This is a genomic window from Streptomyces zingiberis (assembly GCF_012034935.1).
Classification (GTDB): domain Bacteria; phylum Actinomycetota; class Actinomycetes; order Streptomycetales; family Streptomycetaceae; genus Streptomyces; species Streptomyces zingiberis.
This window is the reverse complement of sequence record NZ_JAATEN010000021.1, coordinates 56,813-113,666: the sequence shown is the minus strand read 5'-3', so window position 1 is coordinate 113,666 and position 56,854 is coordinate 56,813. Positions and strand designations below refer to the sequence as shown.

Below are 56,854 nucleotides of genomic sequence, written 5' to 3'. Positions count from 1 at the left end.
GCCCCGAGCCCGAGCAGATAGCGGCCCCCGCCGACGGTCTCGCCGGCACCGGCACCGCCCCGTTCACGGCGGCGGCCGCCCCCGCCGTTCCCGTCGGGGACGCGGAGACCGCGACCTCGCCGAGCGCCACCGCGAACCCGGACCCGGACCCGGATGCGGACGACGCGTCCACCGAGGACGCCACCGAGACCCGGGTCCGCAGCAATCGCTGGGCGGTGACCGGCCTGGTCGGCACGATCGTCGCGTTCATCGCGCTGCTCGAACCGCTCGGCTGGCTGCTCTCCGGCACGATGCTGTTCTGGGGCGTCGCCCGTTCCCTCGGCAGCAGGCGCCCGGTGTTCGACCTCTTCCTGTCACTCACCGTCTCGTCCCTCGTTCAACTGGCCTTCTCTGCGGGCCTGGGCCTCAGCCTTCCCCCGGGCGTCCTGGCAGGAGTGTTCTGATGGAGTCTCTAGGCAATCTCGGCGACGGGTTCCTCACGATCCTGACGCCGATGAACATGCTGTGGGTGCTGGTCGGCGCCCTGCTGGGCACAGCCGTGGGCGTACTGCCCGGCCTCGGCTCAGCCATGGCGGTGGCGCTGCTGCTGCCCGTGACCTTCTCGCTCGACCCGGTCGGCGCGTTCATCATGTTCGCCGGCGTGCTCTTCGGCGGACTGTTCGGCGACTCGACCGCAGGCATCCTCATGAACACCCCCGGCAACAGCACCGCGATCGCCGGATCCATCGAGGGCCACCGGATGGCGAAGTCGGGCCGCGCGGCCCAGGCGCTGGCAACCGCGGCCATCGGAGCGTTCATCGGCGGCATCCTCTCCTCCGTGCTCGTGGTGTTCTTTGCCCCCTACCTGGCCGAACTTGCCACGATCTTCGGCCCCGCCGAGTACCTGGCGCTCGCCGTGTTCGCGTTCGTCGCGATCTCCGCCGTGGTCAGCGAGTCGATCCTGCGCGGTCTGGCCGCCCTGGTGATCGGTCTCGCCATCAGTCTGGTGGGCGTCGACGGCATGTCCGGCGCCGCCCGCTTCACCGGGGGCCTGCCGGAACTGTTCGACGGCATCAACATCGTGGTGATCACGGTCGGGCTGCTCGCCCTCGGCGAGGTCATCGCGGTCGCCGCACGGCGCGGCACCAAGGAGGACCTGCAGGTGATGCCCTCCACGGGCCGTCTGTGGCTGTCCCGCAAGGAGATCCGCCTCGCGATGCCCGCATGGCTGCGCGGCACTGCCATCGGCGTGCCGTTCGGCATCATCCCCGTCGGCGGATCGGAGGTCCCCACCTTCCTCGCCTACGGCACCGAGCGCCGGCTCGGCTCGCGCCGCAAGGACTCCCTGTTCGGCAGGGGTGCCATCCAGGGCGTGGCCGGACCGGAGGCGGCGGGCAACGCCACCGCCGGCACCGCGATGGGCGCCCTGCTCGCCCTGGGCCTGCCGACCTCGGCGACGGCCGCCGTGCTGCTCGCCGCCTTCCGCCAGTACGGCCTCCAGCCGGGCCCGCTCCTCTTCGAGCGCGCCAGTGACCTGGTATGGGCGCTGCTGGCCAGCTTTTTCGTGGCCATGGTCGTGCTGCTGGTACTGAACCTCCCCTTCGCGCCGCTCTGGGCGAAGCTCCTGAAGGTGCCGCGCCACTACCTCTACAGCGGGATCACCGTGTTCGCGATGCTGGGCGTGTACGCGACCAGCAGCAAGATCCTCGATCTCGTCCTGGTGCTGGCCATCGGGCTCCTGGGCTTCGCCATGCGCCGCTACGGGCTGCCCGTGGCACCCGTCCTGATCGCGGTCATCCTCGGCCCGCTCGCCGAGACAGAGTTCCGCCGGGCGATGGCGGTCAGCGAGGGCGACCCGACGGTGCTCGTGTCGAGCCCGATCACCATCGTCCTGTATCTGGTGCTCGTGCTCGGTGTCACTGGTCTGCTGATCCAGCGCGCCCGGGCCCGCCGCCGGGCCACCGCGGCCGCGGGCCCGGCGGCCTGAGCGACCGCACCGGGCGCGCAGCAGTCCGCGCACCTCCCCGGGCCCGTGCAGGGGCGCGGGGGCTCCGGCGAGGTCCCGGGTGAGGCATCCGTGGTCGCGGGGAGGCTTCAGACCCCGGCGGCCACGTGCATGGCTCCCGTCCGCGCTTCCGTGCGCCCCGCCGTATGGCCCTCGCCCAGGCGCGTTCCGGGGAAGTGGTGGAGGCAGCAGGGGCGGTCGGCTGGGCCGGTCCGGCGGCGACGGCCTGCTCGGTGGGCCGTCCTGACGCGAGGAGCGGGACATGAGGGATCCATCGGCGCCGGAGGTCGGCGAATGGTACGACCGTTTCGGGGGCCTGTACGGCCTGACCATGGGCGACAGCATGCACATGGGCATGTGGGCCGACGGTGTGCGGACAGAGACGGAGGTGGCGACGGCCGAGGAGATGTGGGAGGAACTCACTCGGGCCCAGGACTCCTGGACCTCCACCCTCATCAACGTGGTCGGGCTGCTGCCGGGACAGCACATGGTGGACATCGGCTGCGGGACGGGCCGGCCCACCGTGCGGATCGGCACCGAATCGGGCGCGAACGTGCTCGGCGTGACGGTCAGCGCCGCGCAGGTTGAGGCCGGCCGCGACCGCGCCGTGAAGGCGGGAGTGGCCGACCGGGTCACCTTCGAGCAGGCCGACGCCATGGCTCTCCCCCAGGAGTCCGGCTCCTTCGACGCCGCCTGGGCGATCGAGTCCTTCGCCCACTTCTCCGACCGCCCCGCCGCGATCCGCGAGGTCCGGCGGGTGCTGCGGCCCGGAGGCCGCTTCGTCCTCGCGGACTGCTACGAAGCCGTGCCCTTCACTCCCGAGGAGGTCCAACTCTTCCAGGCCGCGTTCGCCCTCTCCCGTCTGCCCGCCGGTCCCGGGGACTACTCCCGCATGCTCGGCGAGGCCGGCTTCACCATCCGGGGGACACGCGACATGTCCCGGGAGTTCAAGCCCACCTACGAGTTGATCCCGCGTCTGTTCACCGCGAGGCGCACCCAGATCGCGCAGCTGGTGGGCACCGACGCCATGGCGCAGCTCGACACCGTCTACCCGCGCATCCTCACCCTGTGCCGGGACAAGATGGGGTACACCATGGTCAACGCCGTGAAGACCCCCTGACAACGACGGCCCACCCCGGCGTCCGGGGACTCCGCCGGCTGCCAGGCCAAGGCCAAGGCCACCCGGCATGCACCCCGTCGTCGGCCGGCGTCCCAGGTCGGCAGGCCCCTCACCCGCCGGGAAGAGCGGTTCGGCGGGGAACGGGCCGGTCACCGTCACCTGGCACAAGATCGCCTGTCAGAGGGCACTTCCGCACGCCGTGGTACCGCCCACCGACCCGGAAGACGATGGAGTCGTGGGCGAACAGCACGCCGACCAGGAGCACTGCGCCGGAACGACACGGTCGCCGCGGACGGGATGTTCACCACGCCAGCTCCCCCTGCACACAGATGACGGCAGGCAACAGAAGACCTCAAGCACCCAGGCCCGGAGTGGCCGGCCCGGCGGCGCTTGTGAGCGAGGATTTCAGACAGCGGCCTACGTGGCGAGGCGGGTGAGTCGTTTGTAGCAACACAGGGCAGCGGCGAGGCCGGGAAAGGGGGACCGTAAGACGTTCGGTGCAACTCCTGATCAAGGAAGATGCATCGATGACCAGTGAGAACGTGACCGAGACGCAGTCCGTCGAGACGCCTGAGCCGCAGCCGTCCAGGGCGTTGGACGACCAGCTCATCGACGAACCGGTGGGCCGGGCCCAAGCCGGGGGCGCCTGCTGTCTCCTGGGAGGGCCCGCCGCACCGAACGTGGCCCGGACAGGGAGAGGACTCCCGGGTAGAGGAGATCGACCCGTACGACGACGCCCCGCAGCAGTTGGCCGCAGCCAGGAACCGCACTGATGCAGCACACGTCTCCCGCACCATGATCTCCAGCGAGCACCAAAAGCCCGTGATGTCCGTCAGGCTGGTCTCGCCGTCCGCGGTGGGGGTGGATTCACCGAAGGTCAACGACTACGACGGCTTCGCCGAGGCGTACACGGCCGTGAATGAAACCAACCTGGTCAATGCCTACTACGAGCGTCCCGCGATGCTGGCCCTCGCTGGCGACGTGGCCGGGCGGCGGATCCTCGACGCCGGCTGCGGATCGGGGCTCCTGTTTGCCGCGCTGCGCGACCGTGGCGCCATGGTGAGTGGCTTCGACTCGAGCGCCGGGATGCTGGAGCTGGCCCGGCGGCGGCTCGGCGACGGTGCGGACCTCCAGGTGGCGGACCTGGGCAGTCCGCTTCCTTACCCTGATGACGCGTTCGATGATGTGGTCGCGTCGCTGGTGCTGCACTACCTGGAGGACTGGGGGCCGGCGCTGGCCGAGCTGCGACGCGTACTCAAGCCCGGTGGCCGGCTGATCGCGTCTGTCGACCATCCCTTTGCCGTCAACCTCATACACCGCGAGGCCGGCCGCGAGGCCGCATGCAACTACTTCGACACCACCAGATGGACCGTAGAGTGGACCATAGGCAGCCAGACCGCCCTGGTGAGTCGCTGGCACAGGCCGCTGCACGCGATGATCGAGGCTTTCACCGGGGCCGGTTTCCGGATCACGGTCATCAGCGAGCCGGATCCTGATCCCGCCGCCCGCGAGCTGTTTCCCGAGGCCATCGCGGCCATGCCGCGCTTCCTGTCCTTCCTGTTCTTCGTCCTGCAGTCCGAGTAGCAACCAGAACGACAGTCCCGATCATGCCGAGCACCGCCTTGCGCTTGCCCAACATGGTGAACTTCCGCATCAGCGATCCCCTCAGTTGCCAGATCCGAGGTGCACTGCCGTAACCCGGTATGAGCTTGTCCGCCGGCCAGCCCTCCGTCAACGACGGCAACGGGCCATCAACACGGGTGCGCGGTACGGCCCGAGGCCCAAATTGAAGCGGCAGATGCCGCTGTATGAACGGGATCGGCCGGTAGGGGGTGTGGCGGCGCTGAGAGGTCGTGAGCCCTCCGGGCCGGCCTGCCGTGGGACGGCGCGGGTGGTGGCGGTCTCGGTGGTGGGGCCGGTGGTGATGAGGTAGCCGATCCGGGCGGTGAACATGTCGCCGCCGTCCGCGGGCAGGACGAGCCGGGCACCGGGGTGGTGCTGGAAGTGGAACCGGTCCGGCCAGGTGGGGTCCGGGCCGTCGAAACGGAGGTCGGTGAGCGTGCCTGAGGTCTCGGGGTAGATCAGCCGGATCGAGGCAGCGAAGGACCTGGGGCGGGTGAGGTCGGGGGCGTGGCCGCAAGCGATGTCGGCCGCGGCGCGCGGCAGGTCGATGCCGGTGGCCAGGCGGACCAGGTGGCCGATCATGTCTCCGGCCAGTCGTCCGTTGACCTCGATGAGCCGGGGCCGTCCGTCGACGAGGCGCATCTCGACGTGGCTGACGCCCTCCGTGACGCCCAGGGCTCGGAGGGCGTGCCGTGCGGTGGGAGCGACGTGGGCGAGGAGGGGGTCCGCGGCGTCGACGGAGTGCGCGATTTCCTCGAAGTGCGGAGGCTCGCTGACGGTCTTGCGGGTGATGGCGACGACGGTGGTCTCGCCGCGGTAGGTGACGGACTCGACGGAGATCTCGGGGCCGTCGAGGTACTCCTCGATCAGCACGTCGGTGCTTTCCAGTCCCCGGGCCGCGGCCCGGCCGGCGGACGAGTAGGCCGTCGCGAGCTGAGCGGGGGTGTCGGCGCGGATCACGCCGATGCTGGCCGCGTGAGCAGCAGGTTTCACGACGACCGGGTAGCCGATGCGCTCGGCAGCGGCATGTGCCTCCTCGGCGGTACGGACACTCACCGACACGGCCGAGGGCACGCCGTGGCGGGCGAACAGGCGCCTTGCGGCGGCCTTGTCGCGGCAGGCCCGCATCGTGTCCGGTGACACAGTGGGCAGGCCGAGTTCGCGTGCGAGGCGGGCGACCGGGACGAGGTACCACTCCGTCCAGGTGAACACCCCGGCGACATCGTGACGATCGGCCAGCGTCCGGCCCGCTGCGGACAGCGCCGCCTGGTCCGTCGGGTCGGGCACGATCACGCAGTCACGGATGTACGGGACCTCCCACGACGGCTCCTCACCGGTGATGAGGACGACGCCGTAGACGGCGGCGACGCTTGCCCTCTCCGCGCGAGCGGAGGTGAGCCGGAAGCGAGGCCGCTCCGGCCAAGCCTTCGGAGCCAGGCCGCCAGAAGCGGTGCCGACAGGGCAAGCGAGGCGTCTGGTGCACCTTCGTGCAGGCCTATCCCCCAGGGCCGCAGGCCCACCCCCTCGATCAGGACCAAGATCCGGACCATACGCGGGCCAATGCTCCGCCCGTCCCCCACCCCGCCTCCGTTTTCCCTGGTCAACGCGCCAAGCGCGATGTACCGTCAGCAGACGAAGAATCCTGGTGTCGTACTCCCCGAAGAAGCTGAGCTTCTTCTAGAGAGTCGACGGAGGGCGCCTGACCAGGACGGATGCAGGTCAGGCGCCCTCCTCGGTGTCCGGGCGGACAGCACGCCGAATTGCCGCCTCACTCCCGATATGTCCACCGGTGTCCCAGCTCCGACCAGCAGTTCCGGAGCATTTCCGGGCCGGATCGCCTGTGTGTCCCGTGTCAAGTAGCTGGCGCGTTTTCGGGTTCGGGAAAGTTCACAGACTCCTCTGCCCGCCGGTTACCAGGTGACGGGCAGGGCGTGGAGGCCGTAGATGACGGCGTCGTATTTGAAGGGGATGGTGTTGAGGTCATCGACGGTCCGGAGGGTGGGGATGCGGCGGAACAGGGTGTGGTAGACGACCTGGAGTTCCATGCGAGCCAGGGGCTGGCCGACGCAGTGGTGGGTTCCGGCGCCGAATGCCTGGTGCCGGCGTGCATTGCGGGTGATGTCGAGACGGTCGGGGTCGGGAAAGACGGCCGGGTCGCGGTTGGCGAGTTCGCCGAGGAGGATGACGCCTTCTCCGCCGCGAATGGTGTGGCCGGCGATGTCGATGTCCTCCAGCGCGGTGCGACGGCGGCCGAGATGAGCGATGGAGAGGTAGCGCAGGAGTTCCTCGACGGCGTCACGGATGACGGCGGGATTGTCCGTGTCCCGGATGACCGCGAGCTGGTCGGGGTGTTGCAGGAGCAGGAGGGTTCCGAGGCTGATCATGTTGGCGGTGGTCTCGTGTCCGCCGAGGAGAAGCAGGACGCCCATGGTGACGGACTCGCGGCGGGTGAGTTCTCCGGCCTCGATCTGGGCGCAGAGGCTGGAGAGGAGGTCGTCGCCGGGCTCCTTGAGTTTGCGGCCGACGAGGTCGTCGAGGTAGGCGGCGAGGTTGGTGTGGGCCGTGTGCCGGTCCTGGGGGGTGGCGACTGCGGAGACGATGGTCTTGCTGTTGCTCTGGAAGAACTCGTGGTCCTGGTAGGGAACGCCGAGCAGTTCGGAGATGACCAGGGACGGGATCGGCAAAGCGAGGTCCTGGACGAGGTCCGCGGGTCGGGGGCCCTCCAGCAGGGCGTCGATGAACTCGTCGGTCATCTTCTGGACGCGGGGGCGCATCGCTTCGACGCGTTTGATGGTGAAGGCGCCGCTGACCATGCGGCGCAGCCGCGCGTGTTCGGGGTCGTCCATGCCGATGAAGCTCAGGTCGGCGGCGCCGGCGTGGGCGTGTGAGGGATCCACGGGGCTCGGAAAGCCCGGCTGGGTGAACTGCGCGCTCAGCCGCGGGTCGGAGAGCAGTGCCTTCTGCTCCGCGTGCCCGGTCACGACCCAGGGAGTGCTGTCTCCCCAGGAGCGGACACGGGTGAGCGGCCCATGGTCGGACAGGGCCCGCATGTCGGGTGAGGGTGCGAAGGGGCAGGCGGAGGAACGGGGTTCGGGGAAGACGGGCAGGCCCAGGCTGTCGGCTTCGGGCGCGGCGGGCGTGTGCGTCATGGGTCTCTCCGTCGGTCTGTGGGGTCTTCGGTTGAAGGTGCCTGGGGGTGTTGGTGACCGGGTCAGTCGGTGGACGTCCCCCGTGTCGCCGGTGTGTCCGCGGGCCGGGCGCCCGGAGCGGCGGCTGCGGCGGTCGCCTTCGGGACCGGCGCGGAGCCGGTCGGACTGGTGGCGTCGTCGCCGGTGCCGGGCCGGTTCGCGGCCGGTTTGCGGTAAGGGATGGCCAGGGTGATCGCGGCTGCGGCCAGGGCGACGACGCATCCGAGCAACAGTCCGGTGCGGAACCCGCTCTCACTGGGAACCGGCTGCGCGCCCGCTCCCTGTGTCATCTGGGCCAGAATGATGCCGACGACCGCGGCGGCGACGGAGGTGCCCACCGAGCGCAGAAGGGTGTTGAAGCTGTTCGCGGACGCCGTCTCGGACTGCGGGACGCCGCCCATGATGAGGGCGGGCATGGCCCCGTAGGCGAGGGCTACACCGGTGTTGCAAACGCAGGTGACGATGAGCAGCCCCCAGGTCGAGCCCATCAGCAGCAGCGAGGAGCCGTAGCCGAGGGCGATGACCAGGCTTCCCACGAAGAGGGTCGTCTTCGGGGACCGGGCGGTGGAAAGTTTCGCGCCGAGGGGGGAGACAACCATCATCATCAGCCCCGAGGGGGCCATCCACAGGCCGGCGGCCAGCATGGACTGGCCCAGGCCGTAGCCGGTCCTCTCGGGCAGCTGCAACAGCTGGGGCACCAGCAGCGCGGCGGCGTACATGGAGAAGGCCACCACGAAGGAGGCGGCGTTGGTCACCAGCACCAGCGGGCGCGCGGTGACGCGGAGGTCGACCAGCGGCGAGGGTGTGTGGAGCTCCCACCAGCCCCAGACCAGCAGGATCACCGGCGAAAGGATCAGGAGGACGAGGGTAGTGGCGCTGCCCCATCCCCAGTCGGCGCCCTTGGAGACACCCAGCAGCAGACAGATCAGACCGGTGCCCAACCCCAGGGCGCCGAGCAGGTCGAACCTGGCTGTCCGCTCCTTCTGGGCGGGAGTGGCGGGGATGACCAGGTAGATGAGCACGCCGACGACGGCGCTGAGCGCTGCGGAGACCCAGAACAGGATGCGCCAGTCGGCGCCCTCGGCGACCGCCGCGGCGAACGGCAGGCCGAGTGCGCCACCGATGCCGAGCGACGAGCTGATGAGGGCGATCGAGGAACCCAGGCGTTCCGGGGGCATGATGTCGCGCAGGGCGCTGATGCCGAGGGCAACGATGCCCATGCCAACGCCTTGCAGGGCGCGGCCCACGACCATCGGGATCAGCGAGTCGGCCAGCGCGCACACGACCGACCCCACGACCAGCGGCACACAGCAGGCCAGCAGGATCCTGCGCTTGCCGTACAGGTCTCCGAGCCGTCCGCTGACGGGGGTGGTCACGGCGCCGGCCAGGAGCGTGGCCGTGACCGCCCAGGAAGCGTTGGAGGCGGTGGTGTTCAGCAGGGTGGGCAGACTGCCGATCAGCGGTACGACGAGAGTCTGCATGAGGGCGGCGACGATGCCGGCGGCCGCCAGCACGGAGATGCTCCTGCCCGGGTGGACGACAGGTCTGAGGGTGGTCATGGTGCTGTTCCGTCGTTATGGAGGTGATGCCGCGCACCGTCGGACGATCCTCCCGGGCGCGGCAGGGGGCTGGTGTCACCGCATGGCGGTAGCAGGTTCGGGGTGGGGTGCGGAGGTGTACAGGGGCAGGAGGGACTGGCGCTGCAGGCGGGCGTGCTTGGGCATGTTCCAGCCAAGGACCGCCACGGGACGGCCCGCCTCCTCATAGCGGGCGACGAACCGGCCCTCCTGAACGTCGCCTTCGGCGATGTGCACCGTGGCGGTGGGGGTGGGCAGCCCGTAAACCTGGATCCTGACGCCGAGTTGGTCGGTCCAGAAGTAGGGGACGGGGGTGTAGGCGCGGCTCTCCCCCAGGATGTTCGCCGCGACGGTCTGCGCCTGCTCGGTGGCGTTGGTGCGGTTCTCCAGTCGCAGTGAGCGGCCAAGGGCCTGGTGGTGGAATCGGGCCACGTCCCCGGCGGCGTAGACGCCCTCGGCGGCACGGCAGTGGGAGTCGCACACGACGCCGTCCTCCAGGGCCAGCCCACTGCCGGCCAGCCAGTCGGTCGCGGGGACGCCGCCGACCGCCTCGACGACGAGGCCGGCCGGAAGGATCTCGCCCCCGGCGGTGCGGACGCCGGTGATACGCCCTTGGGAGCTCGTGACTTCCTGGACCAGGGTGTGCGGGCGCAGCCGTACCCCGTGCCCGATATGCAAGGCGGCGAGCCGTTCGGCGATGTCTGCGCCCAGCTGCATCTCCATCGGGGCTGCCTGCGGTCCGGTGAGCGTCACGTCCTGGCCCGTTTCGCGGGCTGTCGCGGCGATCTCGGCGCCGAGCACCCCGTCCCCGATGACCACGGTCTGCTCGGCCCGCAGCAGCTCCTCGCGGAGCCGGACCGCGTCGTCCAGGGTCCGCAGGACGTAAACGCCCCCGGTGCCGGACAGCCCCGGAAGGCGGCGTGGGTGGAGTCCGGTGGCCAGGACGACGGCCTGCGCGCCCAGCTCCCGTCCACTCGCAGTCCGCACGGTGCGCGCCGCCACGTCGAGGGACACAGCCCGCTCGCCGAAGACGAACCGCGTTTCCAGCGCCTCCAGGACGGCGGGCGCGCGCAGGTGCGTGCGCTCGGCGTCCCAGCTTCCGGCCAGAACCTGCTTGGACAGCGGGGGCCGGTCATAGGGTGCACCGGATTCCTCACCGAGCAGGGTGATCCGGCCGCGGTAGCCCTTGCGGCGCAGACTCTCCACGACGGCGAGTCCGGCGGCGCTCGCGCCGACGACCAAGACGTCCGACGGCACGCTCACGCGTCCTCGCTGACGACGATGGCTGCGGCGGGGCATACGCTGGCCGACTCGCGGACCACGTCGTACTGGTCGGCCGGGGGCGTGGCGTCGAGGAGGCTGACGATGCCGTCGTCGTCGCGCTGGTCGAACACTTCCGGTGCGATCAGCACGCACTGGCCGGCGCCGCAGCACTTCTCCTCGTCAACGGTGATCTTCACAGCGAGGTCTCCTTTGTCGTGTCGGGTCTGTTGCGGGTGGTCGTTCAGCGGCGGAAGGTGGGCGCGGTGAGAAGGCCCACCAGCGCGTCCTCCAGCGCGTCGGCGGTGCGTTCCCAGGACGCGCCGGGTTGGCTGGTGCCTTCGGCCAGAGCGCGTTCCCGTTCCGCGCAGGTATGAGTGATCAGATGGCGGGCCATCTCGCCGCGTTCGCGCCGCACGCCGTCGGGAACAGTGCCGCGCAGGCACCGGCCGAGCCCCCGGAGGGTGTGGCGCAGGCTGTCACGGGTGAGGGACTCATCGGTCACCAGGGCTCGCATCAGTGGGTCGGTCATCACCTGCACTGCGAACCTGGCCTGCCAGGAAGGCGTCCCCAGCGTGCTCAGATGTTCCGGAATCGGCCGCACCAGGCAGCGCACCCAGTCCCGTACCTCTTCACTGTCCCCCACCGCTTCCACGTGCCGCTGGCGGAGGGCGTCGATGAGCAGGCCGTGCTTGGTCATGATGGCGCGCACGAGTGAGGTCTTGGTGCCGAAGTGGTAACTGACAGCGGTGTTGTTGCCCTGACCGGCGGCTTCGCCGATCTGCCGGTTCGAGACGTTGGACAGGCCGTGTTCGGCGTAGAGCCGCTCGGCCGCCACCATGATCGCCTCACGGGTACCGGCGCCGCGGTCGGCACGGGACTGGGTTCCGTTCACCATGTCACCAGCACCTCCTGCAACGGGGTGGTCAGCATGCCTTCGTGGCGCCGCAGCTCCTGGGCGTCCGAAGCGAGCCGGAGATCCGGCAGACGGCGCAGCAGGACTCCGAGGACGGCTTGCAGCTCGGTGCGCGCCAGCGGCTGCCCCAGGCATGAGTGGGCTCCGGCGCCGAAGGTGAGGTGCGGATTGGGGCTACGCCCCACGTCCAACCTCGCCGGGTCGCCCCAGGCGCGCTCGTCGCGGTTGGCGGAGGCCATGCTGCACACCACCGTCGTGCCGCGAGCCACTGTGCCGCCGGAGAGTTCGACATCCTCGTGGGCGTACCGCAGCATCCCGAAGCCGCTGCCGTTCGGGTCGAAGCGCAGCACCTCCTCGACCGCGGAGCGGATCAGCGCGGGGTTCTCGACCAGCTGCTGCCAGCGGGTGCGGTCGGACAGCAGATGAGCCGCCATCATGGAGATGAACCCGGCTGTGGTCTCGTGCCCGGCCAGCAGGAGGGCCTGCCCGGTCGCGACCAGTCCCGCCTCCGACATCGGCTCGCCCTCGCTGTCCGCTCCGGCCATCAGCTGGCTGAGCAGGTCCTCTCCGGGAGCTTCCCGCTTGGCCGCGATGAGCCGCGACATGTAGGAGGCGAAGTTGCGGTGCGCCGCGTTGGTCTCCTCCTTCGTGTACTTCGTCATGTTGAGGAAGGTGTCCGACCATGCCTTGAACAGCTCCGTGTCCTCCTCGGGGACGCCAAGCATGGTGCAGATGACGTAGACCGGCAGCGGGAAGGCCAGATGGCTGACCAGGTCGGCCGGGGAGCCGTGTTCGACCATCGCGTCCACGAGACGGTCGGCGGCCTCCTCCATCCGCGGTTTGAGAGAGGCCATCCGTTTCGCGGTGAACCACTTGCCCACCATCCGGCGCCAGCGCTCATGTCCCTCGGCGTTCAGCGTCCTGGCCATCGGGCTGTTGAAGATGTCCTCGGCGTCGCCCGCCGTAATCCGCGCGGCGTCGGGCCGGGCCAGTCCCTCCCGCGTGAACCTGGGGTCCGACAGCACCAGCCGTACGTCCTCATACCGGGTCAACAGCACCGCCGCGTCCCCGCTCGGGAACGTCACCCCCGCGACCGGGCACTTCTGCCGCAACTCCGCCCACTCCGCTGGCGGCTCCAGGACCGCCGCAGACGGAATCGGGTAGCTCATCGGCTCCGTCTCGCGCATCTCGCTCACGCCTGCCTCCTTGAGGGTGCTACTCGGCGTTACCTGCAGGCCCAGTCAATCCGGGATCACCCAATAAGTCAATCGACTGACTTAATCACATGGCGGGACCGGCCGGAAGCACCCGGTCCTCGACAGGCTGTTGCCGCACGTCTCGGGCGCCGGCCGGCTCGGCGCCGTGCGCTTCACCAACCTGACGGTTCCCTGCGGCCAGCAGTACGAGGACCACCTCAGACCGGCCGACACCTTCCCCTTCGCCTACGCCGAGTCGGTCGACCACCCCACCGTCGAGCGGGACGCGATCATGAAGCGCGCGAGCGATCCCGATGTGCTGCACCCCCGACCCCGACGGAGTATTTGCAACGCAGGGGATCGCTGGTGCACACGACCACGGACGGCCGGGCCTCTGGGCTTCCCACCCGACGCACGGGGCTGTCTGTGGTCGTCGAGCCAGCACGTGGCCGATCCGATGGGGCCCTCCGACGAAGGGGATCTGCAACCACCTGCGGAACGTGGTCGCCGCCTCCGCTCTTCCGCGCGGTCCTGGACGCCCTCGACGCGTGGGTGAGCGAAGGCGTGGAGCCGCCTCCCAGTGCTGTGCCGACGATCGCCGACGGCTCCCTGGTGACGATGGACGCCTGGTCATGTCGGTTCCCCGCCGTGCCGTCCGCCCTGCTGCCCTACGAACCCAACGCACGCCAAGCCGTGGACCGTTCGGCCGTTCCGCCCGTCGCCGACCGCACCCGCGGGTACACGGTAATGGCCCCGGCCGTCGACGCCGACGGCAACGAAACCGCCGGCGTACGCGCTCCGACGGTGACCGTGCCACTCGGCACCCACACCGGATGGAACACCCGAGCTCCCGGCCAAGGGCACGGTGCACTGCACGAGTTCAGCGGCTCCACCTGGCCCGCCGCCGCGCGCCGCCGAGAAGTTCTTCGGCAGGGTGCTCCGCAGAGACCTCGCACCCTGCCGGGACGAACTCGTCCTATCGACCGAGGCCGGCAACCCGCTCGGTCCGAGTCCCTACCTCAAGGGCGGCTCCCGCAAGTCACTGCCGGCCTCGCTCGACCACAGTCTGCGCGATCTCGGCACCGATGACGCCGACATCTTCTACAGCCACAGCCCCGACCTCTCCACTCCCATCACCAAGACCGCGACGGGCCGGGCAGGGAGTTGTGGGGCGACCGAGTGCGCGTGGTCGCTCCCTCGTGGCACACGCCGGCCGGCGAGGGCGGGAGGCGGCTGCGGAACGACAGAGGCGAAGCTGCCGGCGCACGGTGCTGTCCGACGCGCTGAGCTGGTGCGAGGGCGAGCGGGCCGTAACGGTACGCCGTGTCCGGAGGACGTTCCGGTATGAGCGGCCGGCCGGGGTCCTGCTGCCGCGTCGGTGCTGGTCCGCAGGCGGCTCAACTGCTACCCCGCGTGTGCGTACCGGGCGACGGCCGCCAGGCCGTCTCCCCGGCGGTTTCGGTACGGGCGGCCCGGGTCGGGGCGTCCGCGGAGGCCAGGACCGGGGCCCGCCCGGCGCGGCCGTCAGGGCGGCCGCGGCGGCCTACGCCGTCTGTGCTCCTTGCCCCCGTGGTGATCCTATGACCGAGAGCAACTGCAACCGTTCGTAGCTCTCACTGCCGGGAATGGCCGTGTAGACCAGGAGCCCGTGGGACTGATGCGGATCGAGCAGGGTCTGGCAGGTGAGTTCCAGCAGGCCGACCTCGGGGTGGACGAAGCGTTTCGCCTCCTTGGGGCGAATGCCGACCTCATGGTTGTTCCACGCCTGCCTGAACTCTTCACTCCGGGCGATCAGCAGGCCGGCGTAGTGCGCGGCGCGTGATGCGGGGCCCCGCATCGTCGCCACCCCGCGCAGTTGCGAGGCGAACATCCGCGTGAGGAACGCGTGGTCTTCGGGGGCGTAGAGCTGCCGGGCGGCGGGGTCGGTGAACCATCGGTAGCCGAGGCTGCGAGCCGGGCCGCTGTAGGTGGTCAGGTCCCCGGTGAGCGCGACGGCGAGCGGGGTCTGCCGCAGTGTCTCCCCCAGTTCGGTGACGATCTCCGCGGGGGTGTCGTGCAGGCGGTCGAGGATGCGCAGCAGGCCGGGGCTGATGTGCTCGCTGTCCGCGCCGCGTAAGGGCGGGGTGTGCCCGGCCAGCCGGAACAGGTGATCGCGCTCGTCGAGGGAGAGGTGAAGCCCCTGTGCGATGGAGGCGATCATCTGCTCGGACGGCCGGGGACCGCGTTCCTGCTCCAGCCGCGTGTAGTAATCGGTCGAGATGTGGCACAGGACGGCCACTTCTTCCCGTCGCAGGCCGATGGTCCTGCGGCGGGATCCGCGCGGCAGGCCGACGTCCTCGGGTTGCAGCGACTCCCGGCGGCGGCGGAGGAACTCCGCCATCCCGGACCGGTCGATCACCATGCACCAACACCTCTTCCACCGGCGTAACTCCTCGGGTGTTCCTTCCTATCGCGGGCCGGTCTCCGTATCCACGGATCACCGATCCCCCCTTCCCGGCACCGGGACGCCACGGTGACGGCGCCGAGGATCATCGGCCCGCGGGGCCGGGCGGGCCGGCCGAGCAGCGCGGCTCGGCCCACCCGCCCCCGCTGGAGCACCGGTACGGCGCGGGAACGCGGGATCCGCTGCCCCCGGGCCTCCCGGCCGCCGCCGCGGACGGCTCCCGCGGAGGCGAGGCAGACCACGTCGAGCCCCCGGGCCCCGCTCCGGGTCATGGCCGGCTCCCCTGCCCGCGCCCGTGACCGTGCCCGTTGGGGCGGTAGGCGTCGTTGGTGGCGACCGGCGCCCCGCCCGCGGCGGTGCCACCGCCCGGGATGTGGACGGTGTCGCCGACGGTCGCCGCGGCGGTGCCGTGGCGCGGCACCGGCATGGGAGCCAGACGCTGCCAGCGGTCGCGGGCGGTGTCGTAGACCTCGGCCTCGTCGAAAATACTGTTGGATCCCGGGGCCGGGTTGCCCTCACCCCCGAAGGTGTAGATCTTCCCGCCGACCGCGGACGCGGCGAGGCCACCCCGTGCGGTCGGCATCGGAGCGCGTTCGGCCCACCGGCCGGTGCGCAGGTCCAGTGCGTACACGGTGTCGCGGACATTGACCTGCCCCCGGTCACGTCCGCCCAGGACGTAGAACGTGGAGCCGACGACCGCGCCGCCGACGTGGTCGCGGGCCTGCGGCAGCGGGGCCAGGTCGCGCCACCGTCCGCTGTCCACGTCGTACGCCGACACGGTGTCCACCGTGTCCTGCAGACCGCCGGGCCCCGGGGTCAGCGTCCGCATGCCGCCGGCGAGGTGGACCGTCCGGCCCTTCACCCCCATCGCGGCGCTGCCGCGCACCATCTCCCGTGGCACCGGGGGCAGCGAGGACCACCGGTCCCTCTTCGGGTCGTAGACGAAGCTCGCCCCGGTTGCCTCCCACGAAGCGCCGCCCGTCAGCCCGCCCAGGACGTAGATCCTGCCGTCCACGGCCGCCACGTTCGGATGGTTCATCGGCACGGGCAGCGGCGCCGCCTCCGACCAGCGGCGGGTGCGGGTGTCGAAGACCTCGACCCGGTCGACCGTGGTGACGCCGCCCGCCTCGGGGACGATGCCGCCCAGCACATAGATCTTCTCGCCGAGCGCGGCCACGCTGTGCTCCTGCCGCGGGCCGCCCTCGATCCCGGGCAGCTCGTGCCACCCGCGGCCGTAGTGCGGATCGGCCGGGAGGGGCCCCTCGCCGGCCGCCGGCGGGTGGCCTTCATGTGCGTGCGCGGGCACCGCCGCACCGCCCGCCGTCATCGCCGCGGCGAGAGCCAAGGACACCATCGCCGTGCGTGTTCTCCGATTCGACTTCATACCCGGGACCCTGCCACCGGCCGCACATATCAGTCCAATGCATAGTTGACATGCCACACTATACGGATGACGCATATCGAGCGCCTTGATCTCAACCTGCTCGTCCCCCTCATGGCCTTGCTGGAGGAACGGAACGTCTCCCGCGCCGCCCGGCGTGTGCATCTGAGCCAGCCCGCGATGAGCCGTACACTGCGCCGCCTGCGGGAGACATTCGACGACGACCTGCTGGTCCGGAGCCCCTCGGGATACCGGCGGACACCGTGTGCCGAACGGTTGCAGCAGCAACTCGCGGTGCTGCTGCCGCAGATCGCGGACCTCTTCACCCGCGAGGACTTCTCCCCGGGGACCGCCGCCGAGACCTTCCGGCTGACGGGCACCGACTACGCCGCGTCCGTGATCGGCGAGGAACTGTTCCGGACCGTCATGCAGCTCTCACCCCAGTCCCGGCTGCACTACCGGCCCTGGCACGAGGGTGTTTTCGACGACCTCCAGCGCGGCGCGATGGACCTGGCGTTCTTCGGCTCCGAACCGCCGGCCTCCCTGCGCGCCGAGCCGCTGTTCACCGAGGAATTCGTCTGCGTCAGGGACCGTGAGCACGCGCCGGCCGGCCATGCCCCGCTCGACCTCGCCGATTATCTGCGCGCCGTCCACGTCGTGGTCGACATCTCCCACGGCATGCAGGGAATCGTCGACGCGAGCCTGCGCCGGGCAGGCGTGGAACGCACCGTCGGTCTCACGGTCCCCTACCACTACGCGGCCCTCCAGGCCGTCGCCCGGACGCCACTCGTCGCCACCCTGCCGAGAAGGCTGCTGGACGCCGGTGGAGCGGGACCCTCCGGAACCTTTCACGTCGTGCCCGCCCCCGCGGCCATCGACCGCATGACCTATCTGATGCTCTGGCATCCCCGCCTGGACAACGACCCCGCACACCGCTGGCTGCGGCAGATGACCCGGGCGGCGGCAGGCGGCTCCGCCCCGGGGACCGGGCCGCCCCACCGGACAGGAGACGCTCCCGACGCCCGCTGAGGCTCACGGACGCGGCCGCGGGCAGTGGGGGTACGCGTCAGCCGGGCCCGTGAACCGCCCGCCGCGCGCATGTCACGCAGGTGACGGGCGCCCCCGCGCGTGCGGGGGTGTGCCGCACCCAGGGAGAACACGGCCTCCTCCGACAGCCGCGGCGTCCGTAGGTTGCGTGTGCCGGGTTTCTCGTCATCAGGACGGAAGTCTCCAGCACGACAACCACTGCTACAGGGAGCAACAGATGCGGTACACCCCTCAGGAGGAATCCAACCTGGAAGCCGTCAAGGCTGCTCTGGCCGCGGGGGCGGAGGATTTCACGCGGTTCTTCACCGAGATCTTCACCGAGTCCACGACCTGGACGATCGCCGGCCACGGACCGGTCGCCGGTGAGTACGGCGGCCTCCAAGACCTGCACGACAACGCGGAGAAGGCGCTCTTCGACCGGCTCGACGGGCCTCTGGCGATCACGCCGCGAGGCCTGTGGGCCGACGGCGACGACGTCATCGTCCGCATCGACAGCACGGGCCGTGCCCGCGACGGCGAACCGTACAACAACGGATATCTCTACGTCCTGACCATGAAGGACGGCAAGGTCGTCTCCGGCATCGAGTGGCTCGACCTGCACGCCTACTACGACATCGTCGAGCGGGTCACGGTCTGAACGAACCCGAGCCGCCCGGCTCGGAGGAGGAACGGATCACAGCGGGCCGCCCAGGTCATACGGCCCGTTGTGGTCGCCGGGGCGGCGGGCCCGGGACCGTGGCGGGCGGAGCCGGTCCACATCCACGCCGGTGCGCGGGTGCCGGTCGCGGGAATCCCCCATGCCGCGGAGAGCGGGAGCCGAGCAGTCGGCGCAAGCGCGATCAAGGCATGGGCGCCTCGGCGTCAGGGCTCAGGCTGCCGAGCAGCCGCAACGACTCCTCCGTCGTACTTCCTGGTGGCGCATCACAGACGAGGAGGTGCAGGCCCTGCGCCGCTGGGACGATGAAGTCGTGGTACTCGAGCGTGAGCTGCCCGACGGCAGGATGCAGAATCCTCTTGGTCTTGTGGCTCTTGCCGATGACGACATGCGCGTCCCACATCTCCGCGAAGTCCGCGTCGGCGTCGGCGAGGCCGTCGACAAGGTCCTGGATTCCGGCGCGTACCGACGCCTTGCCCCACGCCTGGCGGAGTGCGCCCACGGTCGCCCGCGCCACACGCTCCCACTCGACGTAGAAAACCCTCGCGAAGGGGTCGAGGAACATCATCCGGGCGAAGTTGTCCGTACGCGAGAAGCCCTGGTGAAGCATCCGGCCGAGGGAGTTCGCCGCGAGGATCTCCTGCCCCTCGTCGTAGACGAACGCGGGGTTCATCGGCCAGCGGTCGAGAAGCGCCTGGATCTCGGGTGATACGTCCGCGCCCAGTGGCGCTCGCTGCTGCGCCGCGTCCGCACCGGCCAGCCGGTGAAGATGGAGACGCTCGTCCTCGCTCAGCCGGAACACGCGGCACAAGGCGCTGAGCAGCTGCGGCGAAGGACTCGCTTCACGGCCCTGCTCAAGGCGCGTGTAGTAGTCGACGCTCACTCCGGCGAAGGTCGCGACTTCCTCGCGCCGCAATCCGGTGACGCGCCGCCGTCCGCGTGCCAGGCCCAAGGACTCCGGTTCGATCGCTTCGCGGCGCCGGCGCAGATAGACACCGAGTTCGGTCCTCACACGCCGAGGGGTACCAGCCATGGAGCAACGGTAACCAGGGCCGCCAGGCGCAGCGTTCACGGACCGGCGGCTCACGGACCGGCGGCACCGGCTCCATGGCCGGCCCCTTCAGGGCACCTCGCCCGGGTAGCCGATCACAGGTGCTCGATCAGCTTGTCGGGGGTGATGGGCACGTCGCGCACCCGGATCCCGGTGGCGTGGTGGACGGCGTTCCCGATCGCGGCCGCCGAGCCCACCGTGCCGATCTCCCCCAGGCCGCGGGCGCCGAGGCTCCTCGTCCCGACGTCCTCGCCGCCGTCGCCCAGCGGCCCGGTGAGGACGGGGTCGGGCCGGCCGAGCAGGTGCACGTCGATGTCGGGGACGTCGGCGTTCACGGGCACGAGGTAGTCGGCGAGGGTGCTGGAGGCCAGGCGCCCCGTGCCGGGCTCCAGCGGGTTCTCCTCCAGCAGGGCGTGCCCGATGCCGAAGATGACGCCGCCGACGAGCTGGCTCCGGGCGGCCCGGGCGTTGATGACGCGGCCGACGTCCGCGACCGTGGTGAACCGGGTGACGTGGGTCTCGCCGGTGAACCGGTTGACCCGCACCTCGCAGAAGTGGGCGCCGAAGCTGTGGTGCACATACCCCGGGTCGGCCTCGCCGGGTGACTCGGCGAGCGTGGTGACGTCCGGTGAGCCGATGGCGGTGAGCAGGCTGCCGAAGCTCATCGAGCGGCCGTGGCCGTGCAGGATGCCGCGCTCGTAGCGCAGGTCTCCGGCGCTCGCGCCGTGCCACGGCGACCTGTCGTCGGTGACGGCCAGCCGCTTGAGCTCGCCGATCGCGTCGCGGGCGGCGTTCACGACCAGCGGCACGGTGGCGTGCGTGGCGCTGGAGCCGACGGCGGGCGCGCCCTGCGGCAGCAGGCTGTCGCCGATCTCGGACGTCACCCGGGCCGGCGGGATCCCCAGGGCGTCGGCGCCGGAGATCGCCACCATGGTCGCCCCGCCGGTGCCGAGGTCCGAGATGCCGGTCGAGACGACGGCGGTCCCGTCGTCGAGCAGCCGGACGCGCACGCTCGCGGCCCGGCGGTGCGCCGGGTAGATGGCGGTGGCCATGCCGGTGCCGTACAGCCACTGCCCCTCGGCGCGGGAGCGGGGCGTGGCGCTCCGGGCCGACCAGCCGAACCGCCGCGCGCCGACGCGGTAGCACTCCTCGAGGTGCTTGCTCGACCAGGGCAGGCCCGTGGACGGGCTGGTGGCGGCGTAGTTGCGCAGCCTCAGCTCCACCGGGTCGACGCCGGTGGCGACGGCCAGCTCGTCCATCGCCGTCTCCAGGGCGAAGGACCCGGGGGCCTCGTTGGGACCGCGCATCGCCCGGCTCCCGGGGATGTCGAGGACGGCCAGCTCCGCGTCGACGTGCAGGTTCGGCGTGCGGTAGAGCGCGTCCGTGGTGGCGTGGGCCGGAGTCATGGGGAAGGCGACGGTCGTCGGGCGCTCGGAGACGCTCCGGTGGCTGACGGCGTTGAGGACGCCGTCGCGGGAGGCGCCCAGCCGGACGGTCTGCGTGAGCTGGGGCCGGTGGCCGGTGAGGGTGAACATCTGCTCGCGGGTGAGGACGAGCCGGACCGGGCGGCCGATCTCCCGGGCCGCGGCGGCGGCGAGCGGGGTGTCGCTCCACAGGATGACGCGGGCGCCGAAGCCGCCGCCCACGTACTTCGTGATCAGCCGGACGTTCTGGGGCCGGACGCCGAGCCGCTGGGCCGTCCCGAGGGCGTATGCCGCGGGGATCTGCGCGCCGGCGTGGACGGTGACCCGGTCGCCTTCCCAGACGGCGAGAACGGCGTGGGGCTCCATCCCCACGTGGTGCTGCATGTGCTGGTGGCACTCGGTCTCCACGACGACGTCGCCGGCGGCGAGCGCGGCGTCGATCGAGCCGACGCCGGGCGCCAGGACGGTGAGGCTGCTCGGTGCCCCGCTGATGGTGGGGCCGGCCGGCACGCGGGGCTCGTCCGCGATCGAGGTGCGCGGTGACCGGACGTCATAGGTCGCGGTGACCCTCGCGGCGGCGTCGCGTGCCTGCTCGGGACTCTCCGCGACGACCATTGCGATGGCCTGGCCGTGGAAGCGGACCTCCGCGTCGTGCAGGGGGACGTAGTTCTCCACGAAGCCGGCGAGCGGGCCGGTGATGGGGTGCAGGTCCAGGCGGGGGTCCGGCGCGGCGTACACACGCAGGACACCGGGTGAGGCCAGCGCGGCCGCCGTGTCGATCGCGGTGACGGTGCCTCGCGCGATGGTGCTGGTGACGAGGTGCGCGTGCGCGAGGCCGGCGGCGCGGTAGTCACCGGAGTACTCGGCCGCGCCGGTGACTTTCAGCCTGCCGTCGACGCGCTCGGTCTCGCGTCCGACCGGGGAACGGGACATGGTGAATCCTTCAGCTGCTGGATGCGAGTGCGCCGGTCGACGGGGCACTGTGGTGGATGGGGACCCCGGTGCTCAGGGGTGCCCCCGAGCCGCCGTGGCGGTGGGCGACGATCTCCGCGGCGATCGACAGCGCGGTCTCCCGCGGGGTACGGGCCCCGGGGCCGAGGCCGAGGGCAGAGCGCCGGCGGTCGCGTTCGCCGCTGGTGAGACCGGCGTCGCGGAGCCGGTCCCGGCGTTCCTCGTGGGTGCGGCGGGAGCCCATGGCCCCACGCACGCGACCGGCATGCGCAGCGCGGCGGTCAGGAGCGGCAGGTCGAAGGTGGGGCCGTGGGTGAGCACGCACACGACGGTGCGCCGGTCGAGCGGCCCGGCCTCGGCCTGGGACCCGGGATGGCGGTGCGGCCACTCGACGACGGCCTCCGCGTCCGGGAATCGGACGCGACGGTGTCAGGCCGGAGCGGGCCACGCCGGCCGCTCACCGGTCCTCGCTCAGCTCGGTCAGCGCCCGTACCAGGGTGCGGCGCAGCAGCGCGGGCTTGAACCGGTTGTGCTCACGTGGCCGGGCTCCGTCCGCGGCACCGGCGACGGCGTCCTCGAACGTCGCGGAGGTGGCGGGCCGGCCCGCCAGGGCGCGTTCGACGGCCGTCAGCCGCCACGGCCTGGTCCCCACCCCGCCGGCGGCGATCCGGGCGTTCACGATGGTGCGCCCGCGCAGCTGGAGGGCGACGGCGGCGGAGGCGAGCGCGAACTCGTACGACCGCCGGTCGCGGATCTTCACGTACAGGGAGTGCGCCGCCCAGGGCGAGCGGGGCACGGTGATCCCGGTGACGAGTTCGTCCGGCCGCAGCACGTTCTCGACCTCGGGGGTGGCACCGGGGAGGGTGTAGAACGTGCCCAGGGGCACGGTGCGCGTGCCGCGTGCCGAGGCCAGGTGCACGGCGGTGCTCAGCGCCACCAGCGGGACGGCGAGGTCGCTGGGGTGGGTGGCGATGCACGCGTCGCTGGTACCCAGTACGGCGTGGCCGCGGTTGATCCCTTCCAGGGCCGAGCATCCGCTGCCCGGCTCACGCTTGTTGCACGGGGTCGTGACGTCGCGGAAGTAGCCGCACCGCGTGCGCTGGAGCAGGTTGCCGCCGATGCTCGCCATGTTGCGCAGCTGGGCCGAGGCACTCAGCTCCAGCGCCTGGGCGACCATCGGGTAGTGCTCGCGCACGGCGGGCGCGGCGGCCACGTCGCTCATCCGTGCGAGCGCGCCGATGTGCAGACCCTTGTGGTCCAGGGTGATGCCGTCCAGGGGCAGCCGGTTGATGTCCACGACACGGCCGGGTGACATGACCTCGAGCTTCATGAGGTCCACCAGGGTGGTGCCGCCGGCCAGGAACGCGGTGCCCGGCCCGGCGTCCCGCACGGCCTCGCGGACCGACCCCGCCCGGGCGTAGATGTAGGGCCGCATCAGCGCATCACCTGCTGCGCGTCCCGGATGGCGTCGACGATGCGGGGGTAGGCGCCGCACCGGCAGATGTTGCCCGACATGCGCTCACGTATCTCCTCGTCCGAGCGGGCGGGGCCTTCGCCGTCGACCATGGCGACCGCGGACATGATCTGCCCCGGCGTGCAGAAGCCGCACTGCAGACCGTCGTGGTGGGCGAAGGCCTCCTGCATGGGGTGCAGCCGGTCGCCGTCGGCCAGTCCCTCGATCGTGGTGATCTGGTGGCCGCTCACCGTGGCGGCCAGCGTGAGGCACGACAGCACACGCCGGCCGTCGATGTGCACGGTGCAGGCACCGCACTGTCCCCGGTCGCAGCCCTTCTTGGTGCCCTTGAGGTCGAGCCGCTCGCGGAGCGTGTCCAGGAGCGTGGCCCGCGGGTCCAGCCGCAGGGTGACCGGCTCGCCGTTGACGGCGGCCCGTACCGTCACCGGCGTCACGCCGTCGGCGGTGGCCGCCGGGGCGGCTTCCGCCGTCCCGGCCTGTCCGGTCAGCAGCGGCGCCACGGTGGCGGCGGCCAGGCTCCCCCCGACAAAGTTCCGCCGGGACACACCCGAAGGGGCGCCTCCCGGATCGTTCTCTCCGCTCATCACGTTTCTCCTGGCTGGTCGCACGTTCGGGCAGGGGAAAGCCGGCACGGCGCCGCATCCGTCCGTGGGACCTCCGGGGCCGGCGCTGCTCCAAGGCTGGCCCCCGGGAGCAGGCTCATCCAGGCCCTGCCGATCCCAGGGTGAGACCGGCCGACGGGGCCGGAGCGGGTATCGATCCGGGTCCGGCGCATGACGCGGGGCCGGCCGTAGGTGACGCGCCACGGCGGCCCGCTGCCGGCACGCGCTGCCCGGCATCCGGGTCAGCTGCCGGGGAAGCGCACGTGCGTCAGTTCCTCGGAGACCTGCCAGATGCGCGTGGCCTCCTGGGCGCTGCGCAGGGGGCGGTAGAGCGTCTGCTGCCCGGGGGCCCCGCCGAGGCCGCCGGGGCCCTGCGGCCCGTAGAACAGCTCGCCCCCGGCGTCCGGCGAGGTGGCGGCGTACAGGGCGGGCAGCATCGCGGTCCGCGGCGTCCCGAGAAGGAGACCGCGCCGGGAGAGCGCATTGATCACGCGATAGGCCGCGGTGTCGCTGCTGCGCCCAACCTCCGGGCGCGCGGCGAGCAGGCTGGTCGGCGCGACACCGGGATGCGAGACATTGCTCGTGATGCCCCAGCCGGACGCACGGCTGCGCCGGTCGAGTTCGAGCCCGAACAGGCCGAACGCGATCTTCGACTGCCGGTAGGCCTTCATGCCGTCATAGGAGCGTTCCCAGTTCAGGTCGTCCCAGTTGATGGCACCGCGGCGCGCGGCGACACTGCTCTGCGAGGTCACCCGCGCGCCACCGGCCCGCAGCAGGGGCAGCACCTGGGCGACGAGGGCGAAGTGGCCGAGGTGATTGGTGCCGAACTGAAGCTCGAAGCCGTCGGCGGTCGTCTGCCGGTCGGGCGGAGTCATGACGCCGGCGTTGTTGATGAGGAAGTGGATCGGCAGCCCCTCGTCCGTCAGCGTCCTGCCGAGCGCGGCGACCGAACTCAGCGAGGACAGATCGAGTTCACGCAGCGACACCTTCGCGGTGGGGGTCGCCTGACGGATCCTCGCGATGGCCGCCTCGCCCTTGCGCTGGTTACGGACGGGCATGACGACCTCGGCGCCGGCGGCGGCCAGCCGTGTCGCCAGCTGGACCCCCATGCCGTCACTCGCTCCGGTGACGACGGCGCGCCGGCCGGACAGGTCGGGGGTGGCGATGTCGATAGGCCTGCGTGGCATGTTCACTCCTGGAAGCCGCGTCGTGGAACTCCACCGTCGCAAGAAGCGGCACCGGCATTCAGGGCCGCTCGATCCACGGACCGGCGAGCCCAGGCTGCGTGTCGTAGGCCCGGGGCCGGAGAAATCTTCCTGCGGGATTGCCCTGGTGTTGGCGGCGCCGCCTGGCCCCCCACGGGGAGATCCTCACCGACGAGCGGAAGGAAGCCGCCACGTTTTCCGGCGGCGGGCGGACATCTGGAGACCGGGGCATGCGGTCCCGGTGGTGAGAAGTGACCGGGCAGGAGGGCAATGCGGCGACCGGAACCGTCGTCGTGCCGCTGCCGCCAGATCTCCCGTAGGCGTCGCACGGCGGGCCCGCAGTCGGCAGGATGGGCCTGTTGTCGGGCGAGGGCGAGCGGCGGGGGGAGACATGGCGGAGGATCGGCAGAACGCCTCGGTGTGGCTGGGGGCGGCCGCCTCGGCCCTGGCCGTGCTCGCCTTCTTCGGGGTGACCACCTACGACGAGCTGGTGGCGGAGATCGACCCGGACTCCGCCTCCCGGGAAGCCTGCACGGATGCCTACGAGGCGCGCCAGGAGTACGGAGACGATCTCGCGGTGCTGGGCCTGGTGGAGGCCTGGCGCGTCTACGGCCGGAAGATGTCCGCGATCGCGGAGAGGACCGGGGACGGGAGATTGACGGAGTTGTTCCGCGTCGACGGCGAGGCATCCGTGGAAACCGCGGACGCGATGCAGCGCCTGGAGTCCTCCACGTCGGACGCGCCTGCGCGCGCCAAGGCGGCCAAGGACGCCTGGCACAGCGTCTGCGTCAAGCTGCTGAAGGACGGCTGAGCCGGGGCCGGGGCGGCGATACCGGCCAGGAGGGGAACGGCACCGGCCGGCGGCCACAGCGGGGCCGGTCCCGTGCCCGCCGGGGCCGCGGCGCCCGGGCGGGCACGGCGCAAGGCGGTTACTTCCAGATCTCGGTGACCCATTCGGGGTGGTCGATGAAGGGGTTCCGGTTCTTCTGGATCTGCTCGATCTTGTCGTTACGATTCTTCTCGAAGCTGTCCGGCGGGTCCTGCTGGTGCCACTGCTGGAGGACCGACAGTCGTCCCATCTTCGGGGCGGAGCCGTTGTCGACCTGGTCGTTGGGTTCGAGGTCGGGGAAGCCGTCGGTGCCCTCGTAGCGGACCGCCATGTAGAGGATCATGCGGGCGACATCGCCCTTGACCTCGTCGCGCGGCTCGAAGGAGTCACGGTCGGCGAAGTTTCCCGGGGCTCCCTGGACCGGGTCGCCGCCGTTGTCGAAGTCCAGGTTGTCGCGGGCGGAGTTGACCGCGACGTCCGCCGGCCGGAGGTGGTGGATGTCGGTGCCGGGGCCGGTCGCGGTGCCGAAGCCGCCGTGCGACTTGGCCCAGACGTGCTCCCTGTTCCACTCTCCCGATCCACCACCGTTGGTGTCCTTCGCCTGGGAACGGCCGGAGTAGAGCAATATGACGTTGGACGGGTTGTCCGGGTCCTCGTCGGTCTCCTTGAGCGCGTCCCACACCTGGGCGTAGGAGAGCTTGGTCTGGTCGCTGATGATCGTGTGCAGGGCTGCCTTCAGCTCCTGGCCGCTCTTGCCGAGCGCTTCCTGGTAGTAGGCGTCGTCCACCGGCGCGGCCGGGGCTCCGGCGGCGGGCTCGCGGGGCGGGGTGTGGGTGGCGAAGGCCGCCGACGGCACGGCGACCGCGGCGGCCGCGGCGAGGGCCAGAACGGGGCGGCGCCAGGGGCGGTGCTGACGATGAGCGGGCATGGTGAGGGGTGTCCTCTCGCTCACAGCCGGACCGTGCGCGCCCTGTGGAGCCCGGCGGTCGGCCGGCCTCCGGGGTGCGGTGCCCGGCGCGGTGGATCACGGCGGATGGATCAACGCCTCGGAGCGTGCCACGGTGCGGCCGTTCGTGAGTGACCGGCCCGGGTGCATTCTGTGTCGAACACGTGAACGCCCGGCCTCCTCGGCCTGCCCCACTTTCGCCCGGAAACCAGGGAAAAGGCCCTCCTCCGGGGAACTGCGGGACAGCCTGCCGTCCGGTTCCGGGCGAGGCAGTGGGCCACGGTCACCGGGGACTGCCGATGGCGGCGGCCGGAGCGGTCGCCGTAGGCCGGCAGACGCAGCTCACCCCCGCCGGCTCGACGGGTGAACGGACCTCGGGGGACAGCGGCCATGCCCTGCCCCCTGCCTCGCCGCTGCCCTGCTTGACGCGCCAAGCCGCACACGGTCCACAGCCGGACCGTGCCGCGTCCGGCGGCCGGGCGGCGGCCTACGCTTTCCCGTGTGCCGCATCAACCTCAGAACGGACGTGCCCCCCTGCCGGACCGGATCGGGCCCTCGGGCGAGGAGCAGGCGGCCGCGGTCGCCGACGCCGCCTGCGCCCTGGTGGACACCACCACACCGCTGCACTGGTCCCCGGCCGCCACCGACGACGTCATCGACACCCTGGTCCTCCTCGCCGGAGCCCTACGTGAGCGCGGTCTGTGGCTGACCCCCCGCCAGACCCGCGTGCTGGAAGGTTTGGCCGCCCTCTCCGCGCCCCCGGCTCCGGAGCAGACGGACCGCCCCGGGCGCGAGCCGCTGACGCCGCCCGCACGGGGCCGGCGCGGCCGGCGCGGCCTCGGACCCGGCTGGACCGGCATCCGCGGCCGATGAGCACCGAGCGGCGGTGAGCGGCAACGCGGGACCGGGTGGAGGTACGCGTCAGCCGCCCCGCAGACCGACCGCCAGCGTCAGTTCCAGGACCCGGTGTGGCGACGCGAGATCCGGGAACAGCTCCCGCAGCTGCGACATCCGGTACCGGACCGTCTGGGGATGGACGAACAGCGCCGCCGCCACCTCCTCCCGCCGGCCCTGGTGCAGCAGCCACGCCCGCAGCGTCTCCTCCAGCCGCTGCGCGGTCGCGGCCGGCACGGCCCGCAACGGCGCCAGGGCCCGGGCACGCAGATCCGCGAACGCGTCCGCGTCGGCGCTCAGGACCAGCTCGGGCAGGTGGTCCTCGGTGTCGCGGATGCCGGCGGAGAGAGAGCGCGCGCGTACGGCTCGTGCGTACGAGGCGGACGCACGCGTCCACGGCCGGGCCGGGCCCACCACGGCGGCGCGGTCGGTCAGCTGCCGCAGCAGATGCGGCCGGTCGGCGTCGGGGACCAGCAGCACACCGGTGGCGTCCGGCAGGTCGTCGAGGACGAGGGTGCTCGAGTCGAGCGTGCGGTAGGCGGGCCGGGCCTGGGCGGCGGGCAGCAGGACCGCGGTCAGCGAAGCCGGCGGCTGCCACCCGGCCCGCTGGGCGGAGGCCACCAGCGTCTCCGGGCCGGCACCGGCGAGGAGGTCGCGGGCCAGGTGTTCCAGGTGGCGCTCGTGGGCCCGGCCCCGGGCGGCCAGTTCGTCGGCGTGTCCCGCGGCGCTCGCGGCGGAGAGCTCGTCGATGTAGGCGAAGGTCAGCTCGGCGAACTTGGCGACCTCGGCGGCGGGCAGACCCGCGGGTACCGCACCCGCCGCCAGGCATCGCCAGGCCACGCGGGCGCCGACGCGGTAGGCGCTGAGCAGGGCGTCCATCGAACGGCCGTCGCGCACCTCACCACGGCCCAGCTCGTAGGCCGCGTCCCCGGCGTCGCCGCCCGTGGCGTTCCCGCTCGCGAGGTCCAGGTAGTGCCCCAGGGCGGTGCGGACGGCCCGGCGGATGGTGGCGCCCATATGGCCCGAGAGGGCGTTGGCGTAGGGAGGGACCTCATCGATGATCGCGCGGACGACCTCGTCAGCGGTGGTCTTCAGCGCGGCCCGAAGCGCGGTGACCGTCGTCTCGTCCAGGGCCAGTTCGCCGGCCCTCCGGATTGCATGACTCATGTTTTTGTTCCCTGCGAACAATTCGGCCGACCAGATTTACGTCCTGCGGTCAGGACTTTACGCCCTGCGCGCAGCAAGCTGGAGCCATGACGAGTACAGCCCTGCGCAGCAGGGCGTGGAAGCTGCTGGAGATGGTCACGACGCCGCTGCTGCCGTCGGACTACCTGGACATGGTCAGCCCACTGCGTGCGGGAGCCGACCTGCGGGGGCGCATCGAGGCCGTGCACCCCGAGACCGGTGACGCCGCCACGGTCGTGATCAGGCCGGGACGGGGCTGGCGCGGCCACCGGGCCGGCCAGTACGTGCGGGTCGGGGTCGACGTCGACGGGGTGCGCCTGTGGCGTGCCTACTCCATCACCTCCCCGACCAGCCGCCGGGACGGCCGCGTCACGATCACCGTGAAGGCGATCCCGGACGGCAAGGTCAGCAACCACCTGGTCCGCAGCGTGAAACCGGGGACGCTGATCCAGCTCGACCAGGCGACCGGGGACTTCGTCCTGCCGCGGGCCAAGCCCGCCAAGGTGCTCTACCTGACGGCCGGCAGCGGCATCACGCCCGTGATGGGCATGCTGCGCGACACCGAGTTCGACGACGTCGTCATGGTCCACTCCGCGCCCCGGCCGCAGGACGTGATCTTCCGCAGCGAACTGCACCGCCTGGTCACGGACACGAAGCTGCGGCTCACCGAGGTGCACACCGACACGGACGGCATGCTCGACATCACCCGTCTCGACGAACTCGTGCCCGACTGGGCCGAGCGCGAGACCTGGGCCTGCGGGCCCGCGGGCCTGCTCGACGCCGCCGAGGAACACTGGACCGCGCACGGCGTGGCGGAGCGCCTGCACACCGAACGCTTCCGCCCCACCGTCGTCGTCACCGGCGACGGCGGCGAGGTCAGGTTCAGCACCACCGGCAAGACCGTCGACGCGGGCGGCGCCACGCCGCTGCTGGACGTCGGCGAGGAGGCCGGCGTGCTCATGCCCTCCGGGTGCCGCATGGGCATCTGCTACGGCTGCGTCACGCCGCTCACGGCGGGCGCCGTCCGTGACCTGCGCACCGGCGAGATCACCGAGGCCGGGCCGGGCGTCCTCATCCAGACCTGCGTGTCCGCCGCCGCGGGCCCCTGTGACATCGAACGGTAGGAGCGCTTTGACCGCCATCGACCCCACCGCCCACCTGACCGCGGAGCAGATCGAGGAGCTCGGACGCGAGCTGGACGCGATCCGCGACGAAGTGATCGCCAGCCGTGGCGAGAAGGACGCCGCCTACATCCGCAAGGTCATCTCGGTGCAGCGCAAGCTCGAGCTGGCCAGCAGGGGCGTGCTGCTGTTCTCGTTCTTCCCGCCCGCGTGGCTGATCGGCACCGCCGGCCTGTCCGTGGCGAAGATCATGGACAACATGGAGATCGGCCACAACATCCTGCACGGTCAGTGGGACTGGATGCGGGACCCGAAGATCCACTCCAGCACCTGGGACTGGGACCACGTCTCGCCGGCCGATCAGTGGAAGCACTCGCACAACGAGCTGCACCACACGTACACCAACGTGATCGGCAAGGACAACGACCTCGGCTACGGCATCATGCGCGTCGACGAGGACCAGCGGTGGCGCCCGTTCCACCTCGGCCAGCCGATGTGGAACTTCATCAACGCCTGCTTCTTCGAGTACGGCATCGCGGCGTACGACCTGGAGCTCGGCAAGAACCTGCACAAGCGCCGCCGCAAGAACCCGGAGTTCCGCGCGCGGGCCAGGGCCGTGGGCCGCAAGATCCGCAAGCAGGTTCTCAAGGACTACGTGATCCACCCGCTGCTGTCGGGCCCCTCGTTCCTCACCACACTCGCCGCCACGTTCACCGCGAACCTGGTCCGCAACCTCTGGACCCACTCGGTGATCATGTGCGGGCACTTCCCCGAGGGGGTGCAGGTCTTCGAGCGCCGGTCGATCAGGGGCGAGACGCGCGGTCAGTGGTACCTGCGCCAGATGATGGGCTCGGCGAACATCAGCGGCGGCAAGGCCATGCACTTCATGACCGGCAACCTGTCGCACCAGATCGAGCACCACCTCTTCCCGGACCTGCCCAGCAACCGGTACGCCGAGGTCTCGGTGAAGGTGCGCGCGCTGTTCGAGAAGTACGAGCTGGAGTACGTCACCGGGTCGCTGCCCAAGCAGGTGTTCTCCGCGTGGCACAAGGTCTTCCGCCTCTCGCTGCCGAACAAGAAGCCCAAGGCCAAGACCCCGGACCGTGAGCAGAAGCTCGTCGCGGCCTGATTCCGGGTACCGGTTCACAACTTTCCGCCGGCCCGGTGGTAACCGCCGGGCCGGCGGGATTCGTTGCGGTCGGTGAGCGACCGCGACGTCCGACCGGGCCCCGTACGGCAGGAGCGATGCCGGTCAGGCGCCCAAGGACAACCGCCGCAGGACCGCCAGGAAGAGGACCCCGCCCCGCGAGGAGCGACGCCGGGTTCGCCGACGGGGCCGTATCCGCTTGACCGCCGCTGACCTGGGGCGTTCGAGGGGCGGGCGGACCAGCAAGATTCGCCTGGCGGCTGACCGGCGCCGCCGTCCGGCGGCCGGGGTGGTCCGCGAGGTGATCGGGGCGCTCCGGGCCACGGTGGGTGAGCCGCCGCTGCCGGGGGCCGGGCACATCCCGGAGCTGATCGCCGCGCGGGATCACCTCGGCCTGACCACGGTCAAGACCCACGTGTCGGCGATCCTCGCCACGCTGGACCTCAACAACCGGGTGCAGGTGGCCCTGCTCGTGCAGGAGGCGGTGCTCGTGCAGGAGGCGGGGCTCGTTCCGCCGGAGTGACCGGGCCGGGTCCCCGCCTCGGGCGATGCCGGGCCGTCCGGGCCGCTCCGATCGCAGGTCACCGCGGCGGCGCACGAGGAGGAGCACCGGGCCGGTGACAGCCGGGGCCACGCGTGAACGCCGTGCCCCGGCCGGTGCCGCGGCCGCCGGAGGCCGCGGCACCGGCCGGGGCACCCGGGGGAAGGCGCGCGCCCTCCACGAGGTCTCAGACGGCGGTGAGCTCCATTCCGAACTGCCCGCCACCCACGGGGTACGTGGCGGAGCGGCGCCACCCCGAGGCCGCGAAGAGGGCGTCGAACTCGTCGATGTCCCGTTCCATGCCGTTGGTGAGGGCGAGCATCGCCATGTCCGCCCGGGTGACGATGTCAGGCTGTCCCATCTCGCCGACGAGCATCTCGACGACCAGCACCCGCCCGCCCTCGTGCACGGCGGACCGGCAGTTCCTCAGAATCGTGGCGCACTGGTCGTCGTCCCAATCGTGCAGGACCGTCTTCAGGAGGTAGAGGTCCGCGGGGGGAACCTCGGTGAAGAAGTCGCCCGTCGCGGTGGAGAAGCGGTCCGCCAGGCCGCGCTTCCCGGCCTCGCGGCGGGCGCCCTCGACGGCGTGGGGAAGATCGAGGACCTGCCCGTGCAGCCGGGGTTCGGCCTCCATCAGCCCCAGGACGAAATGGCCGTCCGCGCCGCCGACGTCAACCACGGTGGACACGCCGGCGGTGTCGAGCGCGGCCACGGCGCCCTGCGTCACCAGGGCGGACACATCCCCCATCGCCCGGGCGAAGAGCGCTGCCTCTTCGGCGTTCTCCGGATGCGTGTAGTACTCCCAGATCTCCGCTCCCAGCGCCTTCTTCACCTGGTTGCTCCCACGCCGCACCGCCTCGGGGAAGTGCGCCAGGGACGTCCAGTGCGCGTGCGCGGTCTGGACCAGAACCAGGGAGCGCAGGGAACCCGGCACGTCCGCCCGGAGCGCCCGGCCCGGCCCGGTGAGGGCGAAACGGTGGTCCCCCTCGTAGCTCAGGAGGCCGAGCGAGGAGGCGGCCCGCATCAGACGGTAGGTCGCCCGGGGATGGCTGCCCTCGCGCTCCGCCACCTCTTCGGCCGTCAGCGGGCCCTCCGCGAGGTGATCGGCGATGCGCAACTCGGCCAGCGCGCGCAGGGTCTGGGCCACGACACCGCCGGTGAGCAGTTCCATGACGGTGGCGGTGTCCGCCGCGGGATCGGCCGGTGCGCCGGCGGTGCCGGGCGTCATGTCGGTCACGGCAACCGACTCCTTTCACATTTCACAGGTCCGGGGCAGGCCGGAGGGGGTGGGGTGACAAAGGCGGGAGTCCCGGAACCACGGCGCGGCGGCGCCCCCGAGGGCGCCCGGTGTGGATCCGAGCCGCGTGCGCCGGCTGCGGACGCCACACGTCCCGGCCTCCGTTCCCCCGCCGGGATCAGCTTCTCCGTGCACCTTAGGAAGATCCGTACGGTGCGCGCTTGTATCTCCGTGCCACGCTGATGGAACATCAGCGTCGTGGGCGGACAGGCGAGTTACCTCGGCAGGCGATGAACGGCACGGGGAGCGGCGGACCGGGGGCAGCCGCGGGGGGCAGGACGTTCTCGGTGGACGTCACGGCCCCGGACACCGCGGCGGAGGGTTTCGGCGTCTTCCGCCGCGCGTGGCGGGCGCAGGTCGGCGCCGCGTTCCCGCTGCCGTCCTTCGACGCGGGCGTGAGAGGCGGCTTCCGGCTCAGGGTGCAGGCGTCCAGAGTCCACGACGCGGTGATCGCAGACCTCTACTGCGACTCGTTCACCGGCAGTACCCAGGGCGTCCGGAGCGACGTCGAGGACCGGGTGCTGGTCCACGTCGTGCGGCGCGGCACATGGCACTTCGGCGTGCCGCGCGACGGCGGCGGGACCGCCGTGGGGGCCGGGCAGTTCCTCGTCCGGCACAGCGGTCCGCCGTCGCGGTTCGAGGTCCAGCCGCGCACGAGGGCGGACGTGCTGATCCTGCCCGCCTCACTCCTCGGGCCGGTGGCGGCCGGCCGCCAGGTGCTGGGACCGTCGGACTCGGCCGAGATGCGGGTGCTCATGGCCCAGGCGAATATGACCGCCGCCACGCTGAACGACCTCTCCCCGGCCGGCCTGCGGGCCGCCCGCAACGCCCTGGTCGAACTGGTCGGGGGTGTGGTGCGGCGGGAGCTCGACGGCGACGAGCCCCGTCTGGCCCCGGCGGTGGCGCAGGCGGCGAAGGACATCGTGGACGGCCGCCTCGCCGACCCCGACCTCTCCCCCTCGACGCTGGCCCGGGAACTCAGCGTCTCGGTGCGGACGCTGCACCGGGCGTTCGCCGCGACCGGCGAGTCCGTGAGCGCCTATATCCGCCGCGGCCGGCTGGAGCAGGCCCGCCTGAGGCTCCTGGCCGCGCCGCGCGGCCGGCTGAGCGTCTCGGAGGTCGCCGCCCGCTGGCAGTTCGCGGACAGCAGCCACTTCATCCGCGCCTTCAAGCGGCGGTACGGCCAGACACCCGCCCGGTACGCCCGGAGCCGCGGCGGCCACGGCGGTGAGAGCAGTGAGGGCACTGACGGTGGCCAGGCGGCGTACCCCCCGGCCCCGGACCGGCCCTGAGCCGGGGACGAGGACCGGTCACACCGCACGTGCCACAGCCCTTTACCACCGCCGGGGCGGTGCCGTCGAGGCGCGTACGACGAGCTCGGTGGCGAGTTCGATGTGGTGGGACTCGGGCTTCTCGCCGTCGGCCAGCCGGAGGGCGGTGCGCAGGGCGGCGCCACCCATCTCCCGGAGCGGCTGGCGGACGGTGGTCAGCGGCGGGGAGGCCATCCGGGCCAGGCTCGTGTCGTCGAAGCCGACCACGCTCAGGTCCTCCGGGACGCGCAGACCCCGGGCGCGGGCGGCCTCGACGGCGCCGACGGCGATCTCGTCGTTGCCCGCGAAGACCGCCGTCGGCGGCTCCTCCAGGTCCAGCAGCGCCGGCGCGCCGAGCAGGCCGGTCTCGTGCGTGAACTCCCCGGGCCGGACGTAGGTCTCGGGCACCCGCGCCCCTTCCGCCTCCATGGCGGCGCGGTAGCCGTGCATGCGGGCCTGGTTGCAGACGGCCATGGCCGGCCCGCCGAGATAGGCGACGCGGCGGTGGCCGAGGGAGAGCAGGTGCCGGGTCGCGGCCAGGCCGCCGGCGAAGTTGGTCGCCCCGACGCTGTGGACCCGGCTGTCCGGCAGGTGCAGGGGGTCCAGGACGACCAGCGGCAGCCCCGACCGAGCCAGTTCGTTGAGGTGCGCCGTGGTGTAGACGCTGGTGACCGCGATGACGGCGCGGCGCCCGGCGGAGACCAGGTCCCGGGCCCAGTGCGGGGCGCCGGTCGCCTTGCTGATCACCACCGAGGCCCCCAGTTCGGCCGCTGAGTCGATGATGCCCTCCAGGGTCTCGGCCACGTACAGCTTGAGACCCCCCTTGAACTGCACCTCGATGGTCGGGCTCGCGACGGCCTCGGTGTGGCGGAAGACGGGCGCGAGGTAGTCGTGCCGATGCAGCAGTTCCTGCACCCGGGTGCGGGTGTGCGGGGCCACGTCACCGCGGCCGTTGACCACTTTGGACACGGTCGCGACGGAGACCCCGGCCGCCCGGGCGATGTCGGCCAGCGTGGTGCGTCTGCCGTTCGGTCGCATCGGTTCCTCTCAGCTGTCCGTCCACCGGTGGTGCGCCGCAGGTCGGGACGGCGGCGCGGGTGGAGCCGATCAACCGTACGGCACCCTGGCGCCGAGGCCGTCCGGGGAGGTGCCGACGCGTCCCCGGCACGTCCGGCGATCCGCGGGAGACCGCGCGGGACCGCGTCCGTGGCCGCGATCCGGTCGGCGACGGGCCCGCACACCGCTCCGTACGCGCGCGCCCGGTGCCCGGCTCCGGCCGCGGCGGGCCGTCCGCCGGACGGTCCGGCCCGGCCGTCTGAGCGGCGGCGGGGCCGCACCGCGGCCTGGTGGGCCGACCGGGAGCCGACTGGACCCGCCATTCCCACCCGAGCATTTCGAAATAGTTTCGATCCCTGGCAAGGCCTCCCGCGGGCCGCCCCTGCTTGATATTACGCAGCCGTCCGCCCCTCTACAACGTGCCCGCACGGACCTTGACAGCGCGTCAACCCGAAACCTAATTTGCACCAACAGAGTTCGGAGAAGACTGTTTCGAAAACTTTTCAGCCGGCACCTTCCTCACCCCGAGAAGCCGGTGGCTCTCGAGTACGGAGACAAGACATGGCGCTCTCCCGACGTACCCTCCTCGCCCTGGCCGCCGGCGTGCCGGTCTCCGCGGCGCTGACGGCCTGCGGCGGCTCCTCCGGCCCCGGCAAGAGCGGTGGCGGGGCCACGTACTGGTACCTGAACGGCCAGCCGCAGGAAGGGGCCAGAGCCGGCGCGGTGGAGGCGTTCAACAAGGCCCACCCCGACGGGCAGATCAAGGACACCACCTTCCAGAACGACGCGTACAAGACGAAGATCAAGACCGCCATCGGTTCCGGGCAGGCGCCCACCATCATCTGGGGCTGGGGCGGCGGGACCCTGCGCACCTACGCGGAGGCGGGCCAGGTCGAGGACCTCACCTCGTGGTTCGAGGAGAACTCCGACGTCAAGAAGGGGTTGTTCCCGACCTCGTTCGACGCGGCGACGGTCGACGGCAAGATCTACGCGATGCCGTGCGAGACCGTGCAGCCGATCATCCTCTACTACAACAAGAAGGTCTTCGAGCAGGTCGGCGTGGAACCGCCGGAGTCCTGGGACGACGTCATGGCGCTGGTGCCCAAGTTCAACGCGAAGGGCATAGCGCCGTTCTCCCTCGGTGGCCAGTCCCGGTGGACGAGCATGATGTGGCTGGAGTTCCTGTTCGACCGCATCGGCGGCTCCGAGCTCTTCGAGACCATCATCGAGGGCGAGAAGAACGCCTGGTCCAACCCGGACGCGCTCAAGGCGCTGTCCACGGTGCAGGACCTGGTCAAGGCCGAGGGGTTCATCAAGGGCTTCTCCTCGATCACCGCGGATTCCAACGCCGACCAGGCCCTGCTGTACACCGGCAAGGCCGCGATGATGCTCCACGGCGCATGGTCGTACGGCATCCAGCAGACCGACGGCGGTGACTTCGTCTCCGGCGGCGGGCTGGGCTTCATGAACTTCCCGCCCGTCGAGGGCGGCAAGGGCGATCCGAGCAACACGGTCGGCAACCCCGCCCAGTACCTGTCCATCTCCTCGAAGGCGAGCGCGGAGCAGAAGAAGATCGCCAAGGACTTCTTCGCCACCGGCGTCCTCCAGGAGGGGGAGGTGAAGAAGTGGATCGACAACGGGTCGGTCCCGATCCGGCTGGGCACGGAGAAGCTGCTGGCCGCCTCCAAGAGCGCCGAGTTCCTGCAGTTCACCTATGACCTCGCCACCAAGGCCGACGTGTTCGCCCAGTCCTGGGACCAGGCGCTTCGCCCGGCGGCCGCCGAGACGCTGCTGGACAACATCGTCAAACTGTTCCAGCTGTCCATCTCACCCGAGCAGTTCGCCCGCAACCTCAACGCGGTCACCGGGAAATGAGCGCGCTCACCGGCCACCCGCCGCGTCGCGAGCCGCGCAGCATCCTGCCGTGGCTGGCGGCACCGGCGCTGGTGGTCTTCGTCGGCTTCGCGGTGATCCCGCTCGTCGGTGTCTTCGCGCTGAGCTTCACCACGTGGGACGGGATCGGTGCCATCCGCCCGTCGGGGCTGACCAGCTGGCGTGCGGTGCTCACCGACCCCGGGCTGCCGCACGCCCTGTGGGTGACGTTCGCGGTGATGGCCGTGTCCTGGGCCGTCCAGACGCCGCTGAGCATCCTGCTCGGCGTCTTCCTGGCGGGCCGTCAGCGCTACCGCGCGGTGCTGGGCGTGGTGTACTTCGTCCCGCTGATGCTCAGCTCCGCGGCGATCGCGATCGCGTACAAGGCCCTGCTGGACCCCAACTTCGGGCTCGGCGCCGGGCTGAGTATCCCGCTGCTCAGCCAGGACTGGCTGGGGCGGCCGGGGCTCGCCTTCGGGGTCGTCGTCTTCGTCGTCTCCTGGCAGTTCATCCCCTTCCACACCCTGATCTACCAGGGCGGTGTCCAGCAGATCCCGAAGTCGCTGTACGAGGCGGCGCAGCTGGACGGGGCGGGACGGATCCGGCAGTTCTTCTCCATCACGCTGCCCCAGCTGAAATACACCATCATCACCTCGTCCACGCTGATGGTGGTCGGGTCGCTGACCTTCTTCGACCTCATCTTCGTCCTGACCGAGGGCGGCCCCGGCGACGCCACCCGGGTCCTCGCCCTGGACATGTACAAGCGGGGATTCCAGGCCAGCCTGATGGGACCGGCCAGTGCCATCGCGGTGATCCTGGTTCTGGTGGGCCTGGCCCTCGCCCTGCTGCTGCGCCGGCTCGGGGGCCGGGACGCCGGCGCGAGCCAACTCGAGGGGGCCTGACGTGACCACCACGCTGACCGAGCCGCGACGGCCACGAGAGGCCGCCCACCGCGAACGGGAGTACCGTCCCCCGCGGTCCGCCCGCCGGCGCAACTGGACGGGCGGGCTGGCCGGCTGGCTCTGGCTCGCCGTCGTCGCCGTGCCCCTGTACTGGACTCTCATCACCAGCCTCAAGGCCCAGAGCAACTACTACGCGAGCAACCCGCTGGTGCCCACGGGCAGCCCCACCCTGGAGAACTACCGACTGGTCATCGAGTCCGACTTCCTCCGGTACTTCCTGAACAGCGTCGTGGTCACCGCCGGCGCCGTGGTGCCGGCGGTCGTGTTCTCCTTCATGGCCGCCTACGCGATCGTGCGCGGCTGGCGCATGCGGTTCCTGCGGGCGATGAACGGGCTGTTCCTCATGGGCCTGGCCATCCCGTTGCAGGCGACGGTGATCCCGGTCTACCTGATCATCATCAGGCTGAATCTGTACGACAGCCTGCCCGCGCTGATCCTCCCGTCGATCGCCTTCGCCATCCCGCTGTCCGTGCTGGTGCTCGCCAACTTCATCCGGGACGTGCCCAAGGAGCTGTTCGACTCGATGCGGGTCGACGGCGCCACCGAATGGACGACGCTGTGGCGGCTGGCGGCACCGCTGACACGGCCGGCCATCCTCACCGTGACCATCTTCAACGCACTGACCATCTGGAACGGATTCCTGCTGCCGCTGGTCCTCACGCAGAGCCCGGACCTGCGGACCCTGCCCCTCGCGCTGTGGACCTTCCAGGGCCAGTACGGGGTCAACGTCCCCGCCGTCCTCGCCGCCGTCGTCCTCACCACCCTGCCCGTCCTGGTGCTGTACGCCTTCGGCCGCCGCCAGCTGCTCAGCGGTCTGACCGCCGGATTCAGCCGCTGACCGGCGGCGGGGACGGCACCGCCGCCCGGAGACGCCCCGCCGCCCCCCATCCGCCCGTCGATCCGTCCCCGTCACGCCCGCCCCAGGGCCCGGGGGACGTAGGAGGAAAGTGAACGCCAGCGTGGCCGCGGAGACCGACCCCGGCACCCCTCTCTGGAACGACCCCGCCGTTCCCGTCGCCGTGAGGGTCGACGCCCTGATCGGCGCGATGACCCTGCGGGAGAAGACCGCCCAGCTCTACGGGGTGTGGGTGGGCGCCTCCGACCAGGGCGGTGAAGTGGCCCCCCACCAGCACGACATGGAGGACCCCGTCGATCTCGAGGCGCTCCTGCCCACCGGACTGGGCCAGCTGACCCGGCCCTTCGGCACGATCCCCGTCGACCCCGCCCTGGGCGCGCTCTCCCTGGCCCGCTCCCAGGCCCGGATCGCCGCAACGAACCGGTTCGGCATCCCCGCCCTCGCGCACGACGAGTGCCTGGCCGGCTTCGCCGCCTGGGGGGCGACGGCCTACCCCGTACCGCTGTCCTGGGGCGCCACCTTCGACCCGGACGTGGTGCGGCGCATGGCCACCGCCATCGGCCGGGACATGCGCGCCGTCGGCGTCCACCAGGGACTCGCGCCCATCCTGGACGTCGTGCGCGACGCCCGCTGGGGCCGGGTCGAGGAGACCATCGGCGAGGACCCGTACCTCGTCGGCACCGTCGGGACGGCCTACGTGCAGGGCCTGGAGTCCGCCGGGATCGTCGCCACCCTCAAGCACTTCGCCGGCTACTCGGCCTCCCGCGCCGGCCGTAACCTCGCTCCCTCCTCCGTGGGGCCGCGTGAGCTCGCCGACGTTCTGCTGCCCCCCTTCGAGATGGCGATCCGGGACGGCGGCGCCCGGTCGGTGATGAACTCCTACACCGACATCGACGGCATGCCCTCCGCGGCGGACGAGGACCTGCTCACCGGGTTGCTGCGGGACACCTGGGGCTTCGACGGCACCGTCGTCGCGGACTACTTCGCCATCGCCTTCCTGAAGACCCTGCACGGCGTGGCGGCCGACTGGGCCGGTGCCGCCGGCGCCGCGCTGCGCGCGGGCATCGACGTCGAACTGCCCAACGTCAAGACCTACGGCGAGCCCCTGGCCGAGGCGGTCGCCGACGGCCGGGTACCGGAGGCGGTGGTCGATCGCGCCCTGCGCCGGATCCTCACCCAGAAGGCGGCGCTCGGCCTGCTCGACGCCGACTGGGACCCCGTGCCGGCCGCGCTCCAGGGCGCGGACCTGGACGATCCGGCGGCCCTGCGCGGCCGGGTCGACCTGGACGGCCCGGGCAACCGCGCGCTGGCCCGCACGCTCGCCGAGGAAGCGGTCGTGCTGCTGAGCAACGACGGGACCCTGCCGCTGGAGCGGCCCCGCCGCATCGCCCTGATCGGTCCCAACGCCGACGAGCCCACCGCCGTCCTCGGCTGCTACTCCTTCCCGCAGCACATCGGCGTCCGCCACCCCGGGACCCCGCTCGGCATCGAACTGCCCACGCTGCGCGACACGCTCACCGCCGAGTTCCCGGACGCCGAGATCACGGTCGCCCGTGGCACCGGCGTCGACGACGGGGATCTCTCCGGCATCCCCGGGGCCGCCGAGGCGGCGCGCGGGGCCGACGTCGCCCTGGTGGTGCTCGGCGACCGCGCCGGGCTCTTCGGGCGGGGCACCAGCGGTGAGGGATGCGACGTCGAGTCGCTGGTGCTGCCCGGAGCCCAGCAGCAGCTGCTCGACACCCTGCTCGACCTGGAGACACCCGTGGTCACCGTGCTGCTCGCGGGGCGGCCCTACGCCCTCGGCCGCGCGGTGACGGAGTCCGCCGCGATCGTGCAGTCCTTCTTCCCCGGTGAGGAGGGCACGCACGCGATCGCCGGGGTGCTCGGCGGCCGCGTCAACCCCTCCGGACGCCTGCCGGTCAGCGTGCCGCGGGGACCGGGTGCCCAGCCGGCCACGTACCTCGGGGCGCGGCTCGCCCACGCGGGCTCGGTCTCCAGCATCGACCCGACCCCGGCGTTCGCCTTCGGCCACGGCCTGTCCTACACGCGCTTCGACTGGACGGACCTGGCCGTCGGCGGGCAGGAGGCCCCGACGGACGGCGAGTTCACCCTCACCTTCACCGTGCGCAACACCGGCGGGCGGGCCGGGACCGAGGTCGTCCAGCTCTACCTGCACGACCCGGTCGCCTCCGTCGTCCAGCCGGTGCAGCGCCTCATCGGCTACACCCGGGTCGGGCTGGAACGGGGCGAGGCCCGGCGCCTGCGGGTCACGGTCCCCGCCGACCTCGCCTCCTTCACCGGCCGCGACGGCCGGCGCGTCGTCGAACCGGGCGAGCTGGAGCTGCGCCTGGCCGCCTCCAGCGCGGATCCGCGCCTGACGGCCAGGGTCACGCTGACCGGGGCCGAGCGCCCCGTGGATCACACCCGGCGCCTGCACGCCACGTTCGGTCAGGAACCGGCCGCCGCCCGGGCCTGAACCGGGTGTGCGCGGTGCTCACCGCGGCACCGGCGGCGCCGCGCACACCGGCCCTGGGAGCAGGCCCGGGGCCGTCGCTCACAGCAGGCCGCGGCGGGCGAGGTTGCGCATCAGCGCTCCCACGCCGAACGTCCACGGCGCGGCCTGCTCGCTGAGAACGACCGTGTTGACGAGTGCGCCGAGGCGCGGGCTGGAGATCCGCACGACGTCCCCGTACACGTGGGTGAAGCCCGCGCCGGGCGCTCCCCGGTCCTCGGTGGGGGCGAACAGCGTGCCGGTGAACAGCACGAAGCCGTCCGGGTACTGATGGTGCGCCCCGTGGGTGGCGGCCACCAGGTCCAGGACGTCGCGGCTGATCTCGCGCAGGGAACTGCTGCCGTGCAGGACGTAACCGTCCGTGCCGTCGATCCGCAGGTCGATGCCGAGCCCGCGGACGGTGTCGAGACCGAAGTCCTCGTCGAACAGGCGGATGAACGGGCCGATCGCGCACGAGGCGTTGTTGTCCTTCGCGCGGGACAGCAGCAGGGCGCTGCGTCCCTCGATGTCGCGGAGGTTGACGTCGTTGCCCAGGGTGGCGCCGCGTACCCGGCCGCGTGAGTCCACCACCAGGACGGCCTCGGGCTCGGGGTTGTTCCACGCCGAGGCGGAGAGCACGCCGATGTCGGCGCCGGTGCCGACCGCGGACAGCACCGGGGCCTTGGTGAACACCTCCGGGTCCGGCCCGATCCCGACCTCCAGGTACTGCGACCACAGTCCCTCGGCGACGAGCAGTTCCCTGGCCCGCTCCGCCTCGGGCGACCCGGGACGGATGCCGTCGAGTCTGCCGCCCACCACCTCCCCGACGCGCGCCCGCACCCGCGCGGCCTGCGACGGGTCGCCGCCCGTCCGCTCTTCGATGACGCGCTCCAGCAGGCTGCGGGCGAAGGTGACACCCGCGGCCTTGATCACCTGAAGGTCGACGGGCGCGAGCAGATGAGGGAGGCCGGGGCGGCCGGCCGGGGCGTCGAGCAGGGCGTCCAGGCGCCAGGCCCGTCCGCCGCCGGCCTCGCGGACGATCCTCCCCGCGTCCTCGCGTTCCATGAGGTCGGAGACGGTGGGCGCGTGGGCCGTCAGGTCGACGACGTGCTCGCCGCGGACCGCGGCCACGCAGGGCCCGCCCGCCTCCGGGTCGTGGACCCGCGCGACGAGGGTGGCCCGGCCGGCGTCCTCCGGCAGGACGGACCCGGGGGTGAGGGCCGGACGGGGGCGCGCTGCTGCCGATTCCACGGTCGGTTGTCCTCCTGATCGCGCGAGGGCGCGAGGGGTCGCGGGGGCGGGGCGAGGGACCTGGGGGGCCGGTTCGTCCGGTGCGGTCTCAGTGGGAGTCGCGGGGAACCTCGTGTCCCCGGCTTCCGCGCAGGAAGCCGAAGTCGGCTCCCCGGTGGGCCTGTTCCACATGCTCGGTGTAGAGCCAGGTGTATCCCCCGGTGTGCCGCCCGGCGGGTGCCCGCCACGCCTCCCGGCGCCGGGCGAGCTCGGCGTCGTCCACGTCCAGGCGCAGGGTGCGGCCGGGGACGTCGAGGACGACGGGGTCGCCGTCGCGCACCAGGGCGAGCGGCCCGCCGACGGCGGCCTCGGGCGCCACGTGCAGGACCACCGTCCCGTAGCCCGTGCCGCTCATCCGGCCGTCGCAGACGCGCACCATGTCGGTGACGCCGGCCTTCAGCAGCTTGGCGGGCAGCGGCACGTTGGAGACCTCGGGCATGCCGGGGTAGCCCTTGGGGCCGGCGTTGCGGATGACGATGACGGTGTTCTCGTCGACGTCGAGGTCCGGGTCGTCGGCCACCTCGTGGTAGGCCTCGGGAGAGTCGAAGACCCGGGCCGGGCCGCGGTGGGTGAGCAGGTGCGGTGACGCGGCGGACTGCTTGATCACGGCACCGTCGGGGCACAGGTTGCCGCGCAGGACCGCGATTCCGGTACCGGCCGGCTGGAAGGGGGCGTCGAGGCCGGTGATGGCGCCGGAGCCGATGCGCTCGGCGGGCTCGGTGTTCTCGGCGATCGTGCGCCCGGTGACCGTGATCTGCTCGCCGTGCAGCAGATCGCCGCCGAGGAGTTCGGCGATCACGGCGGGCAGGCCGCCCGCGTAGGCGAAGTCCTCCATGAGGTACGTGCCGCTGGGCATCAGGTTGACCAGGGTCGGCACCGCGCGGACCAGCTCGTCGAAGTCCCGCAGGCCCAGCTCGACGCCGACGCGCCCCGCGAGGGCGGTGAGGTGGATGATGGCGTTCGTGGAGCCGCCGATGGCCGCGTTGACCCGGATGGCGTTCTCGAACGCCTCCCGGGTCAGGATCCGCGAGGGGCGCAGCTCCTCCTCCACCATCCGCACGATGCGCTGCCCCGCCGCCTGCGCGATCTCCATCCGCCGGGAGTCGACCGCGGGCCAGGCCGCCGAACCCGGCAGCTGCATGCCGAGCGCCTCGGCCATGCAGGCCATCGTCGAGGCGGTGCCCATCGTCATGCAGTGCCCGTTGGAGCGGGCCATGCACCCTTCGGCGAAGAAGCACTCCTCCTCGGTCATCCGGCCGGTCTTCAGGTCCTCCTCGAACTTCCACACGTGGGTGCCGGATCCCACGTCCTGGCCCCGGTACTTGCCGTTGAGCATGGGCCCGCCGGTGACCATGACGGCGGGCAGGTCGACGCTGGCGGCGCCCATGAGCATGGCGGGGGTCGTCTTGTCGCAGCCGGACAGCAGCACGACACCGTCGAGCGGGTTCGCCCGTATCAGCTCCTCGACCTCCATGGCCATGAGGTTGCGGTACAGCATCGCGGTGGGGCGCATCAGGGTCTCGCCCGTGGCCATGGTCGGGAACTGGAGGGGAAAGCCGCCCGCCTGCCACACACCGCGCTTGACGGCCTCGGCGACACGGGTCAGATGGGCGTTGCAGGGGGCGAGTTCGGAGGCGCTGGTCGCGATACCGATGACGGGACGCCCGTCGAACACCTCGTGCCCGAATCCCTGGTTGCGCATCCAGGAGCGGTACAGCATCCCGCTCCTGCCCCGGGCGCCGAACCATGCCTGGCTGCGGCGGCTCGTCTGCCGGCCCTCCGTCATATGAACACTCCCGTCACTTCCGTGGCTCCGGCGTATGGGGTGGCGGTCCGTTTCGCGATGGGGCGTTGCCGGGTGAGGCCCGGCGGGCCGTACCCTGTACCGCAATCATTAAATGATTCGATGAATGGCGTCCAGGGGGCGAGCGAAGATCGTGGCGCACTTCCTGACCACACATCAGCGCGTGGTCGACGAACTCGGGCGGCGCGTCGTGGGCGGCGCGTGGGAGCCGGGGGATCCGCTGCCGGTCGAGGACGCGCTCGCCGCCGAGATCGGCGTCAGCCGCGGGGTGGTGCGGGAGGCGGTCAAGGCGCTGGTGGCCAAGGGCATGCTGCGGGTACGCCCGCGGACCGGCACGCGCGTGCTGCCCCCGGAGCACTGGAACCACCTGGACCGTGACGTGCTGCGCTGGAAACAGACCGGGGACGCCGCGGCGCTGCTGCGCGACACCGGTGAACTGCGGCGGATCGTCGAGCCCGCGGCGGCGCGCCTGGCCGCCGAGCGGGCCGGCCCCGGCGATGTGCGGGCCCTGTACGAATCCCTGGCGGCCATGGAGGCAGCGGCGGCGGAACCCGGCCGTCGCGGCTATGTCGAGGCGGACATCGCCTTCCACCGCGCCCTGCTCGACGCCGGCGGCAACCGTCTCCTCGGCTCCCTGGGCCGCGCCGTCGGCATCGCGCTGGAACACAGTTTCCGTGTCAGCACCCGGACCCCCGGCGCGGTGGAGGCCTCGCTGCCACGTCACCGCGCCGTCGTGCGAGCGGTCGAGGCCCGCGACCCCGCGGCGGCGGCCGCCGCCGTCCTGGCCGTCATCGAAGCCGCCGAACAGGAGATCGCGCGGTCACCGGGGACGCCGGGCGGCACCGCATGACCGCTCACGGCCGCCGGGGCCTCCCCGGCTGAGGCCTCCCGGCCCGGACGGCGCCACCACCGCGCCCGGGCACGATCGCCGGGTCACGAGGGAGCCATGGCCGCCGAGCGGGAAGCCGTGGACTCCGGCCCCGCCACCCCAGGGGGCGACCGGATACATTGGGCGAAGGACGGCAGCCCGGTCAGGGAGGGGACACGTGACCGACACCAGCGACACCCGGCCCGACGAGGCGGAGGCGGAGGCGCACGCCGCGCGGCCGGGCCGGCTGCTGCACCGCCTCATGCGCTTCCTCCCCCTGATCGCTCCCGTCCTGCTGTGGGCCGTGCCCTGCTGGGTGCTCCTGTACGGCGGCCAGCACTGGCCGCCGCCCGTCACGCTCGCCGGCACCGCCCTGTTCGTCCTCGGCCTCGTCGGCATGCCGCTCGCGATGGCGCGCGGCCACGGCCGGCGCCAGCAGGACGGGGCGGCGGTCATCGGTGACACCCTGCTGGGCGCGAGCTGGATCCTGTTCACCTGGTCCGTGCTGATCGCGGTCCTCGTGCGCCCGGCCCTGGCCCTGGCCGGTGCCGGTGAGAGCCAGGACCGGGCCCGGATCGTCACCTGGGCCGTCCTCGCCGTCACCGCCGCCCTGCTCGTCTGGGGGTACACCGAGGCGCGCCGCGTGCCCCGCGTACGCCGGCTCGACGTGGAACTCCCGCGCCTGGGCGCCGGGCTGGACGGTCTGCGCGTCGCCCTGATCACCGACACCCACTACGGCCCCCTCGACCGCGCCCGCTGGTCGGCACGGGTGTGCGAGACGGTGAACACCCTCGACGCCGACCTCGTCTGCCACACCGGCGACATCGCGGACGGCACGGCCGAACGCCGCCGCGCCCAGGCCGCCCCCCTCGGCACGGTTCGGGCGCGCCGGGCCCGGGTGTACGTCACCGGCAACCACGAGTACTACAGCGAGGCCCAGGGCTGGGTCGAGCTGATGGACGAGCTGGGCTGGGAACCGCTCCGCAACCGCCATCTGCTGCTCGAACGCGGGGGCGACACCCTCGTGGTCGCCGGCGTGGACGACGTCACCGCCGGGTCCTCCGGCCTGCCGGGCCACCGCGCCCACCTCGCCGGAGCCCTGGAGGGCGCCGACCCCGAGCTGCCCGTCCTGCTCCTGGCCCACCAGCCCAAGTTCGTCGACCGGGCGGCGGCCGCCGGTGTCGACCTCCAGCTCTCCGGCCACACCCACGGCGGCCAGATCTGGCCCTTCCACCACCTGGTCGGCCTCGACCAGCCCGCCCTCGCGGGCCTCAGCCACCACGGCGCCCGCACCCGCCTCTACACCAGCCGCGGCACCGGCTTCTGGGGCCCGCCCTTCCGCGTCTTCGCCCCCAGCGAGATCACCCTCCTCGTGCTCCGCTCCCCGCGTCCGTCCACCCCGGCGTAGGACGGACCGGGCGCGCGCATCCGGGCAAGAACGGCGCGTTCGTGGTGATGGAGTCACGCGAGCACCGGCACCTCGGATACTTCGAGTCCCAGGGGGTCGGATGCGTCGTCTCGGAGCCCGCCGAGGTCAGCGCCTTCGGTTTGCGGTATGGCAAGCTGCGGTCACAGGCCCTGAACGTCGAGGAGTCCGCGCGGCTCATCGAGCGGATGGTGGGAAAGACATGAGCGTGGAGCAGGTGCCCGATCACCGGCACGAGTTGCGCTGGTTCAAGAGCAGCCACAGCGGATCGGACGGCGGCGACTGCGTGGAGGTGGCCACCGGTGGGGACGCCGTCTACCTACGGGACTCCAAGGCCATGGCGGCGGGCGGACCGGTGCTGCGCGTCGGCCGCACCGAGTGGGCGGCCTTCGTGGCCCTCACCGCCGAGTAGGGGCGGGCGACACCACCACGCGAGCCGAACAACAGGCTCTCCCGGATCGTGGTCCGACCGACGGGCCTGCCCCCGTCGAGCGTCACCGAAGGGATCGCCGCAGGCGGCGGGCGATCGTCCCGTCCCGCGCTTGATGGGGTAACGCCCTGCCGGGTCCCCACCGGACCGGCATCTTGACGGCGTGAGCCCACAGGCCTCGCCCCCTTTCGAACGACGGACCGGTAACCGGTGGTTCGAGTACGGCCCGAGGGGGACGACAACACCAGCACGACGTGCCCGTGAACCGCGAGTTCCTGTTGCGTGGGCTCACCGCAGGGACGGGGGTCGGCGCCGCGGCCGGGGACGGGCTGCTCCCGGAGCCGAGCGCTCCCACGGCACCACTCGCGATCCTTCGCCCCCGCAACGAGGAGTTGCTCACTGCTGATGCCCGTACGCCTGACGGACCAGGTGTTGCCGGCCATGGCGTTGGTGAGGCACGACGTCGATGTTGACCTTCAAGTTGGTTGAAGCTCGATGATGGCGCGGTGCCGAATTCCGAGCTGATGCCCATCGGTGTCTTTGCCCAGCGCAGTGGCCTGACCTCCAGCGCGTTGCGGTTCTACGCCGACTCCGGGCTGCTGCCTCCTGCCGACGTAGACCCGGCCACGGGCTACCGCTACTACGCCGCCGCGCAGGTGGAGCGGGCGACCACGCTGCGCCGGCTCCGCGAGATCGCCATGCCGCTGGCCACGGTCGAGGCGGTCCTTGCCACCGAGGCGAACGAGGCGGTACGGCTGCTCGATGAGCATGTCGCCAAGATCGAAGAGGATGCGGCGGCAGCGCGGCGGAAGGCCGCGGCCATCAAGTCTGCGCTCGTCGGCAACGTGCCCGGTCTGCTGATCGCCACGTTGAAGGGCCCCGTGCTCGCGGATGCAGTCGAGCAGGTTCTGACCGCGACCGCGTACGAGCCAGCGATGGCGGTGCTCGCCGGCCTGCGCATCGAGGTGAGTGACAAGGCGATCGCGCTGACGGCGACCGACCGGTACCGGCTCTCCACTCGGACTCTGGTACCGGCGCGCCCAGCGGGGCTGACCTGGGCCGGTACCGTCGACAGCGATGACCTCCGGGCTGCGTTGGCCGACGTCCGGCGCAGTGCGCTGATCCGCATCGAAGCGGTGCCGCACGGGATCTGGCTGCGCATGCCCGAGCGGGAGGGCCTGCACTGCCGGACGCTGTCCGAGGAGTTCCCCGACCACCGTCTGATGCTCGCGTCCCTGAACGAGGCCACCACCCGCGCGACCGTCTCGAAGAACCTGCTACTGCGGGTTCTGGAAGAGCACCCCGGCGAACACGTCGTCCTGCACATCACCGATCACGGCCTGAGCGTCCGGCCCCCGAACGACGAACACCCCAGAATCCCGCTCTCTACCACGGTGACCGGCCGGACCCTCCAGGTCCAGTTCGAGATGACCACGCTCTATCCCGCCGTGAGCACGGCGATCGGCCCCGACGTGATGCTCGATCTGAGGGGACACGATCAGCCCGTCACCATCCGCTCCGCCGACTGCGGCGATCTGACCACCCTTGCCATGCCCATCAAGTCCGACCACTCAGCCTGAGTGAACGACGGCGAGGAACCTCATGACCACCACACCTGCCAGCCCCGACCCGACCATGGAAGCCATCGGCCAAGCCGTCGTCACAGGCCGAGCGGGCGACGTCCTGTCCGCCCGCCACAAGCTCCTGAACCTGTGGTCGGAGATCGGCGTCACCGGGGACCCGCTGCACCGTTGCTCACTCGCCCACTACCTGGCGGACCTCTACGACGATCCCGCCCGAGCCCTTGCCTGGGATGTCCGGGCCCTGGACGCTGCCGTCGCCGTGACCGAACAGCGAGCCCAGGAGCACCACGCCAGTCTCCACATCGCGGGGTTCTACCCCTCCCTCCACCTCAACCTGGCCGACGACTACCGTCGCCTCGGGTCCTTCAACGCGGCTACCGAGCACATCAACACAGCCCAAGAGCACGCCCCCCACCTCCCCCAGGGTGCGTACGGTGCCTCCCTGCGCACCGCCCTCGACGAGATGGCAGAGGCCATCTCCCGACGGGACATCACCAAGCGGCCCTCCGCACCTGGTCCCACTGCGTGACGCAGCGGAACGCGCGCGGCCAATGGCCGCATCGCGTGGAGGCCGGAGCGCTGCGCAATGCCGAGGTGCAGGTGATGCCTGCCGGGCCGGGGTTCCACTCCGGTCCGAACGGTCCGTTCGTGGTGCTGGAGACCAAGGAGCATCGGCATCTCGGATACATCGAATGCCAGGAAGTCGGGTGCGTCGTCCAGGATCCCGCAGAGGTCAGCGCCTTCGGCTTGCTGTATGGCAAGCTGCGGTCGCAGGCTCTGAACGCTGTCGAGTCTGCTCGGCTCATCGAACGGCTGGTGGGAGAGACATGAGCGTTGAGCGAGCATCCGAGAGCATGGGCGTTCTGGGCTGGTTCAAGAGCAGCCACAGCGGGTCCGGCGGCGGCGACTGCGTGGAGGTGGCCACCGGTGGGCACGCCGTCTACATACGGGACTCCAAGGTCATCGCAGCCGGTGGACCGGTGCTGCGCGTCGGCCGCACCGAGTGGGCGGCCTTCGTGGCCCTCACGGCGGCGTAGGAGCCATACCGCCCTCCGGTCGTAGTGCCGGTGCTTCGAAGGCGACGGGCGCGGCGCCGGCGGTACGCCGAGCACAGCTGAATGTGGGAAGCCGCGACCAGGCGTTTCCCACCGCGTCCCGGATGCCGGGCCGTCCGCCGCCGGGCACCGGGCCGGGCACTCGGCCCGCCATGGAGAGGTAGCCCCATGACCACCCGGTGCCGAGGGCACGACGCCGCCCCGGTGGCGCTCGCCCCGCTCTCCGTTCCCCCGCACGCGGGGCAAGCGGATCGGCGGCCCCCGCGCGGTGCGGGAGCATCGCGCCCATGAGCGTTCTGCTGGAACTGACGGACGTACGCCATGGGTACGGCGGCCACACCGTCCTCAACGGGGTGAGCCTGGCCGTCGGCGCGGGTGAGTGCGTCGCGCTGCTCGGCGCGAACGGCTCGGGCAAGTCGACGCTGCTACGGCTCGCCGCCGGCCGGGAGTCACCGCGGTCGGGCAGGGTCACGCTGCGCGGCAGAGCCGTCTCCGAGGACGACCGGACCGTCCGGACCGCCGTCGCCACCGTCCTGGACAGCCCGGCGTCCTATCCGGACCTGAGCGTCCGTGAGCATCTGATGCTCGTCGCCCTGGCGCACGGACTGGGCGACGCGGCCGGCGACACCGTGGACGAGGTGCTGGCCGAACACCGTCTCGGCGGACACGCCGACGCGCTCCCCCACCAGTTGTCCTCCGGGCAGTCCCAGTTGACGGCGCTGGCGCAGGCCTTCGTCCGCCCCGCCGAGCTGCTCCTCCTGGACGAGCCCGAGCAGCGGCTCGACGCGGACGCGCGGATCCGGCTGGCAGGGCGGCTGCGCTCCGCGAAGGAGCGGGGGACGGCGGTGCTCCTGGCCACCCACGACCGGGGGCTGTGCGACGCCGTGGCCGACGCCGTGCACACCGTGTCCGGTGAGGGGACGCTGGTCGCGGGGGCGCCCGGTGGCTGAGTGGACGGCACGGCGGCCGGCGCGCGCCGCGGAGGAGCCCGGCGCCGCCCGCCACACCCGCGCGGTTCTGGCCCGGCTCCGGATCGTCCGGGCGGGACGGCGAGCGGAGCGGCGCAGGAGCACCGTGTACACGGTGTACTGCACGGTGCTCCTGTTCGCCATCTGGGGTGTTCCCCTGCTGGCCGCCGCGGCGCAGGCCGGCGCGGACGGCCGGCTGCGGGGTCCGGTGGCCGAGGCCGTGCCGTCGGCGCTGCGGGCGGTCCTGCCCGCCGTGCTGGCGACGGTGGTGCTGCTGCCGGCCGAGCGAGCCAGGTGGCAGGGGCCCGTCCTGCTGGAGCCGGCGGCGTTGTCGTGGCTGCTGCCGCAGCCGGTGCTCCGCCGTGCCCTGCTGCTGCCCCGCTTCGTCACGGCGTCGGTGACGGCCACGGTGATCGGGGCCGCTGCCGGCGCCGTCGCCGGGTTCCTGCTGCATGCTCTCGGGGCGGGGTCCTGGTGGGCCGCGACCTGCGCGGGGGCGGGCGCGGGCGCGGTGGCCGGCTTCGCCGGAACGGCCCTGGCCACCTCCGTCCAGCGCCACAGCGGCACCGGGTCGCGGCACGTGGCCTCGATCCGGCGGACGGGGTGGACGGTGGCGGCGGCTCTCTGGCTGCTCGCGGCCGCCGCGCCGGTGGTGGGCTCCTGGGCCACGTGGGCCGTGCTCTGGTCGGGGCCGTGGGGATGGGCCACGCTGCCGCCGGCGGCGGTGGCGGGCGAGGTGCCCGCGGGGGCAGGATGGGCCGGGGCCGTGCTGTCGGCCCTGGTGCTGACCGCCGCGGGCCGGGCGGGAGCCGAGTCGGCGGCACGGATCCCGGCCCGGGTGCTGCGCGCCCAGGCGGACACCGCGCTGCGGGTGCGGGCGTCGCTGTACTCCCTGGACCTGCGGCAGGCCCGGGCGGCCGTCCGCGCCACCAGTTCCCGGACCGTGCGGCCCACGGTGCGTCTGCCGTTGCCGCGCCGAAGGTGGCTGCTCGTCCCGTGGCGGGACGCGACCGCGCTGCTGCGCTCGCCGGGGCGGCCGGCGTGGGCGGCGGTCTGGGCGGCCGTGGCCGTGGTACCGCTGTGCCTGGACGGCGCACCGCTCGCGGTGGTGCTGATGACGCTGCCCTCGGGGTATCTGGCCGCGGCGCACCTGGTGGAACCGGCGCGTCTGGAGTCGGACGACGCCCGGTGCTCGGCGCATCTGCCGTGGCCCGCGCGGGTGCTGGCGCTGTGGCACGGGGTGGTGCCCGCGGCCGGACTGCTGACGCTGTTCCTCCTGGGCGGGTCGGTGGCCGCGGTGGCCGGCCTGTGGTCGGACCGGCTGCTGGTGCTGCCCGTCCTGGTTCCCGCGCTGGTCGGCGCCGCGCTGGTGAGCGCGTACCGGGGCGTCGTGCCGGCGCATCTGATGGTCGGTTCGGCCACACCGCTGGGTGACACGGGACCGCTGGCGGCGCTGGTGTGGCAGGTCCGGGGACCGCTGGTCGCGCTGGGTGCCCTGACGGTGGTGGACGGTCCGGTGCGCGGGGCCGAGCCGGACGCCGTGGGGCTGCTGTGGCCGCTGCTCGTCGGGGTGGGGATGGCCTGGTGGGCCGGGGCGACGGCGCGCAGGACCATGCTCGGCCGCTGAACCATCGGTCCCGCCGCGCTGCCACGGCGCCCCTGGAGGACACTGTCCGACGTCGAGTTCGCCACCGCCGACGTCGACCGGGACAACCCCCGACGGCCTCGCAAGCAACCCCGGCTCACACCCAGCAATGGGGATCCCTACCGAACCAGGGACGGTTCGCGGCGCGCTCCGGAGGGAGACGTCGGGCTCAGCACGGGCCCCGTTGTGCGCGTGCACCACCAGATGATCGCGGTGATCACGATGAGGGCGAGGGCCGGAACGAGCAGGGTGGGGGAACCGACTCCGGAAGACCGGTCGGAGAGTTGCCCGCCCAGGTCGACGCGGAGCAGCAACGTGCCGAGCAGGAGGCCCGTATTGAGAACGGCGTGGAGGACGATCGCGATCTCCAGGCCCCCGGTGCGCCAGGTGATGATCGCCAGGCAGCTCCACAGTACGAAGTACCAGATGTTGATGTAGAGGTCGGTGGAACCGTGCACAGCCGTGAACAGCACACTCGACACGAGTACTCCGGCGACGACTCCCGCTCGTGAGCTGCGGGTCCAGCTGCCGATGACGCGGAAGATCAACCCGTGGACACCGTATTCCTCTCCCGTTGTCTGTAGTGGTGTGAGGAGGAGGGTGGCGACGAAGAGGCCGACGAGGTCGTAGTGCGACCAGGCCACCTCGGTACTCGGGGCCAGCAGACCGAACAGGGTCACCGCCGCCCAGACAGGGCCGAACACGAGAAGCGCCTTGCCGAACAGGTCGAATCGGAACCGGGAGGTCACCGAGTGCAGCGCGGCGCCGGGCACGCCGTAGAGCCAGCGCTGGATGAGCATGCTCCACGGGAGGAGCAGGGCGAGTGAAATCATCGAGCCGGCATGGAAGAGCGGGGTGTAGTCGTCGCCGCCGATGATGGGCGGGGTGTTGCCCATCCGCTGGTCGAGGGGGGCGAGCGCCCTGCCGATGACGGTGGGGAAGATGACGAGTCCGGCCAGCAGCAGGACGATCGCCAGAATGCCGCGTCCGATGCGGCGCTTCTCGCCGGCGAGAACGCGGTGGTAGGCCACCCCCCCGGGTACGGCGCGCACGTTGCGCGGCGGGGCGGGCGTGAGGAGCCAACTGGGTGTGGTCATCGCGTTCATGTGCCTTTCTCCTGGCCGGATCAGCGATCGGCGCTCCAGCCGTCAGCCGCGACAGCACTAGTACACCGTGTTAGCGAGACTCTAGCACGGTGTACTAGTGGCCCCGTAAGGAGCCGAGGAACAGGAGAAGAGCGGGGGCAGGGGAACGCGCGAGAGGATCTTGCACGCCGCTTGTGACAGGCGCGAAGGGTGCCGGCAGGCTGGAGAGCGCGCTCCGCCTGTACCGGGGGCCCTGTCGTGATCAGCCATGGCGAGCGCTTCGTCCCGGCATCGGCATCGGCATCGGCACCGCCCGCCGACGGCGGCCGGCCGGCGCGGGCCGAAGGAGACCCGGCCCCGGCCATGTGATCCACCGGCCGCCGCGCGGAGGTTCAGCCGGTGGCCGCCAGGGCGGGGGCGCGGCCGCCGAGGGCGGCGGAGAAACGGTCCGTGACCTGGGCGAGTGCGTCGGCGGTGTCCGCCGCGACGGCCAGGCCGCCGTCCGCGCCCGCGGTGATGTCCCGGTCGAGCGTGAACCAGCCCTGCACGATGTGCGCGGCGCCCATCGAGCTGAGCACCGGCCGCAGGGCGTAGTCGATCGCCAGGACGTGGGCCGTGGTGCCGCCGGTGGCCAGCGGCAGCACGGTCTTCCCGGCCAGCGCGTACTGCGGCAGGAGATCCAGGAGGGACTTCAGCAGGCCCGAGTAGGCGGCCTTGTAGACGGGGGTGCCGACCACCACCCCGTCGGCCCACGCGAAGCGGGCAGCGGCCTCCGTGATCGCCGGATGGCCGAAGTCCGCACCCAGCAGCGCCTCGGCGGGGAGCGTCCGGACGTCGAGGGGCACCACCTCGTGTCCCTGGGCGGTCAGGCGCTGGTCGAGGTGGCGCAGCAGGCGCGCGGTGCGGGAGGTGGCGGACGGGCTTCCGGAGACGGAGAGAACCTTGGCCATGGCAGATGCCTTCCGAGTGGGGAGGTGTGGCGGGCAGGGATGGGCGCGGTGGAGCCCCGCCGGCGGCGGAACTCCCGGGCCGCGGCCGTTACCAGGAGGTGGATTCCACGGCGACCACCGGGACGAGCCCGTCGCGGAGGGTTTCGAGGAAGGTGACGATCTCGGCGGCCACCGAGCGGTGCTGGAGGTCGTTGAGGACGTCGTGGCGGGCGCCCCGGACCACCGACAGGCGGGCCCTCCCCCACGCCCCGGCCACCCCGCCGAGCGCCTCCCGGTCCGCGAGGGGGTCGGCGTCACCGACGAGGAGCAGGGCGGGGACGCTCACCGCGCTGCCGTGGGCCGCCGCGAGGAGGGCGGACGGCGCCGCCCCGTCGAGCGCGCCGCGCCGCACACCGGCGTCCCCGGTGAGGGTGGCGCGGTGGGCCGGGCAGGCGGTGCGAACGGCGAGCTCCTGGTCCCAGTCGCCCCCGGTGGCGGGGGCCGGGCGGGTGCCGGGCAGCCCGGCCAGGACGACCGCGTCGGCCAGGTGGGTGGCGGGTGGTTCCGGCCCGCCGAGGAGGGCGGCGATCGCGGCGGCCGAGGTGTCGGCGCCCAGCAGGACCACCGGGTGAACCACTCCGTCCTCCGCGGCGGTCCCCTCCACCGCGTGGGTGAGCGCGGCACCGAAGCGGCGGAGGGAACCGGCCAGGTCGCCCGGGTCGAGGTCCGGGGCGTCGGTCACCCGGACGCGGTAGGCGTCGGCTGCGAGGCGCTTGCCGAGGCGGGTGTACGTCACCCGGCTCTCCCCGCGCCCCGGCACCACGACGATCGTTCCCCGGGTGCGTGGCCCCGCGGGGCCGTGGTGGTCGGTGTACCGGGTCACATCGGACTCCTGTCTGCCGGGGTGAGCGGCGGGCGCGGGCGGCGGCCCGGCCGTGGCCGGCCCGGTGGTGGGTGGGGAACGGGGGTGGCCGATCCCGGAGTGGGGTGCGTGGCCGGCGGCCTGGAGGGGAAGCCGGGCTGCCGTGCCGGCCGCGCGGTCATCGGGCGCTGTCCCCTCCCGTGGTACGGCTGATGGGCTGTCACCGGCCTGCGGCCTGCCGCTCACGGGTGTGGCGGTTGACCGGAACCGGCAGCCCGAGATGGCCGCGCAGGGTGTCGGCCTCGTACGCGGTGCGGAACAATCCGCGTTTCTGGAGGCGCGGAACGACCCCCTCGACGAAGAGTTCCAGCTCCTCGTCGGTACGGAAGGCCAGATTGATGCCGTCGAAGGCCCCGGCGTGGAACCACCGTTCGATCGCGTCCGTCACCGTGTCCGGCGATCCCACGAACGGTGAGCGGCGGAAGGCGCCGACCGTCTCCGCGACCTGGCGGAGCGTCAGCCTCTCGGCGGCGGCCCGCTCGACGATCTTGGCAGCGGCGGTCCGTCCTCCCTTCTCCGCGAGGTGGGCCACGTCGGGGAACGGGGCGTCCAGATCGTGACGGCTGAAGTCGTAGGCGCCGAACGAACGGCCGAGGAGGGCGAGGTTGCGCCCGAGGTCGTTGTCCTCCTCGTGGATCTCGCGCTCCCTGCGCCGGGCCGCCTCGTCCGTCGCGGCGACGACCGGGCCGCCATGGATGAAGATCTTGATGTGGTCGGGGTCGCGGCCGTGGGCGGCGGTGCGCCTCTTGATGTCGGCGTAGTACTCCTGGGCCTGCTCCAGGGATCCACCGGGGGCGTAGATTCCCTCCGCGACCCGGGCGGCGAGGTCCCGGCCCTCCTCGGAGACCCCGGCCTGGAAGATCACCGGCTGCCCCTGCGGCGAGCGGGAGATGTTGAGCGGACCGGCGACGGTGAAGTGCTCACCCTCGTGGCGCAACTCGTGCAGCCTGTCCGGGTCGAGGAAGATCCCCCGCTCGGCATCCGCCGGGAAGGCGTCGTCCTCGTAGGAGTCCCACAGGCCGCGGGCCACCTCGACGAACTCCAGGGCGCGGCCGTAGCGCGTCGCGTAGTCGAGGTGCTCGTCGAGGCCGAAGTTCTTCGCGGTGCCGGTGTCGAAGCTGGTGACGACGTTCCAGCCGGCCCGTCCCCCGCTGATGTGGTCCAGCGAGGCGAAGCGGCGGGCGAGGTTGAACGGCGAGTTGTAGGTGGAACTCGCCGTGCCGACCAGGCCCAGGTGACGGGTGT

Annotated in this window: 50 protein-coding genes and 3 pseudogenes (2 of these 53 cut by a window edge); 28 read left to right on the top strand and 25 right to left on the bottom strand. The window is 72.0% G+C overall.

Annotated features, from left to right (window positions below; translation table 11 throughout):
- The 4 genes from HCK00_RS22205 to HCK00_RS22190 form a co-directional block, all read left to right on the top strand.
- Positions 1-443, top strand: partial view of a tripartite tricarboxylate transporter TctB family protein gene (locus HCK00_RS22205; protein ID WP_311765430.1) — the 3' portion only. 229 nt of this gene lie to the left of the window's left edge; the window shows 443 of its 672 coding nt (coding positions 230-672); its start codon lies off the left edge, out of view; its stop codon occupies positions 441-443.
- Positions 443-1,966 (top strand): tripartite tricarboxylate transporter permease, encoded by a 1,524-nt coding sequence (locus HCK00_RS22200; RefSeq protein ID WP_168103784.1) that lies wholly within the window; start codon positions 443-445, stop codon positions 1,964-1,966. Before HCK00_RS22205 ends, HCK00_RS22200 begins: the two co-directional genes overlap by 1 nt.
- A gap of 280 nt (positions 1,967-2,246) precedes the next feature.
- Positions 2,247-3,104, top strand: coding sequence for a class I SAM-dependent methyltransferase (locus HCK00_RS22195; RefSeq protein WP_168103783.1), 858 nt, complete (start codon positions 2,247-2,249; stop codon positions 3,102-3,104).
- 795 nt (positions 3,105-3,899) lie between these two features.
- Positions 3,900-4,688: a class I SAM-dependent methyltransferase gene (locus HCK00_RS22190; protein WP_206320727.1), complete on the top strand. Its 789-nt coding sequence runs from the start codon at positions 3,900-3,902 to the stop codon at positions 4,686-4,688.
- Positions 4,689-4,988: 300 nt separating this feature from the next.
- Here HCK00_RS22190 and HCK00_RS22185 read toward each other — a convergent pair.
- From HCK00_RS22185 to HCK00_RS22155, 7 genes and pseudogenes are all read right to left on the bottom strand, one after another.
- Positions 4,989-6,098 (bottom strand): annotated as a pseudogene (locus HCK00_RS22185) (ATP-grasp domain-containing protein); the annotation flags it as partial.
- 539 nt (positions 6,099-6,637) lie between these two features.
- Positions 6,638-7,876 carry a cytochrome P450 gene (locus tag HCK00_RS22180; protein ID WP_168103782.1) on the bottom strand — a complete coding sequence of 413 codons (1,239 nt, stop codon included), beginning with the start codon at positions 7,874-7,876 and terminating at the stop codon, positions 6,638-6,640.
- A gap of 62 nt (positions 7,877-7,938) precedes the next feature.
- Positions 7,939-9,474 carry an MFS transporter gene (locus HCK00_RS22175; RefSeq protein WP_168103781.1) on the bottom strand — a complete coding sequence of 512 codons (1,536 nt, stop codon included), beginning with the start codon at positions 9,472-9,474 and terminating at the stop codon, positions 7,939-7,941.
- Positions 9,475-9,549: 75 nt separating this feature from the next.
- Positions 9,550-10,755, bottom strand: coding sequence for an NAD(P)/FAD-dependent oxidoreductase (locus tag HCK00_RS22170; protein WP_168103780.1), 1,206 nt, complete (start codon positions 10,753-10,755; stop codon positions 9,550-9,552).
- Positions 10,752-10,952 (bottom strand): ferredoxin, encoded by a 201-nt coding sequence (locus tag HCK00_RS22165; RefSeq protein ID WP_168103779.1) that lies wholly within the window; start codon positions 10,950-10,952, stop codon positions 10,752-10,754. Before HCK00_RS22165 ends, HCK00_RS22170 begins: the two co-directional genes overlap by 4 nt.
- Before the next feature lie 44 nt (positions 10,953-10,996).
- Positions 10,997-11,650 (bottom strand): TetR/AcrR family transcriptional regulator, encoded by a 654-nt coding sequence (locus HCK00_RS22160; protein WP_168103778.1) that lies wholly within the window; start codon positions 11,648-11,650, stop codon positions 10,997-10,999.
- Positions 11,644-12,855, bottom strand: a complete 1,212-nt coding sequence (locus HCK00_RS22155) for a cytochrome P450 (RefSeq protein ID WP_168103807.1) — start codon at positions 12,853-12,855, stop codon at positions 11,644-11,646. The genes HCK00_RS22160 and HCK00_RS22155 overlap by 7 nt, the downstream gene beginning before the upstream one ends.
- 375 nt (positions 12,856-13,230) lie before the next feature.
- Here HCK00_RS22155 and HCK00_RS28770 point away from each other — a divergent pair.
- Positions 13,231-13,713: pseudogene (locus HCK00_RS28770) on the top strand (alpha/beta hydrolase domain-containing protein); the annotation flags it as partial.
- A gap of 16 nt (positions 13,714-13,729) precedes the next feature.
- Positions 13,730-14,212 carry an aldo/keto reductase gene (locus tag HCK00_RS28765; RefSeq protein ID WP_375781995.1) on the top strand — a complete coding sequence of 161 codons (483 nt, stop codon included), beginning with the start codon at positions 13,730-13,732 and terminating at the stop codon, positions 14,210-14,212.
- A gap of 195 nt (positions 14,213-14,407) precedes the next feature.
- Here the strand turns inward: HCK00_RS28765 and HCK00_RS22145 are convergent, their stop codons facing one another.
- Positions 14,408-15,265: a helix-turn-helix transcriptional regulator gene (locus tag HCK00_RS22145; RefSeq protein WP_206320725.1), complete on the bottom strand. Its 858-nt coding sequence runs from the start codon at positions 15,263-15,265 to the stop codon at positions 14,408-14,410.
- 310 nt (positions 15,266-15,575) lie between these two features.
- A complete protein-coding gene (locus HCK00_RS22140) occupies positions 15,576-16,691 on the bottom strand; it encodes a Kelch repeat-containing protein (protein ID WP_168103777.1) in 1,116 nt (371 codons plus the stop codon).
- A 66-nt stretch (positions 16,692-16,757) separates the two neighbouring features.
- On the opposite strand from HCK00_RS22140, the gene HCK00_RS22135 reads away from it, so the two are divergent.
- On the top strand, positions 16,758-17,717 hold the full coding sequence (locus HCK00_RS22135; RefSeq protein WP_168103776.1) for a LysR family transcriptional regulator: 960 nt from the start codon (positions 16,758-16,760) through the stop codon (positions 17,715-17,717).
- A gap of 235 nt (positions 17,718-17,952) precedes the next feature.
- Positions 17,953-18,372, top strand: coding sequence for a nuclear transport factor 2 family protein (locus HCK00_RS22130; RefSeq protein WP_168103775.1), 420 nt, complete (start codon positions 17,953-17,955; stop codon positions 18,370-18,372).
- Between the two features lie 202 nt (positions 18,373-18,574).
- Here the strand turns inward: HCK00_RS22130 and HCK00_RS22125 are convergent, their stop codons facing one another.
- The 6 genes and pseudogenes from HCK00_RS22125 to HCK00_RS22100 all read right to left on the bottom strand — a co-directional run bounded on the left by HCK00_RS22125 (position 18,575) and on the right by HCK00_RS22100 (position 25,079).
- Positions 18,575-19,423 carry a helix-turn-helix transcriptional regulator gene (locus HCK00_RS22125; protein WP_168103774.1) on the bottom strand — a complete coding sequence of 283 codons (849 nt, stop codon included), beginning with the start codon at positions 19,421-19,423 and terminating at the stop codon, positions 18,575-18,577.
- A 113-nt stretch (positions 19,424-19,536) separates the two neighbouring features.
- Positions 19,537-21,798: a xanthine dehydrogenase family protein molybdopterin-binding subunit gene (locus HCK00_RS22120; RefSeq protein ID WP_168103773.1), complete on the bottom strand. Its 2,262-nt coding sequence runs from the start codon at positions 21,796-21,798 to the stop codon at positions 19,537-19,539.
- A 10-nt stretch (positions 21,799-21,808) separates the two neighbouring features.
- A pseudogene (locus HCK00_RS22115) lies at positions 21,809-22,239 on the bottom strand (XdhC family protein); the annotation flags it as partial.
- A gap of 34 nt (positions 22,240-22,273) precedes the next feature.
- Positions 22,274-23,251 (bottom strand): FAD binding domain-containing protein, encoded by a 978-nt coding sequence (locus HCK00_RS22110; protein ID WP_168103772.1) that lies wholly within the window; start codon positions 23,249-23,251, stop codon positions 22,274-22,276.
- Entirely contained in the window at positions 23,251-23,874 is a 624-nt protein-coding gene (locus HCK00_RS22105) for a (2Fe-2S)-binding protein (protein WP_168103771.1), read from the bottom strand. Before HCK00_RS22105 ends, HCK00_RS22110 begins: the two co-directional genes overlap by 1 nt.
- Positions 23,875-24,134: 260 nt before the next feature.
- On the bottom strand, positions 24,135-25,079 hold the full coding sequence (locus HCK00_RS22100) for an SDR family oxidoreductase (protein ID WP_168103770.1): 945 nt from the start codon (positions 25,077-25,079) through the stop codon (positions 24,135-24,137).
- Positions 25,080-25,488: 409 nt separating this feature from the next.
- Between HCK00_RS22100 and HCK00_RS22095 the strand changes: the two genes are divergently transcribed.
- Positions 25,489-25,908, top strand: coding sequence for a hypothetical protein (locus HCK00_RS22095; protein WP_168103769.1), 420 nt, complete (start codon positions 25,489-25,491; stop codon positions 25,906-25,908).
- Positions 25,909-26,026: 118 nt separating this feature from the next.
- Here HCK00_RS22095 and HCK00_RS22090 read toward each other — a convergent pair whose 3' ends face one another.
- Positions 26,027-26,854 (bottom strand): endonuclease I family protein, encoded by an 828-nt coding sequence (locus HCK00_RS22090; RefSeq protein ID WP_168103768.1) that lies wholly within the window; start codon positions 26,852-26,854, stop codon positions 26,027-26,029.
- A gap of 519 nt (positions 26,855-27,373) precedes the next feature.
- On the opposite strand from HCK00_RS22090, the gene HCK00_RS22085 reads away from it, so the two are divergent.
- Positions 27,374-27,745: a hypothetical protein gene (locus HCK00_RS22085; protein WP_168103767.1), complete on the top strand. Its 372-nt coding sequence runs from the start codon at positions 27,374-27,376 to the stop codon at positions 27,743-27,745.
- 48 nt (positions 27,746-27,793) lie between these two features.
- Here HCK00_RS22085 and HCK00_RS22080 read toward each other — a convergent pair whose 3' ends face one another.
- Positions 27,794-28,933, bottom strand: a complete 1,140-nt coding sequence (locus HCK00_RS22080) for a PucR family transcriptional regulator (RefSeq protein WP_168103766.1) — start codon at positions 28,931-28,933, stop codon at positions 27,794-27,796.
- An 86-nt stretch (positions 28,934-29,019) separates the two neighbouring features.
- Between HCK00_RS22080 and HCK00_RS22075 the strand changes: the two genes are divergently transcribed.
- From HCK00_RS22075 to HCK00_RS28535, 3 genes are all read left to right on the top strand, one after another.
- Positions 29,020-30,075 (top strand): ferredoxin reductase, encoded by a 1,056-nt coding sequence (locus HCK00_RS22075; RefSeq protein WP_168103765.1) that lies wholly within the window; start codon positions 29,020-29,022, stop codon positions 30,073-30,075.
- 7 nt (positions 30,076-30,082) lie between these two features.
- Positions 30,083-31,201: a fatty acid desaturase family protein gene (locus tag HCK00_RS22070; RefSeq protein ID WP_168103764.1), complete on the top strand. Its 1,119-nt coding sequence runs from the start codon at positions 30,083-30,085 to the stop codon at positions 31,199-31,201.
- A 217-nt stretch (positions 31,202-31,418) separates the two neighbouring features.
- Entirely contained in the window at positions 31,419-31,742 is a 324-nt protein-coding gene (locus HCK00_RS28535) for a helix-turn-helix domain-containing protein (protein WP_206320724.1), read from the top strand.
- 205 nt (positions 31,743-31,947) lie between these two features.
- On the opposite strand, the gene HCK00_RS22060 is transcribed toward HCK00_RS28535, so the two are convergent.
- On the bottom strand, positions 31,948-32,988 hold the full coding sequence (locus HCK00_RS22060) for a methyltransferase (RefSeq protein WP_168103805.1): 1,041 nt from the start codon (positions 32,986-32,988) through the stop codon (positions 31,948-31,950).
- Between the two features lie 356 nt (positions 32,989-33,344).
- Here HCK00_RS22060 and HCK00_RS22055 point away from each other — a divergent pair, with 356 nt between their 5' ends.
- The gene (locus HCK00_RS22055) at positions 33,345-34,349 is read left to right on the top strand and encodes a helix-turn-helix domain-containing protein (RefSeq protein WP_311765428.1); all 1,005 of its coding nucleotides are present in this window, start codon (positions 33,345-33,347) and stop codon (positions 34,347-34,349) included.
- A 42-nt stretch (positions 34,350-34,391) separates the two neighbouring features.
- On the opposite strand, the gene HCK00_RS22050 is transcribed toward HCK00_RS22055, so the two are convergent.
- Positions 34,392-35,405, bottom strand: coding sequence for a LacI family DNA-binding transcriptional regulator (locus tag HCK00_RS22050; RefSeq protein ID WP_168103763.1), 1,014 nt, complete (start codon positions 35,403-35,405; stop codon positions 34,392-34,394).
- Positions 35,406-35,984: 579 nt separating this feature from the next.
- On the opposite strand from HCK00_RS22050, the gene HCK00_RS22045 reads away from it, so the two are divergent.
- The 4 genes from HCK00_RS22045 to HCK00_RS22030 all read left to right on the top strand — a co-directional run bounded on the left by HCK00_RS22045 (position 35,985) and on the right by HCK00_RS22030 (position 41,589).
- A complete protein-coding gene (locus tag HCK00_RS22045; RefSeq protein WP_168103762.1) occupies positions 35,985-37,298 on the top strand; it encodes an extracellular solute-binding protein in 1,314 nt (437 codons plus the stop codon).
- The gene (locus HCK00_RS22040; RefSeq protein WP_168103761.1) at positions 37,295-38,197 is read left to right on the top strand and encodes a carbohydrate ABC transporter permease; all 903 of its coding nucleotides are present in this window, start codon (positions 37,295-37,297) and stop codon (positions 38,195-38,197) included. Before HCK00_RS22045 ends, HCK00_RS22040 begins: the two co-directional genes overlap by 4 nt.
- Before the next feature lies 1 nt (position 38,198).
- On the top strand, positions 38,199-39,095 hold the full coding sequence (locus HCK00_RS22035; protein ID WP_168103760.1) for a carbohydrate ABC transporter permease: 897 nt from the start codon (positions 38,199-38,201) through the stop codon (positions 39,093-39,095).
- A 109-nt stretch (positions 39,096-39,204) separates the two neighbouring features.
- Positions 39,205-41,589 (top strand): beta-xylosidase/alpha-l-arabinosidase, encoded by a 2,385-nt coding sequence (locus HCK00_RS22030; RefSeq protein ID WP_311765427.1) that lies wholly within the window; start codon positions 39,205-39,207, stop codon positions 41,587-41,589.
- 78 nt (positions 41,590-41,667) lie between these two features.
- Here HCK00_RS22030 and HCK00_RS22025 read toward each other — a convergent pair whose 3' ends face one another.
- Both HCK00_RS22025 and HCK00_RS22020 read right to left on the bottom strand, forming a co-directional pair.
- Complete coding sequence (locus tag HCK00_RS22025) at positions 41,668-42,855, bottom strand: fumarylacetoacetate hydrolase family protein (protein WP_168103759.1); 1,188 nt, start codon at positions 42,853-42,855, stop codon at positions 41,668-41,670.
- A gap of 88 nt (positions 42,856-42,943) precedes the next feature.
- Entirely contained in the window at positions 42,944-44,680 is a 1,737-nt protein-coding gene (locus HCK00_RS22020; RefSeq protein WP_168103758.1) for an IlvD/Edd family dehydratase, read from the bottom strand.
- Positions 44,681-44,804: 124 nt separating this feature from the next.
- On the opposite strand from HCK00_RS22020, the gene HCK00_RS22015 reads away from it, so the two are divergent.
- The 10 genes from HCK00_RS22015 to HCK00_RS21970 all read left to right on the top strand — a co-directional run bounded on the left by HCK00_RS22015 (position 44,805) and on the right by HCK00_RS21970 (position 52,655).
- A complete protein-coding gene (locus tag HCK00_RS22015) occupies positions 44,805-45,548 on the top strand; it encodes a FadR/GntR family transcriptional regulator (RefSeq protein ID WP_168103757.1) in 744 nt (247 codons plus the stop codon).
- Between the two features lie 196 nt (positions 45,549-45,744).
- Complete coding sequence (locus HCK00_RS22010) at positions 45,745-46,974, top strand: metallophosphoesterase (RefSeq protein WP_168103756.1); 1,230 nt, start codon at positions 45,745-45,747, stop codon at positions 46,972-46,974.
- The gene (locus HCK00_RS22005) at positions 46,890-47,198 is read left to right on the top strand and encodes a Scr1 family TA system antitoxin-like transcriptional regulator (protein ID WP_375781997.1); all 309 of its coding nucleotides are present in this window, start codon (positions 46,890-46,892) and stop codon (positions 47,196-47,198) included. Before HCK00_RS22010 ends, HCK00_RS22005 begins: the two co-directional genes overlap by 85 nt.
- Positions 47,195-47,404 carry a DUF397 domain-containing protein gene (locus tag HCK00_RS22000; protein WP_168103755.1) on the top strand — a complete coding sequence of 70 codons (210 nt, stop codon included), beginning with the start codon at positions 47,195-47,197 and terminating at the stop codon, positions 47,402-47,404. The genes HCK00_RS22005 and HCK00_RS22000 overlap by 4 nt, the downstream gene beginning before the upstream one ends.
- Positions 47,405-47,928: 524 nt before the next feature.
- Positions 47,929-49,002: a DNA polymerase III subunit beta family protein gene (locus tag HCK00_RS21995; protein WP_168103802.1), complete on the top strand. Its 1,074-nt coding sequence runs from the start codon at positions 47,929-47,931 to the stop codon at positions 49,000-49,002.
- A 22-nt stretch (positions 49,003-49,024) separates the two neighbouring features.
- A complete protein-coding gene (locus HCK00_RS21990) occupies positions 49,025-49,534 on the top strand; it encodes a hypothetical protein (RefSeq protein ID WP_168103754.1) in 510 nt (169 codons plus the stop codon).
- Positions 49,531-49,836, top strand: a complete 306-nt coding sequence (locus HCK00_RS21985; protein ID WP_311765426.1) for a Scr1 family TA system antitoxin-like transcriptional regulator — start codon at positions 49,531-49,533, stop codon at positions 49,834-49,836. Before HCK00_RS21990 ends, HCK00_RS21985 begins: the two co-directional genes overlap by 4 nt.
- A complete protein-coding gene (locus tag HCK00_RS21980) occupies positions 49,833-50,042 on the top strand; it encodes a DUF397 domain-containing protein (protein ID WP_168103753.1) in 210 nt (69 codons plus the stop codon). The genes HCK00_RS21985 and HCK00_RS21980 overlap by 4 nt, the downstream gene beginning before the upstream one ends.
- 305 nt (positions 50,043-50,347) lie before the next feature.
- Positions 50,348-51,010 (top strand): ABC transporter ATP-binding protein, encoded by a 663-nt coding sequence (locus HCK00_RS21975; protein ID WP_168103752.1) that lies wholly within the window; start codon positions 50,348-50,350, stop codon positions 51,008-51,010.
- Between the two features lie 124 nt (positions 51,011-51,134).
- Complete coding sequence (locus HCK00_RS21970) at positions 51,135-52,655, top strand: DUF6297 family protein (protein WP_168103751.1); 1,521 nt, start codon at positions 51,135-51,137, stop codon at positions 52,653-52,655.
- A gap of 137 nt (positions 52,656-52,792) precedes the next feature.
- On the opposite strand, the gene HCK00_RS21965 is transcribed toward HCK00_RS21970, so the two are convergent.
- From HCK00_RS21965 to HCK00_RS21950, 4 genes are all read right to left on the bottom strand, one after another.
- Positions 52,793-53,779, bottom strand: a complete 987-nt coding sequence (locus HCK00_RS21965) for a CPBP family intramembrane glutamic endopeptidase (protein WP_168103750.1) — start codon at positions 53,777-53,779, stop codon at positions 52,793-52,795.
- Positions 53,780-54,150: 371 nt separating this feature from the next.
- Positions 54,151-54,708: an NADPH-dependent FMN reductase gene (gene ssuE / locus HCK00_RS21960; protein WP_168103749.1), complete on the bottom strand. Its 558-nt coding sequence runs from the start codon at positions 54,706-54,708 to the stop codon at positions 54,151-54,153.
- An 88-nt stretch (positions 54,709-54,796) separates the two neighbouring features.
- Positions 54,797-55,570, bottom strand: a complete 774-nt coding sequence (locus tag HCK00_RS21955; protein ID WP_168103748.1) for an alpha/beta hydrolase — start codon at positions 55,568-55,570, stop codon at positions 54,797-54,799.
- 199 nt (positions 55,571-55,769) lie between these two features.
- Positions 55,770-56,854 carry the 3' portion of an LLM class flavin-dependent oxidoreductase gene (locus tag HCK00_RS21950; RefSeq protein WP_168103747.1) on the bottom strand. 259 nt of this gene lie beyond the right edge of the window, so 1,085 of the gene's 1,344 nt are visible here — the last part of the coding sequence; its start codon lies beyond the right edge, outside the window; the stop codon is at positions 55,770-55,772.

Excerpts from the sequence above, each read along its gene's own strand:
- HCK00_RS22175 (WP_168103781.1), bottom strand. The coding sequence starts at position 9,474 with ATGACCACCCTCAGACCTGTCGTCCACCCGGGCAGGAGCATCTCCGTG.
- HCK00_RS22090 (WP_168103768.1), bottom strand. The coding sequence starts at position 26,854 with ATGCCCGCTCATCGTCAGCACCGCCCCTGGCGCCGCCCCGTTCTGGCC.
- HCK00_RS21980 (WP_168103753.1), top strand. The coding sequence starts at position 49,833 with ATGAGCGTTGAGCGAGCATCCGAGAGCATGGGCGTTCTGGGCTGGTTC.
- HCK00_RS22155 (WP_168103807.1), bottom strand. The coding sequence starts at position 12,855 with ATGCGCGAGACGGAGCCGATGAGCTACCCGATTCCGTCTGCGGCGGTC.
- HCK00_RS22000 (WP_168103755.1), top strand. The coding sequence starts at position 47,195 with ATGAGCGTGGAGCAGGTGCCCGATCACCGGCACGAGTTGCGCTGGTTC.
- HCK00_RS22180 (WP_168103782.1), bottom strand. The coding sequence starts at position 7,876 with ATGACGCACACGCCCGCCGCGCCCGAAGCCGACAGCCTGGGCCTGCCC.
- HCK00_RS22120 (WP_168103773.1), bottom strand. The coding sequence starts at position 21,798 with ATGTCCCGTTCCCCGGTCGGACGCGAGACCGAGCGCGTCGACGGCAGG.
- HCK00_RS21965 (WP_168103750.1), bottom strand. The coding sequence starts at position 53,779 with ATGAACGCGATGACCACACCCAGTTGGCTCCTCACGCCCGCCCCGCCG.
- HCK00_RS22200 (WP_168103784.1), top strand. The coding sequence starts at position 443 with ATGGAGTCTCTAGGCAATCTCGGCGACGGGTTCCTCACGATCCTGACG.
- HCK00_RS22105 (WP_168103771.1), bottom strand. The coding sequence starts at position 23,874 with ATGAGCGGAGAGAACGATCCGGGAGGCGCCCCTTCGGGTGTGTCCCGG.
- HCK00_RS22190 (WP_206320727.1), top strand. The coding sequence starts at position 3,900 with ATGATCTCCAGCGAGCACCAAAAGCCCGTGATGTCCGTCAGGCTGGTC.
- HCK00_RS22075 (WP_168103765.1), top strand. The coding sequence starts at position 29,020 with ATGACGAGTACAGCCCTGCGCAGCAGGGCGTGGAAGCTGCTGGAGATG.
- HCK00_RS22100 (WP_168103770.1), bottom strand. The coding sequence starts at position 25,079 with ATGCCACGCAGGCCTATCGACATCGCCACCCCCGACCTGTCCGGCCGG.
- HCK00_RS21975 (WP_168103752.1), top strand. The coding sequence starts at position 50,348 with ATGAGCGTTCTGCTGGAACTGACGGACGTACGCCATGGGTACGGCGGC.
- HCK00_RS22110 (WP_168103772.1), bottom strand. The coding sequence starts at position 23,251 with ATGCGGCCCTACATCTACGCCCGGGCGGGGTCGGTCCGCGAGGCCGTG.
- HCK00_RS22015 (WP_168103757.1), top strand. The coding sequence starts at position 44,805 with ATGGCGTCCAGGGGGCGAGCGAAGATCGTGGCGCACTTCCTGACCACA.
- HCK00_RS22020 (WP_168103758.1), bottom strand. The coding sequence starts at position 44,680 with ATGACGGAGGGCCGGCAGACGAGCCGCCGCAGCCAGGCATGGTTCGGC.
- HCK00_RS22130 (WP_168103775.1), top strand. The coding sequence starts at position 17,953 with ATGCGGTACACCCCTCAGGAGGAATCCAACCTGGAAGCCGTCAAGGCT.
- HCK00_RS22040 (WP_168103761.1), top strand. The coding sequence starts at position 37,295 with ATGAGCGCGCTCACCGGCCACCCGCCGCGTCGCGAGCCGCGCAGCATC.
- HCK00_RS22095 (WP_168103769.1), top strand. The coding sequence starts at position 25,489 with ATGGCGGAGGATCGGCAGAACGCCTCGGTGTGGCTGGGGGCGGCCGCC.
- HCK00_RS22140 (WP_168103777.1), bottom strand. The coding sequence starts at position 16,691 with ATGAAGTCGAATCGGAGAACACGCACGGCGATGGTGTCCTTGGCTCTC.
- HCK00_RS22080 (WP_168103766.1), bottom strand. The coding sequence starts at position 28,933 with ATGAGTCATGCAATCCGGAGGGCCGGCGAACTGGCCCTGGACGAGACG.
- HCK00_RS21990 (WP_168103754.1), top strand. The coding sequence starts at position 49,025 with ATGACCACCACACCTGCCAGCCCCGACCCGACCATGGAAGCCATCGGC.
- HCK00_RS22145 (WP_206320725.1), bottom strand. The coding sequence starts at position 15,265 with ATGGTGATCGACCGGTCCGGGATGGCGGAGTTCCTCCGCCGCCGCCGG.
- HCK00_RS22060 (WP_168103805.1), bottom strand. The coding sequence starts at position 32,988 with ATGACGCCCGGCACCGCCGGCGCACCGGCCGATCCCGCGGCGGACACC.
- HCK00_RS22045 (WP_168103762.1), top strand. The coding sequence starts at position 35,985 with ATGGCGCTCTCCCGACGTACCCTCCTCGCCCTGGCCGCCGGCGTGCCG.
- HCK00_RS22135 (WP_168103776.1), top strand. The coding sequence starts at position 16,758 with ATGACGCATATCGAGCGCCTTGATCTCAACCTGCTCGTCCCCCTCATG.
- HCK00_RS22125 (WP_168103774.1), bottom strand. The coding sequence starts at position 19,423 with ATGGCTGGTACCCCTCGGCGTGTGAGGACCGAACTCGGTGTCTATCTG.
- HCK00_RS22195 (WP_168103783.1), top strand. The coding sequence starts at position 2,247 with ATGAGGGATCCATCGGCGCCGGAGGTCGGCGAATGGTACGACCGTTTC.
- HCK00_RS22160 (WP_168103778.1), bottom strand. The coding sequence starts at position 11,650 with ATGGTGAACGGAACCCAGTCCCGTGCCGACCGCGGCGCCGGTACCCGT.
- ssuE (WP_168103749.1), bottom strand. The coding sequence starts at position 54,708 with ATGGCCAAGGTTCTCTCCGTCTCCGGAAGCCCGTCCGCCACCTCCCGC.
- HCK00_RS22050 (WP_168103763.1), bottom strand. The coding sequence starts at position 35,405 with ATGCGACCGAACGGCAGACGCACCACGCTGGCCGACATCGCCCGGGCG.